The 57,671-nt window shown below is 37.9% G+C and carries 32 protein-coding genes (1 of these 32 running past the window's edge); 20 read left to right on the top strand and 12 right to left on the bottom strand.

Translation table 11 applies throughout. The annotated features are described in order from the left end of the window. Positions 1-367, top strand: the 3' portion of a protein-coding gene (locus BM327_RS11745) for a hypothetical protein (RefSeq protein ID WP_090250112.1). The gene continues 89 nt to the left of window position 1, outside the view; only the last 367 of its 456 coding nucleotides appear in the window; its start codon lies beyond the left edge, outside the window; the stop codon is at positions 365-367. Positions 368-584: 217 nt separating this feature from the next. Here BM327_RS11745 and BM327_RS11740 read toward each other — a convergent pair whose 3' ends face one another. From BM327_RS11740 to BM327_RS11725, 4 genes are all read right to left on the bottom strand, one after another. Then, positions 585-1,583 carry an NAD(P)H-dependent glycerol-3-phosphate dehydrogenase gene (locus BM327_RS11740; RefSeq protein WP_090250109.1) on the bottom strand — a complete coding sequence of 333 codons (999 nt, stop codon included), beginning with the start codon at positions 1,581-1,583 and terminating at the stop codon, positions 585-587. Between the two features lie 631 nt (positions 1,584-2,214). Beyond that, complete coding sequence (locus tag BM327_RS11735; protein WP_090250104.1) at positions 2,215-3,771, bottom strand: VWA domain-containing protein; 1,557 nt, start codon at positions 3,769-3,771, stop codon at positions 2,215-2,217. A 104-nt stretch (positions 3,772-3,875) separates the two neighbouring features. Beyond that, positions 3,876-4,538, bottom strand: coding sequence for an inorganic pyrophosphatase (locus BM327_RS11730; RefSeq protein ID WP_170853760.1), 663 nt, complete (start codon positions 4,536-4,538; stop codon positions 3,876-3,878). Between the two features lie 96 nt (positions 4,539-4,634). Continuing rightward, a complete protein-coding gene (locus tag BM327_RS11725) occupies positions 4,635-5,492 on the bottom strand; it encodes a M23 family metallopeptidase (RefSeq protein ID WP_090250095.1) in 858 nt (285 codons plus the stop codon). Positions 5,493-5,641: 149 nt separating this feature from the next. On the opposite strand from BM327_RS11725, the gene BM327_RS11720 reads away from it, so the two are divergent. Together BM327_RS11720 and BM327_RS11715 are read left to right on the top strand one after the other, a co-directional pair. Next, a complete protein-coding gene (locus BM327_RS11720; protein WP_090250091.1) occupies positions 5,642-6,934 on the top strand; it encodes a choice-of-anchor L domain-containing protein in 1,293 nt (430 codons plus the stop codon). Next, the gene (locus BM327_RS11715; RefSeq protein ID WP_090250088.1) at positions 6,928-8,031 is read left to right on the top strand and encodes a T9SS type B sorting domain-containing protein; all 1,104 of its coding nucleotides are present in this window, start codon (positions 6,928-6,930) and stop codon (positions 8,029-8,031) included. The genes BM327_RS11720 and BM327_RS11715 overlap by 7 nt, the downstream gene beginning before the upstream one ends. A 47-nt stretch (positions 8,032-8,078) precedes the next feature. Here the strand turns inward: BM327_RS11715 and BM327_RS11710 are convergent, their stop codons facing one another. After that, entirely contained in the window at positions 8,079-8,864 is a 786-nt protein-coding gene (locus tag BM327_RS11710; RefSeq protein ID WP_090250083.1) for an SDR family oxidoreductase, read from the bottom strand. A 160-nt stretch (positions 8,865-9,024) separates the two neighbouring features. On the opposite strand from BM327_RS11710, the gene BM327_RS11705 reads away from it, so the two are divergent. From BM327_RS11705 to BM327_RS11665, 9 genes are all read left to right on the top strand, one after another. Beyond that, complete coding sequence (locus BM327_RS11705) at positions 9,025-12,555, top strand: T9SS type A sorting domain-containing protein (RefSeq protein WP_090250079.1); 3,531 nt, start codon at positions 9,025-9,027, stop codon at positions 12,553-12,555. Between the two features lie 216 nt (positions 12,556-12,771). Then, positions 12,772-16,230, top strand: coding sequence for a T9SS type A sorting domain-containing protein (locus BM327_RS11700; protein ID WP_090250074.1), 3,459 nt, complete (start codon positions 12,772-12,774; stop codon positions 16,228-16,230). A gap of 123 nt (positions 16,231-16,353) precedes the next feature. After that, the gene (locus BM327_RS11695; protein WP_090250071.1) at positions 16,354-19,923 is read left to right on the top strand and encodes a T9SS type A sorting domain-containing protein; all 3,570 of its coding nucleotides are present in this window, start codon (positions 16,354-16,356) and stop codon (positions 19,921-19,923) included. 175 nt (positions 19,924-20,098) lie between these two features. Next, positions 20,099-23,269, top strand: coding sequence for a T9SS type A sorting domain-containing protein (locus BM327_RS11690; protein WP_090250067.1), 3,171 nt, complete (start codon positions 20,099-20,101; stop codon positions 23,267-23,269). 189 nt (positions 23,270-23,458) lie between these two features. Beyond that, the gene (locus BM327_RS11685) at positions 23,459-26,623 is read left to right on the top strand and encodes a T9SS type A sorting domain-containing protein (RefSeq protein ID WP_090250062.1); all 3,165 of its coding nucleotides are present in this window, start codon (positions 23,459-23,461) and stop codon (positions 26,621-26,623) included. Positions 26,624-26,822: 199 nt separating this feature from the next. After that, entirely contained in the window at positions 26,823-30,374 is a 3,552-nt protein-coding gene (locus BM327_RS11680) for a T9SS type A sorting domain-containing protein (protein ID WP_090250056.1), read from the top strand. A 159-nt stretch (positions 30,375-30,533) separates the two neighbouring features. Continuing rightward, positions 30,534-33,719: a GEVED domain-containing protein gene (locus BM327_RS11675; protein WP_170853751.1), complete on the top strand. Its 3,186-nt coding sequence runs from the start codon at positions 30,534-30,536 to the stop codon at positions 33,717-33,719. Positions 33,720-34,033: 314 nt separating this feature from the next. After that, entirely contained in the window at positions 34,034-37,264 is a 3,231-nt protein-coding gene (locus tag BM327_RS11670) for a T9SS type A sorting domain-containing protein (RefSeq protein WP_090250048.1), read from the top strand. A 128-nt stretch (positions 37,265-37,392) separates the two neighbouring features. Further along, on the top strand, positions 37,393-37,917 hold the full coding sequence (locus BM327_RS11665; RefSeq protein WP_090250043.1) for a 3-hydroxyanthranilate 3,4-dioxygenase: 525 nt from the start codon (positions 37,393-37,395) through the stop codon (positions 37,915-37,917). A gap of 58 nt (positions 37,918-37,975) precedes the next feature. Here the strand turns inward: BM327_RS11665 and BM327_RS16005 are convergent, their stop codons facing one another. Continuing rightward, complete coding sequence (locus tag BM327_RS16005; RefSeq protein WP_090250037.1) at positions 37,976-41,908, bottom strand: DUF7948 domain-containing protein; 3,933 nt, start codon at positions 41,906-41,908, stop codon at positions 37,976-37,978. A 131-nt stretch (positions 41,909-42,039) separates the two neighbouring features. Between BM327_RS16005 and BM327_RS11655 the strand changes: the two genes are divergently transcribed. Genes BM327_RS11655 through gpmI form a run of 3 tightly spaced genes read left to right on the top strand, consistent with a single transcriptional unit; the run spans position 42,040 to position 46,353 of the window. After that, on the top strand, positions 42,040-43,941 hold the full coding sequence (locus tag BM327_RS11655) for an amidophosphoribosyltransferase (protein WP_090250032.1): 1,902 nt from the start codon (positions 42,040-42,042) through the stop codon (positions 43,939-43,941). 17 nt (positions 43,942-43,958) lie between these two features. Further along, the gene (locus BM327_RS11650; protein WP_090250027.1) at positions 43,959-44,852 is read left to right on the top strand and encodes a sensor histidine kinase; all 894 of its coding nucleotides are present in this window, start codon (positions 43,959-43,961) and stop codon (positions 44,850-44,852) included. Beyond that, positions 44,845-46,353, top strand: a complete 1,509-nt coding sequence (gpmI, locus tag BM327_RS11645) for a 2,3-bisphosphoglycerate-independent phosphoglycerate mutase (protein ID WP_090250024.1) — start codon at positions 44,845-44,847, stop codon at positions 46,351-46,353. Before BM327_RS11650 ends, gpmI begins: the two co-directional genes overlap by 8 nt. A gap of 73 nt (positions 46,354-46,426) precedes the next feature. Here the strand turns inward: gpmI and BM327_RS11640 are convergent, their stop codons facing one another. After that, positions 46,427-48,613: a choice-of-anchor L domain-containing protein gene (locus tag BM327_RS11640; protein ID WP_090250019.1), complete on the bottom strand. Its 2,187-nt coding sequence runs from the start codon at positions 48,611-48,613 to the stop codon at positions 46,427-46,429. Positions 48,614-48,755: 142 nt separating this feature from the next. Between BM327_RS11640 and BM327_RS11635 the strand changes: the two genes are divergently transcribed. From BM327_RS11635 to BM327_RS11615, 5 genes are all read left to right on the top strand, one after another. Continuing rightward, positions 48,756-50,144, top strand: a complete 1,389-nt coding sequence (locus tag BM327_RS11635; protein WP_090250013.1) for a dipeptidase — start codon at positions 48,756-48,758, stop codon at positions 50,142-50,144. Positions 50,145-50,190: 46 nt separating this feature from the next. Then, entirely contained in the window at positions 50,191-50,655 is a 465-nt protein-coding gene (locus BM327_RS11630; protein WP_170853750.1) for an LEA/WHy family protein, read from the top strand. Continuing rightward, the gene (locus BM327_RS11625) at positions 50,652-51,200 is read left to right on the top strand and encodes a hypothetical protein (RefSeq protein ID WP_090250005.1); all 549 of its coding nucleotides are present in this window, start codon (positions 50,652-50,654) and stop codon (positions 51,198-51,200) included. The genes BM327_RS11630 and BM327_RS11625 overlap by 4 nt, the downstream gene beginning before the upstream one ends. Before the next feature lie 32 nt (positions 51,201-51,232). Further along, complete coding sequence (locus BM327_RS11620) at positions 51,233-52,012, top strand: enoyl-CoA hydratase/isomerase family protein (RefSeq protein ID WP_090250002.1); 780 nt, start codon at positions 51,233-51,235, stop codon at positions 52,010-52,012. A 102-nt stretch (positions 52,013-52,114) separates the two neighbouring features. Continuing rightward, positions 52,115-52,570, top strand: a complete 456-nt coding sequence (locus BM327_RS11615) for an SRPBCC family protein (RefSeq protein WP_090249998.1) — start codon at positions 52,115-52,117, stop codon at positions 52,568-52,570. 3 nt (positions 52,571-52,573) lie between these two features. On the opposite strand, the gene BM327_RS11610 is transcribed toward BM327_RS11615, so the two are convergent. The 5 genes from BM327_RS11610 to BM327_RS11590 form a co-directional block, all read right to left on the bottom strand. Beyond that, positions 52,574-54,964 (bottom strand): FG-GAP-like repeat-containing protein, encoded by a 2,391-nt coding sequence (locus tag BM327_RS11610; protein ID WP_090249994.1) that lies wholly within the window; start codon positions 54,962-54,964, stop codon positions 52,574-52,576. Positions 54,965-55,145: 181 nt separating this feature from the next. Beyond that, on the bottom strand, positions 55,146-55,895 hold the full coding sequence (locus BM327_RS11605; RefSeq protein WP_139230354.1) for a DUF3738 domain-containing protein: 750 nt from the start codon (positions 55,893-55,895) through the stop codon (positions 55,146-55,148). Between the two features lie 132 nt (positions 55,896-56,027). Then, positions 56,028-56,612 carry a hypothetical protein gene (locus BM327_RS11600; protein ID WP_090249984.1) on the bottom strand — a complete coding sequence of 195 codons (585 nt, stop codon included), beginning with the start codon at positions 56,610-56,612 and terminating at the stop codon, positions 56,028-56,030. Between the two features lie 144 nt (positions 56,613-56,756). Then, the gene (locus tag BM327_RS11595) at positions 56,757-57,194 is read right to left on the bottom strand and encodes a DUF2141 domain-containing protein (RefSeq protein ID WP_090249979.1); all 438 of its coding nucleotides are present in this window, start codon (positions 57,192-57,194) and stop codon (positions 56,757-56,759) included. A 151-nt stretch (positions 57,195-57,345) separates the two neighbouring features. After that, positions 57,346-57,671 (bottom strand): WG repeat-containing protein (locus BM327_RS11590; protein ID WP_139230353.1); only part of this gene is annotated, 326 nt, incomplete at its 5' end.

The raw sequence follows: 57,671 nt of genomic DNA, 5'->3' as shown, positions 1-57,671 counted from the left end.
TTTCCCTTATTTCATTGATTTTAAAAGTCTAGTTCCACCTTCAGATTCTTCTAATTTTTGGCAGGTAACTGTAAGCAATGTGAAGAATAAAGTAGCCTTTGATTTACTTATTAATTCTACATATTGGTATTTAGCTTTGGTAGAAGAGAAAGGTTCTTGGATGAACAATAAATACATTGATTTCCCGGAAGATTTATTGACTCAACTTAAAGGTGTGCCAATAGATGTGTTTCCTATGTCTAATGATGAGTTAAATAGAATTTTTAAAGAAGAAGAACTTTCCGCTTTAGATGATATAGAAATTGAACAAATCAAATATTGGAAAAGCAAAACAGTAGGTGAGGTTGTTTTTAATGGGTATGATTAAACTCCTTAGTGAACTCTGTGTAAGCCTTGGAGTTCTTTGTGGTTAATAATTATGCCTTTTAACATTAAATTGACATCTTACAACGCTCATCTCGATAACCTAATTTGAAACGTAACAGAAGATTGTTTTTATAGGTTCCCGAGCGAAGTCGAGGGGCCGAAACAAGTAGAATTAACTACAGTTCTCTAACCGTCTAAATATCTAAAAGTCTAAAAATCTAAGATAGCTTATCCGTCAAAATACGCATTTCGATAACAGGTGCTATCTTTTCGTAGATGATATTGTATACCGCTTCTACGATGGGCATTTCAACTTGGAATTTTTTGTTGATTTCCATCACACTCTTGGTTGCATAATAACCTTCGGCGATCATGTCCATTTCCAATTGTGCGGTTTTTACAGAGTATCCTTTACCGATCATAAAACCAAAGGTTCTGTTACGGGAGAATTTGGAGTAAGAAGTCACTAACAAATCTCCGAGGTAGGCACTTGTCTTTACATCACGGTGAATCGGACTCACTTCATCAATAAAGTTCTCTATTTCCTGAATGGCATTTGAAATCAATACCGCTTGGAAGTTGTCACCATAGCCTAAACCAGCACAAATACCAGAGGCCAAAGCGTAAACGTTTTTCAATACGGCAGAAAGCTCTGTTCCGAACAGGTCGTCTGACACCGTTGTTTTGATAAAACGCGAAGCCATGATTTCTGCCATTTCTTCGGCCAATTCTTCGTTAGAACAAGCCAGGGTAAGGTAAGATAAACGCTCTAGGGCTACTTCCTCGGCGTGACAAGGTCCACAAATAATACCGATATCATCGTAAGGAATATCGAAGGTCTTGTGGATGAAACGCGCAGGAATAGCGTTGTATTCTGGAACGATACCTTTTACGGCAGAGAAAACATATTTTCCTTTAAAAATTGATTTATCGATAGGCTCGAACAAATCATTTAAAAAGGCAGAAGGAGTAGCGATGATCAAAATCTCCGCTTCTTCAATTACACGTACGATATCTGTGGTAACATCTATCTTATCGGTGTCAAATTCTACCGATTGTAAATAGCGCGGGTTTTTCTTGTATTTCTTGATGTGTGCAACAGCATCTTCGTTACGCATCCACCAACCTACTTTAGGCAAGTTGGTAACCAGAATTTTAACCAAAGCAGTAGCCCAACTACCACCGCCAATAACCGCTATTTTACGTGTTGTTTCCATGTTTATTGTCCAACAAAAATAAACATTAAAAAATACTGCGTATGCATGTTGTAAAATCTTTAACGAATTTGGAGGGATTCTAAAGTGGATTGGGGACTTTTAGACCCTTAGACTTTTTGATTGTTAGAGAGGGGAGTGTTGAGTTTGAGTAAGGAGGTAATTCAAGAATTCGACAATTCAAAGATTCAACAATTCAAGGATTCAACAATTCAAAGATTACTACAATAAGTGTTTGGTGTGGATTAACCACAAAGTTCTCAGAGTAGTTCACAAAGAACACGAAGAGAACTTTTTTTAATTTTTAAATAATCATCGACAGTTTGGTGCTTAATTTCTTAAAACCAAAGGAAACTAGCTATTACGAGTTCTCAAGCGGCGCGTTGCACGGAGCTACAGTGGAAGTGTCAATAGTCAAATCTTTCAAATCACGAACGTAGTTCGCATCAAATCCTTCAAATGTTCAAATCCTTCAAGTAATCGAATATCCTAACACTCAAATCATCAAATCCCTCAAATTATTGAATCTTGGAGCCCTCCGATCATGAATGTCCTTAAATCTTTAAATATCCAACCGCAGGTTGATGCTTAAATTTTTAAATTCTATAACACTCAAACCTTCAAACTTTCAGGTCTAGTATCTATAACTCAACCTACGAATGGCTTGTACAAGGTTATGGCGAGCATCGCTAAGGTTGTTGATAGGGATGAAAGTACCCTGACCAATGTTACTGGCTTGTTCCATTTCTGCTCTGGCAGAGGGTGAGTTTTTAATTCCGACTACGCTTAGATTGATGTTTCTACGCTTGTATCTTCTGATGGTACGTTTATAATCACTAGAGTTTCTATTGAATGCCCCATCTGTAATGATAATTACTTGGTTGTTTCCATCCGGAATGTAACTTTTCAAGGCTTCTTTATACCCGATTTTAATGGCTTCTCCACCTGAAGTATAACCGGAGGCTTCCATGCTTTCTACCATAGATTTTATGGAGTCTTTGTACATTCCTGAAGTGGCGCTCATCAATACTTCCACATCAGAAGAATAGCTTACAAGTGCGATTTTATCCGTTGGACGTAACATATCTGTTAATTGATACAAAGAGTACTTCATCAATTCTAACTTATCGTGCGAGCGCATAGAAGAACTCACGTCGATCACAAAAACCACATTGGTCGGCAAAAAATATTCTTCAGAAAAGTCGTTCGAGTCCAAATCTTTTAACTCCACAATTTGAGGTGTTTCTTCCACGGGAGTTGGAGTTGTCTCTTCTTCCACGACCTCAGATTCAGCGGGTGTTTCTTGGGTGACCTCCTCGATTGGTTTAGGGTCTTCTTCAATAACAATAACTACCGTTTCTTCTTGAGGCTCTTCTTCAATTACAATTTCAATTTCTTCTTCCTCTGTTTCTATAGGGATCTCTATTTCTTCGCTTTCTTCCTCTACCACAACTATTTCCTCTTCAGGTATATTTTCTGCTATTTCTTCAGGAAGTGGCTCAGGGATGGTTGTAGGAGCTTTTACCAAATCTATGATCACATAATTGCGTTGGAAATTGATGTAGGCACCTTTTTCTTTCGTGTAATATCCTGGATGTGCGGCATAGAAATAAGTGTACCCCAGCGGAACAGTATTGCTGTATTCACCATTTTTATCTGTTCTATCATCCACTATGGCCTTTCCGCGCTGTAATAGTACCAATTCACTTTTCGAAAGAGGTTCTTGGGTGATGGAATCTCTAACTAAGACCGTAAGTTTGAAGCTTGTTTCTTCTGCTATGTTTTGGGGTGTTTTTACGCCAAATGCCGGACATCTTGTAAAGTTGTTGTCTAATTTCTGCGGCAAGGATTTTACATTTCCTTTGATGACGATTTCCGTTGGAGCTTGTTGGTTACTTGTATAGACCAAAACGGTATAGGCAAACTTTCCTTTGCTTCTTGGGTTAGCTTGAATACGCAGGGTAATACCATCGCCTGGTTGCAATAAAGAACCTTGATGGATGTAAGTAACTTCCGGTGGAGTTTTTACTGAAAGTATGTAATGCGCTTTATCTCCTTTGTTGTTTACTTCACAATCTATAAATCGAGGGGTGTTCACATTGATTTCACCCAAGTCGAATTTGGTTTGACTAAATTGTATTTGTCCAAAGCTGAACAAGGGAAGGAGCAAAAAGAAAAGTAAACTGCGCATGTTTCTATCTGAGTTGAGTTGCCAATGTAAGCAAGTTCTTAAAAAGAAAAAACCTCGCTCTAAAAAATAGAACGAGGTTTTTATTATAATGTTGTGGTCTACAATTATGCGTCAACCTTCATAGCTTCTAACAAAGCGTTTACTAAGTTTTCGTCAGCGTTACCGTATTTGTTGATGTAATCTTCGTTAGATCTTTTGATTACTTCGTACGCTTCTTCTTTTCCGTAAACGTGAGTAATTTCAACTTCTTTCGCTGTACCTTCTAAATCTTTGTACGTTAAGAAGAAGTGTTTTACTCTGTTCAATACCATTTCTGGCAATTCAGCGATGTCTTGAATGTTTCCGTAAGCTTGGTCACCTTTCAATACTGCGATGATTTTGTCATCAGCTTCACCACCGTCTATCATTCTGAATCCTCCAACAGGAATAGCTTCAGCCAAGATGTTTCCACGGTTTACTTCTCTTTCAGAAAGAACACAGATATCTAAAGGATCTTGATCACCAACGATGTTTGTACGACCAGTTTTCTCGTTTGCATATTCAGCAACTTTTGTATCACAGTAAGTTTGTGGAACAAATCCGTACATGCACGGCATGTGGTTAGAAAATTTCTGAGGTCTGTCTACCATAATGAACCCAGAATCTTTGTCTACTTCATACTTAATCGCATCTGAAGGAATGATTTCGATAAATGCATTGATCTTCTTTGGCGTATCTTCTCCGATAGTAATTCCGTGCCATGGGTGTGCTACAAATCTCTGGTTCATAGCTTTTACAATATTTTGAACGTCTTTTTTCATAACTGGATTTTAACGCCGCAAAAATAGTTGATTTTTATCAAAAAGTCTATAGAGAAGGGCTATTTACTTGAAGGACATTAGTCCCAAAGGATTAAGGGGCTCCGAATTTTGCCAAATTTCAAAGTGAAGATGAGGTCCTGTTGTATGCTCACCAGTATTTCCAGCAAGAGCGATAAGGTCTCCTTTTTTAATTTTGTCTCCAGCGTGTTTTAAATTTTCTTGGTTGTGTTTGTATATGGTTGTATACCCATTGTCATGCGCAATGATGATAGAATAACCATCTTCCTCTGAATATAAACTAGAAATTACAATTCCATCCAAACAAGCTTTCACATTACTTCCTTCCGGCACACTAATATCTACCCCTGGATGGTTTCCTCCGTTAAATCCTTGACTAATAACTCCTTTTACCGGATCCATGAAAAGTAAGTCACCTACATCTATAGTTGTCGTTTGATTTACATTTCCTTCTTCGATAGACTTGTTAATTTCTGCCGCTAATTTTAGTTCATTTTGAGAACGTGTGGTGTCTAAAACAACATTCTCCAAATTGATTTCTTCGGGTTTACTGTAGTAAACGGAATCAACAGAAATTTCTCCAAGTATTACTTTACGCAAGTTTTCTAAGTACATATCTTGCGTTTCAATTTCGTGTTCAAGACGTTTAGTTTCCTCCAGAGCTTTTTCGTATTTCACTTTGTTCGGATTCGAGTAACCCTCAGGCATTAGGTAGCCGAGAGGTGTGAAGATGAGTAGAGATATAAGTATCCCAGCTATGATTATGGTGAACAAAATCATTAAGCTAAACATCTGAATACGGTTCAATTTGAAGCCCCATTTCTCTTGAAAGGTTTCTGTATTGTAACCAGCAATTTTAGTTGTTCGCGTAAGCTTCTTCCAAAAACTCTTTTTCTCTTTCATTTCAACAAAAATACAAGGCTTTCGGTGAATATAATATCCTTGGTCGTCAAATTAAAATTGGAGAGGTAGAATTTATAATTTTTTGGCTTACTTATTGTTTACTTCAAAACAACTTTGTTCCCTTTTTTTCGTTATTTTTATAAGTACTAGTGAGAAGTCTAATCGTCATATTATTAATTCTGAGTCAAACGGCCTTCGGTCAGTTGGTTACTACCGCGAATACTCCAAATAATTTGGTTCAAAATGTCTTGCTCGGAACTGGGGTTCAGATTTCCAACATCAATTACGTTGGTTCGCCAGGTTCTATTGGTTATTTCAACGGAGCAAACACAAACATTGGCCTAGACGAAGGTGTCATTCTTACAACAGGTACTATAGCAAATAGTCCAGCCGGTCCACACGGACCAAATAATCAGGCAAGTGCGGGAGTTTCTTTGAATGGTGGAGGATTTACTAAATTAGATGCTCTAGTGAATGGAAGTTCAACCTTTGATGCCACTATACTTGAGTTCGATTTTATTCCTTTCAGTGATACCGTGAAATTTAATTATGTGTTTGCCTCTGAGGAGTATCCGGAGTTTGTGAATTCAGAATTTAACGACGTATTCGCCTTCTTTATTTCTGGTCCTGGTATACCTGGAGGAGAAAAAAATATGGCCATCATTCCTGGAACAAATGATCCCGTGGCCATCAACAATGTGAACAATGGTTTCAATAACAATGGAAATTGTACGAACTGTGCGTACTATGTAAACAATGGTAACGGAAGTACTTTTCCAGAAAATTCAAATAATTATTACGTTCAATACGATGGATTTACCACACCCCTACAAGCTATTAGTGCAGTAGAATGTGGAGAAACCTATCACCTGATTATTGCTATTGCCGATGTAGGGGATGGTTTATACGACTCTGGAATATTTTTAGAAGCAAACTCCTTGAGCTCTGAGTCTCCTGTAACCATTGATTACGAATTATCTAGTTTAGCTTTTGGTTCTTCAAATATCATGGCTGAAGGTTGTGTGGATGCCACCTTCGAAATTACTAGACATGGTTACAGAGTAAATCAAGCAGAAACAATAACTATCGCTACTTCAGGGACAGCTACTGAAGGAGTGGATTATACGAATATACCCAATTCAATAAATTTTGCTGCAGGACAAGTTACACAAACTTTCACCTTTACAGCCCTTGCAGATGGAATAGCCGAGGGGCAAGAAAATATTATTCTAGACTTTTTCATTGCCGATGCCTGTGGGAATAATAATGCCCAAACTTTTGAGCTTTTTATTAATGATTTAGAGAATGTTGAAGTAGAAGTTGCGGACGAAACTGTTACCTGTCCTGGGGAATTAGTTCAGTTAACCGCCGTTGCCTCTGGAGGAGGCGGAAGCTTACTTACCTCTGGAATACAGGTGATACTACCCAGTCTATTGTGGTGAGTCCAACTTCAACAACCACATACTCCGTTGCGGTTACCGATGATTGTTTAGATCAAACGGCACAAACAACCGTTGAAGTCACGGTTCCATCTTATCCTCCTTTGGAATTAGATGCTACTCTTGATATTGTAGAACAATGTCCCTATGTTCCATACACCTTGTACAGTAACGCGTCTGGAGGTGCAGGGATTTACCAATACTCATGGTGGAGTAGTCAGGATGGTTACATCAGTAATATAGATTCATTAAATATAGCTCCAGATACAAGCACAGTGTATGCTATTGTGGTTACAGATCAATGTGGTAATGTAATAAGTGATACAATTAATTTTACGGTGTTGAGTCCGCCCCTTGAAGTGACAGTTAATGACCCCCCGCAAATTTGTCCGGGTGAGACCGTTGTTCTTACAGCATCTGCAACAGGAGGATTTGGTAACCATTACTATTATTGGCCAGCCTTGGATGATAGTTCTACAACCGTGACTGTTAATCCTTTAAATACAACAACCTATGAAGTACAAGTTTATGATGATTGTGGAACGTTTACAGTTTCTGAATTTGTACAAGTTGTAGTGGTGAAACCGAATGTAGATTTCTTGGTTAGTTCAGGAACGGTTTATCAGGGTTTACCCATAACTTTCCAAAATATATCACAGAACTCTACCTATTATTCATGGGATTTTGGGGATGGAAACACTTCTAACCTTGTACACCCCAATAATACCTACGATGATCCCGGTACCTATTATGTGCAGTTAATAGGTGAGGATGATAAAGGTTGTATAGATTCCATAACAAAAGCGATAGTTATATTACCAGAATTCTATTTATATATACCCAATACCTTTACACCGGATAACGACAGACACAATAACTTTTTCGAAGTTAGTGCTGTAAATGTTGTAGAATTTGAAATAGGGATTTTTAATCGATGGGGAGAATTGATATTTAGTTCGCAAGATGTTAATTTCCAATGGGACGGAACAAATCCACGAGGAAACATCGTAAAAGACGGTACTTATATATACAAGGTAAAATATAAATCCATAAACAATGATGAAGAAATCATTGTAGGACACGTCAATGTATTGAAATAAAAAAAGGAGATCCTAGGATCTCCTTTTCTATTCTTGTATCTTTTAAACTATAATGATTTCGTTCTTCCTCCATCAACAGGAACGTTAATTCCGTTGATGTAGCTCGCTGCAGGAGAACATAAAAATGCAACGGCATTTGCAACTTCTTCAGGTTCTGCAATTCTCTTCATAGGACTTTGGTTCGCCATACCTTCTTTAATGTCCTCAACATTACCTCCTGTTTTCTCAGCTTTATTTTCAATAATTGAACTCAAACGAATCGTGTTTGTAGCTCCCGGTAAAACATTGTTTACCGTGATATTGAATTGACCTAATTCATTAGCCAAGGTTTTGCTCCAGTTTGCAACAGCACCACGTATTGTGTTACTCACACCTAATCCATCAAGCGGTTGTTTAACACTAGTACTGATAATGTTTACAATTCTTCCGTAACCAGCTGCTTTCATTCCCTCCATTAAAGCTTGAACCATGATGTGGTTACAAATCAAATGTTGTTGGAAAGTATTTGTGAACTCAGAAATTTCTGCTGCATGAATAGGTCCGCCTTTTGGTCCACCTGTATTATTCACTAAGATGTTAGCTTGGTTTTCCTTCGCCCATTCTTCTATAATAGATTTTAATTCTTCTGGTTTTGAGAAATCAGCAACCATATAACCGTGGTTTTGAGTACCATTGTTACTTAATTCGGCCACTGCAAGCTTGAGTTTGTCTTCACTTCTTGCAACCAATACACAATTAGCACCCAATAGCGCTAGTTCTTTTGCACTTGCTAATCCTATTCCTTGAGTACTACCACAAACTACGGCAGTTTTATTTTCTAATGATAAATTCATTCTTGTTTTTTTTCAGAGTTTCAAAGATAGGAATATTGAAGAATTGACCTTAGGTTTTTGTTTTTCGTACCGCTTTAACATTTTATATCTTTTTTGTTAAATATTCCAACCCTACTGTATTGAAATACGTTTAGGGAACGAATGAATAAACTTTTATACGATGAAAAAGAAATTACTAATGGTCTCCACAATGCTGCTTTCAGTTTTGGGAGTTCGCGCGCAGTGTACGCCAGTCACTGCACCCTTTATCGAAAACTTTACGGCAAACTCAGCGCCTACATGCTGGTTGACTTATCAAACAACAGGTAGTGGATGGGTATTTAATGGAAACCCTGGATACGATGTGTCTGGAACACAGGATCATACAGGAGGGGTTTCAAGTTCAGACTTTGCATGGATAGATTTCTCAGTTCCTGATGCAGGAACTTGTTTAGAATCTCCAGAAATTGATGTTTCAGGGTTAACAGCTCCGGCACTAAGATTTTGGCATATAAGTACGGTTACAAACGCAAGTAACCTAAATCTAATGGGTACTTTTAACCAACTTTTTGTTGAGGCATACAATGGAGTGTCTTGGGTAACTGTTGCCATGGAACAAGGTGAGAATGGAAGTAACTGGACAGAATTCTACTATGATTTCACCCCTTACATCTACAATACCAACCTTATCAAATTTAGATTTAGAGGTGAGCCAACCAATACGACTTATGCCTACTACAATGACTTATTATTGGACGATGTAGAGGTATTTGAAGGATCCACCTTCTGTTTTGCTCCATCTAATGGTCAAGTACTCGGAGCTACAGCAAATTCAGTTACCTTGGATTGGGCAGGTACAGGTTCTAACTACATTGTAGAATACGGTGCACCTGGATTTACTCCTGGAACAGGGACTTACGTAAACAACACAGGGGCACCAGCAACGGTTTCTGGATTAACAGCTGGTAACTCTTACGATTTTTATGTTTACCAAAACTGTGTGACCTTGGGAGATACGTCTACCGCTATCGGTCCTTTATCTGCAATTGCACAATGTTCTCCTGTAACAGATTTTTACGTGAATACAGCCTCTACGGGTAGTGCTAACGTAGAATGGGTTTCTTCAGGAGCGAATTTCATAGTGGAATATGGTACTACAGGATTTAATCCAGGGTCGGGAACGTCTAATACCGTTACTGCACAAACGAATCAGGACCTCAATGGGTTGACCTCTAACTCTTTCTACGATGCCTACGTTCGAGTTATTTGTGGGCCTGGTGATACTTCAACTTATTTTGGACCGGTTACTTTCAATACTTATGGGGTAGGACAGTTCATTGATTGGGATGTTGCTTGTCCAACTATTGGTTTTGTGGATATTTCAGGTACTGGTACAGACCTAGGTCTAGGTGATGATACAGAGGCTACTTTCGTATCACCTTTCCCTATTTTATATCAAGGTAACTTAGTACAAGATATAGTAGTTGGAAACAATGGTGGTATTATACTAGGAGCAACTTCAGGTAACGTAGGTTATGGAGGAAACTTCAATACCCTAGCAGATGGTTATCTCTTTATTTGGGGAGATGATTTGGACGAGGAAACAGGAAATGTATATTGGCAAGCTGTAGGTACTGCACCGAACAGAACTTTGATTATTCACTGGCACAACATCTGTAATTTTGCAGGAGCAGTGGGAGATCCTACTGTAAACTTCCAAATTCAAATTGAAGAGGCTACTCAAGAAATTTATTATGTGTATGATGATGTGGTATTCGGAGGTACAGATGCCAATGATGATTTTGGTGCAAACGCTGACATAGGTTTGTCGGGTACTCAAGACATCACAATTTCTACCAACAATACGAATTTCTTAACCAACAATTCTTGTGCACACTTCTTCTACACAGATTGTCCAAATGTTGAGAACATTCAGATAACAACTTACGATTACGATCAAATAGGATTGACGTGGAACCAAGGTTTGGCACAAGAGGGTCAATGGACAATTGTTTGGGGATTAGAAGGATTTGATCCAGCTACCGGAGGATTGGGTTCTATGACAACAAGTAACACTTTTGATACAATTACAGGTTTAACGCAATTGACAGATTATGATGTGTATGTATACGCAGATTGTGATCCTACAGCTCCTTTGCAGTCATCAGGAATGTTAATTCAACATCAAACGGCACCTTTATGTGCGAATCCATTTGGAATTGGTGCGAGCTCTGCGCCAGATAGTATTTACGCTTCTTGGAACTGGCAACCGAATGGTTCTGGTCAATTGCCAACGAGCTACAATATTTCTTATGTTCCATCCGGACAAAGTGTTTACGGTCCTTCGGCAACAGAGTACAATACAGGTTCTGCAATATTCGCTGATTCTATTTTTGACCCGAATTTAATTGCATCCGGAATTTACGATGTTTACATCCAAACAATTTGTAATACAGGAGATACCTCTATTTATGTTGGTCCAGTAAACTTCTTGGCTTTCTTGGATAATGACTCTTCATGTTATGCTCAAGAGCTTCAAGTGAATGGTCTACCTTATTTACTCTACAACAATGGAGCGCAATTAGATCCAGGTGTATCAGGAATTGCACCTCCAGCAACAGGATTTAACACAACAGATGGTTGGGGTAACCAAAACATGTACAGAACTACATGGTATACCTTTACGGCTCCAGCATCAGGTGATGTTATGATTTCTGGAACAGACGTGAATTTCTCTGGTAAAATGGCCGTTTATGAAACTACTAACTGTGGTGATTACAACCAATACAATTTAATTGGAGCGAATGATAACGGGGTTCTATTTAGTTCAACTGCTGCTCCAGAATGGGTGGTTTGTGGATTAACTCCTGGTCAAACATATTATTTACTACACTCCGCAAACTTCAGTACACAAGGGAATTTCTCTATCCGTTTAACGGAGATAGACTTTAACGCAGGTACTGCTACAGGAATAGTAGATGCTTGTATTGGAGATACGGTAAGCTTGTTCAATTCTATAGCAGGTTACGACATCGAATATGGAAATTGGATAGATTTGGCCAACACAGGTCAGTTCCAATCCGATTCTTTATTTGCTACTACAGTATTGGCTTCTCAAGTTTATAACTTCGAGTACAGAGTTCAATTGGGTTGTTCGTATGATTCTGTAATTGGTCAAGTAGAAATTTACCCTCCTTCAAGTGCGGGTAATGACGGGTCAATTAATGTATGTAAAAATGAACCGATTAACTTGTATTCTGGGTTGACTGGAAATGTTGATTTAGGTGGTACATGGTATGATCCTCAGGATAATGCATTGACGAGTGATATTCCACCGGCAGGAACAATTCCTGGACAATTTAACTACGATTATGTAGCAGGAAATGGCGTTTGTCCGGATGATACTTCATTGGTGGTTGTAATTGTTAATCCATCATGTGATTGGTTAGGTTTAGTTGAAAATACCATTGAAGGAATTTCACTTTACCCGAACCCAACTCAAGGTATCGTAAATCTTGTTTCTGAAGGTGAACATGAAGATTTTGACATCCATGTTATTGATGTAAACGGAAGAGTAGTTTTCCGTGCTTCAGATAAATTAAATGCAGGAACTGAAATGAAATTGGATTTATCTGATCTAACTTCAGGTGTTTATCTTATTCAGTTGTCTAACCAAACTTCTAAGAATACTTTAAGAATAGTAATTGAATAAAATAGAAGTTTAAAATTCAGAAGGGGAGAGGGCTTGAGGCTTTCTCCCCCTTTTTTATGCTAAAAATTTCCAACGCGTATGGATTTCCTCCCGTTGTTTTTAATAGTAACTATAAATGATAAACTATAAACTATGAAAAACAAATTACTTTCTCTCTCGGCAGCGGTTCTTGCTGCAATGGGGGTGTAGGCACAATGTGTGTATAATCTGCCTTGGATGGAGGATTTTACCAGTAATAGTACACCCACCTGTTGGAATCAATCTTCTCAAACTGGTGGGCCATGGGTATTTTCTGGTTCACCAGGATACGACATGGCTGGGACATCGGATCACACAAATGGTGTGGTCAATGGTGATTTTGCATGGATGGATTTCTCTTCTTCTGATGTTGCAGTTGTCCTTGAAACTCCGGAATTTGATGTGGGATCCGCAAGTACGGTGATGATGTCATTTTGGAGCAAAAGTTATTACACAGGTTCTTTGACTCCCTTTAATTTATTGTATGTAGAAGCTTTTGATGGTTCAACTTGGAGTCAAGTTGACGTTTACCAAGGGGATACAGGTCCTGATTGGGTAGAGAATATTTTAGATGTTTCTGCTCATATTTATGACAACGCTGGAGTCAACACGGTAAAACTTAGGTTTAGAGCAGAATCTGGAGGTAACTCAAATGATTTTTACAATGATATCGCCATTGATGACTTTTTAATTTATGACCCAGCAAACTTCTGTGCTGAGAATCCTACCAATTTAATTTCTACGAGTGCTACAGCAACTTCGGTTACTTTAGACTGGGATCTAAGTACTGGAGGAGCAGGAAACTCATACATTATTGAACATGGTCCTGTTGGATTTACTCCAGGTACCTTTACGAACGTGCAAAACGAAACAACTTCATCTGGTACTGTTTCAGGATTGACTTCGGGTAACACATATGATTTTTATGTTTACCACGTATGTACAAATGGAGATACTAGTTTTGTTGAAGGTCCAGTTTCGGTTACAGCTCAATGTTCTCCTGTTATTGATTTCTACGTGAACACAGCAAGTAACAGTGATGCCAATGTAGAATGGGTGTCTACTGGAGCAAACTTTATTGTAGAATACGGTGCAACAGGGTTTAACCCAGGATCGGGTACAAGTAATTCAGTTACCTCTAATACTACGCAAGATATCACAGGTTTAACTACCAATTCATTTTACGATGCTTATGTAAGAGTAATTTGTGGTCCTGGTGATACATCAATTTATTACGGTCCGGTTACATTCAATACTTATGGTGTTGGTCAATTTATAGATTGGGATGTTGCTTGTCCTACTATCGGATTCGTAGATATTTCTGGTACAGGTACAGATTTAGGATTAACAGATGATTCAGAGGCTGGAATTACTTTGCCTTTCCCTATTTTATACCAAGGAAACTTAATCACAGATATTACTGTTGGTAACAACGGTGGGGTGATTTTAGGAACTCAAACAGGAAATGTTGGGTTTGGAGGAAACTTCAACACCATGGCAGATGGAACACTTTATATTTGGGGAGATGACTTAGACAGTGAAACAGGTAATGTATACTGGGATGTAGTAGGTTCTGCACCAAATAGAACATTGATTATTCACTGGCACAACATCTGTAACTTCTCAGGAAGTGTTGGAGCACCTACCGTGAACTTCCAAATGCAGTTTGAAGAAGCAACGCAAGAATTCTATTATGTATATGATGATGTGATTTTTGGAGGATCAAACTCTAATGATGACTACGGTGATAATGCGGATATAGGAATTGCAGGAACTCAAGATATAACTGTTTCTTCAAGTGACCCTAACTTCCTAATGAACAACTCTTGTGCACATTTCTTCTACACAGATTGTCCAAACGTTGAAAACTTACAGGTTACTACTTATGATTACAACCAAATTGGATTAACATGGAATCAAGGTCTTGCGCAAGAAACACAATGGACTATCGTTTATGGTTTAGAAGGATTTGATCCAGCAACTGGAGGTTTAGGTACGATTACTACTTCAAACACTTTTGATACGATTACTGGACTTGATCAGCTTACAGATTACGATGTTTATGTATACGCAGATTGTGATCCAACTGCTCCTTTATCTTCTTCAGGTATGTTGGTACAACACCAAACGGCTCCTGAGTGTGCGAACCCATTCGGAATTGGTTCAGGTGCAGCTCCAGATAGTATTTTTGCTTCTTGGAACTGGCAACCAAATAACTCTGGTCAGTTACCGGTGAACTACAATGTTACTTATGTTCCTTCTGGACAGGGGGTTTACGGACCAACAGCAACAGAATACAACACAGGTTCTGCGGTTTTTGCAGATACTATCGTAGATCAAAACTTAATTGCTTCGGGTGTTTATGACATGTATGTACAAACAGTTTGTGCTTCAGGTGATACATCTTTATATGTAGGACCAGTAAACTTCTTGGCATTCTTAGATAACGATTCTTCTTGTTTCGCTCAAGAATTACAGGTGAATGGAAGTGCATATATTTTATACAACAACGGTGCACAAAATGACCCAGGTATTGCGGCAATTGAGCCACCAACAGATGGGTTCTACAGTACACAAGGTTGGGGGCAATCACAAATTTACAGAAGTACGTGGTACACATTTACAGCACCAGCTTCTGGAGATATGATGATTACAGGTACTGATGTGAACTATTTAAGTAAAATGGCGGTGTATGAAACTACGAATTGTGGAGATTACAGTCAGTACAACTTAATTGGAGCGAATGACAATGGAGTATTATTTGGAAATACAAATGCGCCAGAATGGGCAGTTTGTGGATTGACTCCAGGACAAACATACTACTTATTACATTCAGCGCAGTATTCTTACACAGGAGCTGGAACGTATTCAATCAGATTAGAAGAGTTAGACTTTAATGCAGGTTCTGCAACAGGAATTGTTGATGCTTGTATTGGTGATACAGTGGATTTATTCAACGGTATTACGGGTTACGATGTACAGTACGGTACTTGGATAGATTTAGCAAATACTTCTCAGTTAATTACTGCTAATGATTTTGCGACTACGGTATTAGCATCTCAAGTTTACGATTTCGAATACAGAGTTGAACTTGGATGTTCTTATGATTCAGTTGTTGGACAGGTTCAAATTTACCCTCCATCAAGTGCTGGTGAAGATGGATCTATCAACGTTTGTAAAAACGAACCAATCAACTTATTCACTGGATTATCAGGAAACGTTGATTTAGGTGGTACATGGTACGATCCTCAAGATGCAGTTGTAAACAGTAATATTCCTGCTTCAGGAACTATTCCAGGTCAGTTTAACTACGATTACATTGCAGGAAACGGAGTATGTCCAGATGATACTGCATTAGTAGTTGTTATCGTTGACGCAGGATGTGACTTTTTAGGATTAAATGAAGAAATGATAGAAGGTATTTCTGTATACCCGAATCCAACTTCAGGAATCTTGAACATTACTTCTTCAGGACAACACGAAGAATTGAATGTTAGTATAGTTGATGTTAATGGTAGAATAGTACTTGATAACAACGATAAACTAAGTTCAAATTCAGAAATTAAATTGAATTTGGAAGGTTTAACAACTGGAGTTTACATGATTCAGTTGTCTAATGAAAATACAAAAAACACTTACAGGATTATTGTTCAGTAGGTAGTTTAAAATGCATACATAATGAAGTGGGTGGGATTTAAAAATCTCACCCATTTTTTTTGTGAAAATTACCAACCCCCTGTTAAAAAGCTCCGTTTTCATAAGTAATAAACTATAAAAACTATGAGGAAACAATTACTTACTTTATCTGCTGCAGTTCTTGCGGCACTTGGGGTAGAAGCTCAATGTAGTCCTATCACGGCACCTTTCATTGAGTCTTTTACATCCAATTCTGTTCCTACCTGTTGGACGAAGAGTCAAACGAGTGGATCGGGTTGGACATTTAATGGAAATCCTGGATACGATGTTTCAGGTACGGCAGATCATACTGGAGGGGTTACAGGTTCTGATTTTGCTTGGATTGATTTTTCAGGAGGTACATTTTCTCCTGATATTGGATGTCTTTTAGAATCACCAGAAATAGATGTTACTGGAATGGGGCAACCCGCTCTTAGATTCTGGCACATTTCAACATGTACTAATCCTAGCAACCTAAATAATTTAGGTAATTTTAATGAGTTATACATAGAAGCTTTTGATGGAACATCATGGGTAACCGTGGGCTCAGAAATAGGAGAGAACGGAGGAGCTTGGACAGAGTTTCTGTACGATCTTTCACCTTATGTATACAATACCAATTTAATTAAGTTTAGATTCAGAGGTGAGTACAATGGAAATGGAAATGCATTCTACAATGACTTGTTGTTGGATGATGTAGAAATTTTTGATGGATCAACTTTTTGTTTCGCACCAACAAATGGTCAAGTATTAGGAGCAACAGGTTCATCTGTAACCTTGTCTTGGGAAGGAAGTGGTTCTAACTACATTATAGAGTATGGAGCTCCTGGATTTACACCAGGAACAGGTACATTCTCTAATGTTACGGTAACGGGTTCTTCTCCTTTTCAACAAGCGGTTACTGGATTAACTGCTGGGAATATTTACGACTTTTATATTTACCAAGATTGTCAGTCTTTATTAGATACAAGTACTGCAATTGGACCATTAACAGAAACAGCACAGTGTTCTCCAGTTACCGACTTTTATGTAACAAGTGGAAGTACTTCCATGGCAAATGTTGAGTGGGTTAGTTCAGGAGCAAACTTTATAGTTGAGTACGGTACAACAGGATTTAACCCTGGTTCAGGAACAAGCAATTCGGTTACTTCATCTACAAACCAAGACATTACAGGTTTAGCATCTAATTCTTTCTACGATGCGTATGTTCGAGTTATTTGTGGACCTGGTGATACTTCTATTTACTACGGGCCAGTTACTTTTAATACTTATGGATTAGGAGCCTTTATGGATTGGGATAACTCTTGTCCTTCTTTAGGTTATGTTGAAATGGATACAGTTGCTGGAGCACAATTCCAAACAATTGGTGATTTGCAAGAATTTGGTTTGACATTACCTTTCCCTTTCTTATGGCAAAATCAATTGATGACTGATATTACTATCGCCGATGAGGGGGTTGCTGTTTTAGGAACACAATCAGCTCAAGTTACATTCAGTAACTCAGCTTTGTCACCAAGTAGTTACATTGGATTCTTCCCACACTGGGATGATATGCATACGGGTGATATTTACTACGGAGTTGTAGGTTCTGCTCCAAACAGAGTATTTATTGTGGAATGGGATGATAGACCTCACTTCGTACAAGTTGCTGGTCAAACAGTAGATTTCCAAATTCAACTTCATGAAGCGGATCAATCTGTATATTTCGTTTACAACGACGTAGTTTTCGGAGGAACACAGGCAGGATTTGACTATGGAGCCTCTGCAACAATAGGGGTAAATGGTCCAGAACAAACTATTCAGGTTTCTTACAATAACCCAGATTATTTAACAAATAACTCTTGTATTCACTTCTTCTACACAGATTGTCCAAATGTTGATGGATTAACGGTAACAACGTATGATTACAACCAAATTGGTTTAGATTGGAACCCAGGTTTAGCTCAGGAAACGGAGTGGATCGTAGAATGGGGTACTCCAGGATTTACTCCAGGTGGAGCAGGTTCTTTAGGTACTCAATCTTCTATGGTTTCTTCGGATACAATTACAGGTTTAACACAGTTAACAGATTATGACGTATACGTGTATGCAAATTGTGATCCTACAGCGCCATTAACTTCTTCAGGAATGTTGGTACAACACCAAACGGCTCCTGAGTGTGCGAACCCATTCGGAATCGGTTCAGGTGCAGCTCCAGATAGTATTTTTGCTTCTTGGAACTGGCAACCGAATGCTTCAGGACAGTTACCGGTAAGCTACAACATTACTTATGTGCCTTCAGGGCAGGAAGTGTACGGTTCTACTGCAACAGAATACAATACAGGTGCTGCAATATTTGCAGATACAATCGTAGATCAAAACTTAATTGCTTCGGGTGTTTACGACATGTACGTGCAAACAGTTTGTGCGTCAGGTGATACTTCTTTATATGTTGGCCCAGTAAACTTCTTAGCATTCTTAGATAATGATTCTTCATGTTATGCTCAAGAATTACAAGTAAATGGAAATGCATATATTTTGTACAATAACGGTGCACAAAATGACCCAGGTATTGCGGCAATTGAGCCACCTACAGATGGTTTCTACAGTACGCAAGGTTGGGGACAATCACCAATTTATAGAAGTACATGGTATACATTTACGGCGCCTGCTTCAGGAGATGTAATGATTTCTGGTACAGATGTTAACTACTTCGCTAAAATGGCAGTGTATGAAACTACAAACTGTGGAGATTACAGTCAGTACAACTTAATTGGAGCGAATGATAACGGAGTTTTATTTGGAGCAACAAATGCACCAGAATGGGCAGTTTGTGGATTAACTCCAGGTCAAACATACTACTTGTTACACTCAGCGCAGTACTCTTACACAGGTGCAGGTACTTACTCAATTAAATTAGAGGAATTAGACTTTAATGCAGGTTCTGCAACTGGAATTGTTGACGCTTGTATCGGTGATACAGTAGATTTATTTAACAGTATTACTGGTTATGATGTACAGTACGGTACTTGGATAGATTTAGCAAATACTTCTCAGTTAGTAACGGACAATGATTTCGCTACAACTGTACTAGCTTCTCAAGTGTACAATTTCGAATACAGAGTTGAACTTGGTTGTTCTTATGATTCTATAGTTGGACAGGTAGAAATTTACCCTCCATCAAGTGCTGGTCAAGACGGGTCTATTAACGTTTGTAAAAACGAACCTATTAACTTATTCACTGGATTATCAGGAAACGTTGATTTAGGTGGTACATGGTACGATCCTCAAGATGCAGTTGTAAACAGTAATATTCCAGCTTCTGGAACTGTTCCAGGTCAGTTTAACTACGACTACATTGCAGGAAACGGAGTTTGTCCGGATGATACAGCATTAGTTGTTGTTATTGTTGACGCAGGATGTGATTGGTTAGGATTGAGTGAAGAAATGATAGAAGGTATTTCTGTATACCCGAATCCAACTTCAGGAATCTTGAACATTACTTCTGCTGGTCAGCACGATGACTTAGCGATTCAGATGGTAGATGTAAATGGTAGAGTAGTTTACGTTGGATCAGAAGAATTAGCGAGCGGATCTAATGTTAAAATTGATATCTCTAACTTGACAACAGGTGTATATATGTTGAACCTTACGAATGGTACTAGCATAAATACGTATAGAGTGATAGTAGAATAATTCAAAATCTTAAGTTGATTTTATCCCCAAGAAGAAAATTCTTCTTGGGGTTTTTTTATGCGTTGATTTTCAGTGGTTTGGTTTTTCTGTCGAAAAAAAAACAAAAAAAGATAATTTTTCTCCAACCCTTTCATTTTTCCACTCGTTCAAGTTGGGGTTAAATAAAACTAAAACTATGAAAAGAAAACTATTAACTCTGGCGGCATTAGCTGCTAGCTCTTGGTCGTTCGGTCAGTATTGTTCCGGAGGACCATCATCAATCTATGATTCAAATGTTGGGTCTGTTAACCTCCAAGGTCAGTCTTCTAATATAGCATACACTGGATGTCCTGGTGTTACAGGTTTAGAAGATCAAACAAATATGGTAGCCGATTTAAATGCTGGGACACAGTATACGGTAACTGTAGACTGGAGTACATGTGGTGGTACATATGGAAACGCAGGTTCTGTTTGGATAGATTTCAACGGTAACTTTACTTTTGAGGCATCTGAATTAATTGGAGACTGGTCAGGTTCTCCAAGTAATACAAGTACTTATAACTTTACAGTTCCATTAAGTTCTGTAAACGGTATTCAAAGAATGCGTGTAATGCAAAGAGAGGGTGGTTCATTACCACTTGACCCTTGTGGATCGTACACGTGGGGATCATTAACTGATTTCGGTATTGCCATTTCTGGTGGTACAGGATGTGGATCTCCTTACAACTTAACAGTTGTTAATGGAACAACATCAAGTGTAGAATTGTCATGGGATTACTTTGGTGTTGCCAATGGTGGTTACATAGTAGAGTACGGTCCTGTTGGTTTTACACCGGGTTCTGGTACTTCATCTAGTGTTACTACAGTTGAAGAAATTAACATTACAGGTATGCCTGCTGATGAATTGTACGAAGTTTACGTTCGTGCTATTTGTGGAGCTGGTGATACTTCTTTGTACTTTGGTCCAGTTCAAGTGAATACTTACGGACAAGGTCACTACTTAGAAAGTAATTTAGAATGTGGTCCTGGTTTTATGGATATTCAAAATTCAGGTACACAGTATGCATTAGGTCTTAACGGTTCGCAAGATATTACACTTCCATTCCCAGTTTTACACCACGGAATCGAGTACACAAATGCTACAATTTACCAAGACGGTATGTTAGCTTTAGGAGCGAATACAAACTTGCTTACTTACAATACTAACCTGTTAACACAAACTGGATCAGTGATAGGGTTCTACCCTTACTGGGAAGATATGGAAGCAGCTGTAGATCCAGACGATGGTATTTTTACTCAAGTAATTGGTACTGCACCAAACAGAACTTTCATTGTTCAGTGGGATTTAGAGCATGACTTTGCAAATGGTCAAAACTTAACTTACCAATTGCAATTGAATGAAGCTACAATGGATGCGTATTACTTATACGATCAAGTTGAAACGCCAACAAGTACTTACTACAACTACGGATACGCTGCAACTTTAGGAATCGTTACTGATTTTGAAAAGCAACAAGTGTCTTACTTGAGTTCTTCTTTCTTAGAGAATAATTCTTGTTTACATTACTACTACACAAACTGTCCAAAAATCGAGAATTTACAAGTAACTACTTACGATTACGATCAAATTGGAATTACTTGGAGCCCAGGTTTAGCGAATGAATCAAGTTGGACAATAGAGTACGGACCAGCAGGATTTACTCCAGGTACTGGAACAACAATTTCTACTACAAACACTTACGATACAATTACAGGTTTAACGCAATTAACAGATTACGATGTTTACGTGTACTCTGAGTGTGGAGTTGGAAATACAGGAGCAGGAATTAAAGTTGCTCACCAAACAGCGCCTTTATGTGCTAACCCATTTGGAATTGGAGCTACAGGAGCACCAGATAGTATTTACGCTTCTTGGAACTGGCAGCCAAATGGTTCTGGACAGTTACCAGTGAGCTACAATATTGCTTACGTTCCTTCAGGACAAGATGTATACGGACCAAATTCAACGGAATACAACACGGGTGGATCTGTTTACGCGGACTCTATCTTTGATCCAAACTTAATTGCTTCTGGAGTTTATGATGTTTATGTACAAACAATTTGTAACACTGGTGATACATCATTATACGTTGGGCCAGTAAACTTCTTAGCATTCTTAGATAATGATTCTTCTTGTTTTGCACAAGAGTTACAAGTGGATGGTAACCCTTATATTTTATACAACAATGGAGCACAGTTAGATGCAGGAATTCAGACAATTGCACCTCCGGCTTCAGGGTTCTACGAAACAGATGGATGGGGTAACCAAAACATGTACAGAACTACATGGTACACATTTACGGCACCAGCATCAGGAGACGTTATGATTTCTGGTACGGATGTTAACTTCTCTGGTAAAATGGCAGTTTACGAATCTGCAAACTGTGCGGATTACAACCAGTTTAACTTAATTGGAGCGAATGATAACGGTGTGTTGTTTTCATCAACTGCAGCACCAGAATGGGTTGTTTGTGGATTAACACCAAACCAAACTTATTACTTGTTGCACTCTTCTAACTCAAACTCTCAGGGTAACTTCTCTATTCGTTTAACAGAGTTAGATTTCAACGCTGGAACTACTACTGGAGTTATTGATGCATGTATTGGAGATACAGTTGATTTATTCAACTCTATTACTAACTATGATGTTCAATACGGTAGATGGATAGATTTAGCAAATACTTCGCAAATGGTTTCTCAAAACGATTTTGCAACAACAGTATTGGCTTCTCAAGTGTACGATTTCGAATACAGAGTTGAATTAGGATGTTCTTACGATTCTATCATTGGTCAAGTTAAAATCTTCCCTAACTCAAGTGCAGGAGAAGATGGAAGTGTTACAGTTTGTAAAAACGAGCCGATTAACTTGTTCTACGGATTAACAGGTAATGTTGATTTAGGTGGTACTTGGTATGATCCACAAGATCAACCTGTAAGTGGTAACATCCCATCAGCAGGTACTGTACCAGGTCAATTTAACTATGACTACGTTGCAGGAAATGGTGTTTGTCCAGATGATACAGCTCTAGTGGTTGTAATTGTAAACCCTTCTTGTGACTGGTTATCTGTAGAGAATGTTGAGATCGAAGGTGTGACGGTATACCCTAACCCAACAAGCGATGTGTTAAATATCGTTTCTGCAGGTGAGCATGATGATTTAGCAATTTCTGTAATTGATGTTAACGGAAGAATTGTAAGATCTTCTTCTGAAAAATTAGTTGCAGGTGGTTCTGTTCAATTAAATGTTGCAGACTTAAATACTGGAGTATACTTAGTAGAATTGCACAATGGTGCTATCAAGAATACATACAGAATAGTAGTTCAATAAGAACTGATTCTCTTTTAATTTTAAACCCCAGAAAGAACTCTCTTTCTGGGGTTTTCTTTTTGTAATAAACTGGTTATAGTATTTTTGAATAGATTGTGAAAAAAAGTTTATAAAAGTTAAAATAGTTTAAACTAATTAAAAATTTATCACGTTATTAGTATTGGTAAAATAAAACTATACTAAAAAACTATGAAAAGAAAACTATTAACCCTAGCGGCTTTGGCGGCTAGCTCTTGGTCGTTTGGGCAGTATTGTCTAAGTGGTCCAAGTTCATTATCCGACACCAACGTTGGTGAAGTGGATGTAACAGGAGATAACACCTCTATCAATTTCATTGGTTGTCCTGCAGTTGCAGGATTAAACGATCAAACAGCATCTTCGATTGACGTAACAGCTGGTAATACTTACTCCATAGATGTTGAATGGAGTAGCTGTAATAACAATTACCTAAGTTACGGATCGGTATGGATAGACTTTAACGGTGATTTCACATTCGATCCAGGTGAATTGATCGGAGACTGGATAGGTTATCCTTCTTCAAACTCAACTTATTCATTTACGGTTCCAACCAATGCAGTAAACGGACCTCGTAGAATGAGAGTAGTTCAACGAGAAGGAGGAGGTTTACCTATTAGCCCATGTTCTAATTATACCTATGGTTCTACAATTGACTTTACGGTAATAATTTCAGGGGGAACGGGATGTGGATCTCCTTATGATTTGGCAATTACAGATGGTTCAACAACTGGTGTTTCTCTAACTTGGGATTACTTTGGAACTCCTTCTGGAGGTTACATTGTTGAATATGGTTCAATTGCTTTTACACCAGGTTATGGAACTTCATCTTCTGTAGTGTCTACACCTAGTATTAATTTAACAGGTTTGCCTACAGATTCTATTTACGACATTTATGTCCGTGCAATTTGTGGACCGGGTGATACTTCTGTATACTTTGGCCCCGTGCAAGGTAATACCTTTGGACAAGGACATTACTTGGAAAGTAATATAGAATGTGGACCGGGATTCGTGGATATTCAGTCAACAGGTACACAACACGTGCTAGGTGCGAGTGGAAATTTAGGGGTAACCCTACCTTTCCCCATACTTCACCACGGAGTTGAGTATACCGTGGCAACAATTGGATATAATGGGGCGGTTTATTTAGGTATGCAAAATGGCGCCATCAATGAATTCAATAGTGGTATTCAAATAGGTGGAAATGTTGGGTACTATGTTTTATGGGATGATTATGAAGGAGAATTAGAGCCCAATGACGGTGTGTATACACAAGTTATGGGTACTGCACCGAATAGAACTTATGTAATTCAATGGGAAGTTGAGCACGATTATGCAAACGGTATTAACATGAATTTCCAATTGTTGATCAACGAAGCAACTATGGATGTATATTATTTATACAACAACACTGTTGTTGGTTCTAATTTCTATTCGAATGGATATTCAGCTACAATTGGTTTGGTTACCGATTTCGATCGTGAGCAAAAATCATATAACAACTCAACCTTCTTAGAAAACAATTCGTGTTTACATTATTACTTTACGAACTGTCCTAAAATCGAGAACCTACAAGTAACTACATATGATTATAATCAAATAGGAATTACTTGGACTCCAGGTTCGGCGAATGAAACAAACTGGACCATAGAATACGGACCCGCAGGATTTACTCCAGGCGCAGGTACAATAATTTCTACCACGAATACATACGATACGATTACAGGTTTAGCACAATTAACAGATTATGATGTTTACGTATATTCTGAGTGTGCTTCCGGTATTACTGGTTCAGGTATTAAAGTGGAACACCAAACAGCTCCAAGCTGTGCCAATCCATTTGGGTTAAGTGCAACTGGAGTACCAGACAGTGTTTATGCTTCTTGGAACTGGCAGCCAAATGGATCTGGACAGTTAGCCGCGAGTTATAATATTGCTTATCTTCCTTCAGGACAAGATGTTTACGGACCGAATTCAAACGTGCATAACACGGGCGGATTTGTTTACGCAGACTCTATCTTTGATCCAAACTTAATTGCTTCTGGAGTTTATGATGTTTACGTACAGACAATCTGTAATACAGGTGATACTTCTCTATATATAGGGCCTGTAAACTTCTTAGCATCATTGGATAATGATTCACCTTGTTTTGCACAAGAATTACAAGTAGATGGTACACCATACATTTTATACAACAATGGAGCTCAGGTAGATGCAGGAATTCAGACAATTGCACCTCCAGCATCCGGGTTCTACGAAACAACTGGATGGGGTAATCAAAATATGTATAAAACTACATGGTATACATTTACAGCTCCAGCTTCAGGAGATGTAATGATTGCCGGTACTGACCTCAATTTCCCTGGTAAAATGGCAGTTTATGAAACTTCAGACTGTGCTGATTACGCTCAATTTAATTTAGTTGGAGCAAACGATAATGGTGTTTTATTTACAAATACGGGTGCTCCAGAATGGGTGGTTTGTGGATTAACACCAAACCAAACTTATTACTTGTTGCACTCTTCTAACTCAAATACTCAGGGTAACTTTTCTATTCGTTTAACAACCTTAGATTTCAACGCTGGTAACGTAGCTGGAGTGATTGATGCATGTATAGGTGATACAGTAGATTTATTCAACTCTATTACTAACTATGATGTTCAATACGGGAGATGGATAGATTTAGCCAATACTTCGCAAATGGTTACTCAAAACGATTTCGCAACAACAGTATTGGCAGCTCAACAATACGATTTTGAATACAGAGTTGAATTAGGATGTTCTTACGATTCCATTATTGGTAAAGTTAAGGTTTACCCACTATCTAGTGCAGGTAATGACGGGTCAATAAATGTATGTAAGAACGAACCGGTTAACTTGTATCATGGTTTAACGGGTAGTGTAGATTTAGATGGAGTTTGGTATGATCCTCAAGACAATGTGGTAAACAGTGATATTCCTTCATCAGGAACAATTCCTGGACAGTTTAACTATGATTATATTGCAGGGAACGGAATTTGTCCGGATGACACGGCAATAATGGTTGTAATTGTAAACCCAGTGTGTGACTGGTTATCTGTAGAGAATGTTGAAATCCAAGGTGTTACGGTATACCCGAACCCAACAAGCGATGTGTTAAATATCGTTTCTGCAGGTGAGCATGATGATTTAGCAATTTCTGTAATTGATGTTAACGGAAGAATTGTAAGATCTTCTTCTGAAAAATTAGTTGCAGGTGGTTCTGTTCAATTAAATGTTGCAGACTTAAATACTGGAGTATACTTAGTAGAATTGCACAATGGTGCTATCAAGAATACATACAGAATAGTAGTTCAATAGAATTTTCAATTCTTAACAAATTTACGGGTGAATCCATATGGGTTCACCCGTTTTTTTGTATTCGTAAATATCTTAAAATTCAGTTAGTTAATTGTTGTGCATAGTGTATAAACAGAGTTAGTCGTGCAAAAATTAGCCGTTCTGTTAAAAATTCATTAAATTGCGCGCCTTATTACGTATATACTCAAAACTATAAACTATGAAAAAACAATTACTTGCGCTTTCCGCGGCTGTTATGGCTGTAGCAGGTTTGCGTGCTCAATGTAGTCCTATCACGGCACCTTTCATTGAGACCTTTACAGGAACTTCAGCACCAGCGTGTTGGACAACCTCTGTCACATCTGGAGATGGTTGGGATTTTAACCCGACTTCAACAAATCCTTATTACCCGAATAACAATTCAGACCATACGAATGGTACGTTAAATTCTAATTTTGCTTTTATCGATTTTTCAGGGGGTGGAACAACTGCAGATGTTGGAGTTATTTTAGAATCCCCAGAGATTGATGTGACGGGAATGGCGCAACCTTCTCTTAGGTATTGGTTTATTTCTACATGTACCAACCCAACTCAGCTTTCAAATTTAGGAACGTTTAACGAACTTTTCATCGATGCCTTTAACGGTACGAGCTGGGTAACTGTAGGTGTAGAACAAGGTGAATATGGATCGAATTGGTCAGAGATTTTATATGACCTTACTCCATATATTTACAATACCAACATCATTAAATTTAGATTAAGAGGTGAGTGTAACGGAACCAACTATGCGTTTTACAATGATTTATTAATTGATGATGTTGAGATTTTTGATGGATCAACATACTGTTTTACACCAACAAACTTCACTTCAACAGGAGCTACTGCAAACACCGTTGATTTAGATTGGGACGGTTCAGGTTCTGATTATATTGTTGAGTACGGAGCAGTAGGTTTTACCCCGGGTACAGGAACATACCAAAATGTTAATGGCCAAACAGATGTAGTGGTATCTGGTTTAACTGCCGGAAACTCATACGATTTTTACATTTATCAAAACTGTACAGGTTTAGCAGATACATCTTTAGCTGCAGGTCCAGTAACACAAACAGCGCAATGTTCACCCGTAGTTGATTTCCAAATTAATTCGGTTACAACAAGTGCTGCTGATTTTTCATGGGTTTCTTCAGGAGCAAACTTTGTAGTTGAATACGGCGCAGAAGGGTTTAACCCAGGTTCAGGAACTTACGGTACAGTTACTTCTAGTACAACTCAAAATATCTCTGGTTTAACTTCAAATTCATTTTATGATGCTTACATCCGAGTAATTTGTGGTCCTGGCGATACATCTATTTACTACGGACCAGTTTCTTTCAATACGTATGGTTTAGGTCAATACATGGATTGGGACAATGGATGTTCTCCTTTAGGTTTTGTTGACATTTCAAATACAGGGACAGATCTAAACATTGGTTATTACGATGAGGAAAACATCGTTTCTCCTTTTGATATTGTTTTTCAAAATACTTTAGCTACAGACATTACTGTAGGTAACAACGGTGGAGTTAGAATTGGAACGGCTGGAGCTGCTATCGGTGCAGGTGGTAATTTCTCTACACTTGCTGATGGTATGGCCTTCTTATGGGGTGATGCTTTAGATGAGGAAACAGGAAATGTTTACTGGCAAGTGGTTGGAACTGCTCCTAACAGAACTTTGATTGTTCACTGGCACAACATCTGTAACGTATCAGGTAACGTGAACTCTCCAACGGTTAACTTCCAGCTACAAATTATGGAAGCCACACAAGAAATCTTCTACGTTTACGATGATGTAGTTTTCGGTGGATCAAATGCGAGTGATGATTACGCAGGTAATGCAGATATTGGTATTTCAGGTCCTAACCAAGATTACGCTATTTCTGTAAATGATACAGAATACTTAATGAATAACTCTTGTGTAAGATTCTTCTACACGGATTGTCCTAATGTATCAGATATACAAGTGAACACTTATGATTACAACCAAGTAGGTATTTCTTGGACGCCTGGTTTCGCAAGTGAAACGAACTGGACTGTTGAATGGGGTCCTGCTGGGTTTACACCTGGAAGTGGATTGGGAACTACAACAACTACAACAACTAGTGCTACAATTACAGGATTGTCTCAATTAACAGATTACGATTTTTACGTTTACGCAGATTGTAACCCTACAACATCATTGTCTTCAAACGGAATTTTTGTAACTACTCAAACAGCACCTTTATGTGCTAATCCTTTTGGTATCGGTGCATCATCTGTAATTGATAGTGTTTATGCAGCATGGAGCTGGCAGCCAAATGGTTCTGGATTATTACCAGCAGACTTTAACGTTACTTATGTTCCTTCAGGACAAAATGTATACGGACCAACAGCTACAGAAACAACAGTTGGAAGTCAGGATTTCTTTGATTCTATTTACGCTCCTAACTTAATTGCATCAGGAGTTTACGATATCTATGTACAAACAGTTTGTAACAACGGTGATACATCTGTTTACACAGGACCAATCAACTTCTTAGCATTTATGGATAATGATTCATCTTGTTATGCTCAAGAATTAGCAGTAGATGGTAATCCTTACATTTTATACAACAACGGTGCTCAATTAGATCCAGGAGTCAATGCAATTGCACCTCCAGCAACTGGTTTAAACGAAACAGACGGATGGAGTAACCAAAACATGTACAGAACTACATGGTACACATTTACAGCACCAGTATCAGGAGATGTTATGATTTCTGGTACTGATATCAACTTTTCTGGAAAAATGGCAGTTTACGAAACTTCAAACTGTGGTGATTACAGCCAGTATAACTTGATAGGTGCAAATGACAATGGTGTGTTATTTGGTAACACAGCTGCCCCAGAATGGGTTGTTTGTGGATTAACACCAGGACAAACATACTACTTGTTACACTCTTCTAATTCTAACACACAAAATAACTTCTCTATTCGTTTAACAGCATTGGATTTTGAAGCAGGAACAAATACTGGAATTGTAGATGCATGTATCGGAGATACAGTTGATTTATTTAACGGAATTACTGGGTATGATGTACAATACGGTTCTTGGATAGACTTAGCAAATACTGCGCAAATGGTTACTGATAACGATTTTGCAACATCAGTATTGGCTGCTCAAGTATACAGTTTCGAATACAGAGTTCAATTGGGTTGTTCTTTTGACTCTATTATTGCACAGGTTCAAATTTACCCAGAATCTAGTGCAGGTAACGATGGTTCTATCAATGTTTGTAAGAACCAACCGATTAACTTAACTGCAGGACTTTCTGGTAATGCTGATTTAGGTGGTACTTGGTACGATCCTCAAGATAATGCGATTACAGTTCCATTACCAATGGCAGGAAACTTCCCGGGTCAGTTTAACTATGATTACGTTGCAGGAAACGGTGTTTGTCCGGATGATACAGCGTTAGTAGTGGTAATTATCGATGGAGTTTGTGATTGGTTAGCAATCGATGATGCACAAATCGAAGGTATCAATGTATACCCTAACCCAGCTTCTGATGTATTGAATATTACATCTCAAGGTAACCACGAAGCTTTGAATGCACAAATTATTGATGTTAACGGAAGATTGGTTGCAACAGCTAAGGAAACTTTAGTTGCAGGTGGAGCCTTAACTTTACCAGTTGATGGTTTAGAAACAGGAGTATATATCTTGAAATTATACAACAATAACATTGAAAACAGCTTTAGAGTTGTGATCAAGTAATTGATAGATCATTGATCTTTATACAAGGGGAGGACGTTAAGTTCTCCCCTTTTTTTGTTCAAACCTGTGATAATAGGGGGGTTGATGTGGCATTTACTAAGCTTGAATTACCTCTTGCCGGAAGATTTAATTACTTTTGCGGCGACTAAAAATAAACTCATGATTAACAAACTTAAGGTGGCCGTGCTCGCAACGGTCTCAACGGGTATGTCCTATGCCCAATTTTGTGGAGGTGGTCCGTCGAGTACCCTCAACGAAAATTTACAAAGTTTAAACTTGACAGGTGACAACTTATCAATCAATTATTCAGGAAACTGTCCAGGGGTAACAGGTGTACAAGATTTAACAAGTACTATCGCCGATGTTACTGCAGGGAATTCTTACCAGTTTGATGCCGTTTTTGGAACTTGTGGTACAGCAATTAACGCTGGTTTAGTAACTGCTTGGGTAGACTGGAATGGAGATTACATTTTTCAGGATACTGAAAAGATTGATGAGTGGGCGGGAACTTTCCCCTATACACCAAGTTTCTCTTTAACTATTCCTTCAAATTCAGTAAATGGATTGGTGAGAATGAGAGTAGTTCAAAAACGAGGAGGAGCATTACCGGTTAACCCTTGTGGAGGTTTTACTTATGGTTCTATGGTTGATTTTTCTATCGACGTTTCTGGTGGAACAGGGTGTAACCCAACTTATGGTTTAAACCTTGTAGGTGAAGGAGCAACTTCTGTTGATTTGAATTGGTCTGCAACAAATACTGCCGCTCAATACATCGTAGAATACGGAAGTGTAGGTTTTACTCCGGGAACAGGAACCAATTTTACACCAACTTCTGCTACCTCTCAAACTGTAACTGGTTTAGCGCATCAAGGAGTGTATGATTTTTATATCCGCTCGATTTGTGGTGCAGGTGATACATCTGCTTACATGGGACCTGTAGAAGGGAATACTTTTGATTTAGGTCAATTCATGGAATGGGATGAACTTTGTCCTACAACAGGTTTTATTGATATTTCTAGTACTGGAACTGATTTGCTTTTAGGTGATGATGATGAGCATAACTTGACCATGCCTTTCCCATTCTTTTACCAAGGTAACTTAGTTACTAGTTTAAGAATTGGTAACAATGGAGGTGTATTGATTAACAATACAACATCAGGTGTTTTATCTTACATGCAAACCTCAATTGCAAACGGTATGTTCCCGTTTATTCAGGATTTAGACGCTGAAATAAACGGTGCAAATGTACCGGGTGTATTTACACAAGTATTAGGAACAGCACCCAACCGACAGTTAGTAATCTTATGGAAAGATAGACCACATTTCCCAGGTACTTCCAATGTTAACCCTGTAACTTTCGAAATTATCATAGATGAAGCTACACAGGATTTTTGGTATGTATATGATGATGTTGATTTTGGAAACCCAAGTTACGACTTCGGTAAAGATGCAGAAATTGGAATTCGAGGAGATATTAGAGACCTTGAAGTTTCTATGAACAGTAACGAGTACTTGCAAAACAACTCTTGTGTTCACTTCTTCAATACAGATTGTCCGAAGGTGTCTAATATTACCAATATAAGTCACTTACCTAATGAATTAACGGTTACTTGGAATGCTGGTTTAGGAAATGAATCAAACTGGACCATAGAATGGGGGTTACCAGGTTTCACGCCAGGAAGTGGAATAGGAACGGCTACGTCAACAACGAACGTATATACCATTACCAACCTTACAGAACAAACGGAATACGAAGTGTATGTTTATGCAGATTGTAGTTCAAGTTTATCTTCTTCAGGTATTAGTGAGGTATTTGAAACTTCAACAACGTGTGCAGAGCCATTTGGAGTTTTTGTGGATGTGGCTGTAGATACGATTACTCCAAACTGGAATTGGATGAGTAATGGATCAAGTTCTACTGCTGCTTCTTTCAATATCAGATACGGTCAAATTAATTCAGATTTTTACGCAGGTAATTTTGTAAACTCTACAAACTTATCAACTATGTCAGAAGAAATCGTAGACCCAACTATTCTTTCAAGTGGTGTTTACCATGTTTACATGCAAGCGGTGTGTGGAACAAATGATACAAGTGCTTGGGTTGGTCCTTTAACTGTAATTGCAGATAAAGCCAATGATAGTGTTTGTGAAGCACAAGAATTACCTGTGAACAACGAGGCGTATTACTTCACAAATGCAGGTGCGTCTGTACAAGTGGATGAAGGTACAATTGCTCCTCCAGTAACCAACTATAATGATGATATGGGATGGGGTACTTCTGGTATCCACCAATCTTTATGGTTCTCATTTGTAGCTCCAGCATCTGGTCAAGTAAAAATTTCTTGTAGAGATGATGTTTTCGCAGCGAAAGCAGCCGTTTACTCTACTACTGATTGTTCAGACTTTTCTCAGTACACTTTAATTTCTGCGAATGACAATGCAATGTTGGGGCAAAACTCTTCTGCTCCTGAATTTGTTACCTGTGGATTAACACCGGGTGCAACATATTACTTGGTTCATTCAACTTCATCGGCAACTTCATCTACAGGTATTTTCTCTGTACGATTGTCTGAGGTGGTTGTAAATGCAGGTGTAGCTGGACCAACATTTAACGTATGTTCTGGTGACACTGTAAACTTATTCAATACGATTTCTGGAAATGATGTTGAACACGGATCTTGGATAGACCTTCAGGGAACGGGGAAAATTGTCAATGATTCATTGTTTACTTCAAGTTTTCTTGCAACAACAAGCTATGATTTCGAGTATGAAGTGAAGTACGGTTGTGCAGTGGATACTGTTGTTGCTACTGTTGAGATATTCAAAGCTTCTTCAGCAGGTGCAGACGGCGTAATTAACGCTTGTAAAAATCAGCCGATTAATCTTTACAGTGGTGTTTCTGGAAACGTTGATTTAGGAGGTGATTGGTATGATCCTCAAAATAATCTTGTAACTAGTGTTATTCCTTCAGTAGGGTATATTCCTGGTCAATTCAACTATGATTACATTGCTGGAAATGGCGTTTGTCCAAATGATACGGCATTGGTTGTAGTTGTGGTTAGTGGTTCTTGTGACTTCTTAGGTTTAGAGGAGTTAGAAGCAGGTGCTTTGGAGGTTTATCCTAACCCAGCTAATGGACAAGTAACTGTTCGTTCTACTGCAGGACAAGACAAGTTTAACTTGCAAATTATCGATGTAAACGGAAGAGTTGTTTATTCAGAAGATAACTTCTTGAACCAAGAAGAAAGCAACACGGTTCAAGTTGATACGCTAACAAAAGGTATGTACATATTTAGGTTGTACAACGATAGCTCTATAGCTAATATTAAGGTAATTGTTGAATAATTTAGCCTTAGTTAATTATAATATGGTAGGAGGGAAACGTAAAGTTTCCCTCTTTTTTTTGCCTTAAAGAATTATAAAGGGATCAAGAGTTTTAGATTAGGAGTACAATCTAAATAGTTAGTTGTAGGTTGTATAATTCCTTGATTTATAGGTGTGCTAGGCGTGCATAATAATGATGGTGTCGTTTTTCTAACTTTCTAAGAACACAAGTTAAGTCTCTTTATAGATGTCTGGTAATCACCTTGTTTACCATTTGTTTACCCCCGTGTTTCAGGGCTTATTGCTTCATTTGCATGTTTTAAAATTATTAACGTATGAAGAATAAATTATTAATGATTGTTATGGTTTTCATAACATCTAGCAGTCTTCATAGTCAGTGTGTTCAAACTGCACCATGGCTAGAAGATTTCTCCAACGGTATCCCTAGCTGTTGGACCCAAACATCAACTGCAGGTGGAAGTTGGTTGACTCCGGGTTATATGCTTGGAGATATGAACCCTACCTATGATCACACGACAGGTGTTTCTAATGAGGATTTTATTTACTTCTATCCAAATTATCAGGCTTCAAATGTCATATTAGAAAGTCCAGAGATCAATGTTGCAAACCTAACAACTCCTACACTACGTTTTTGGTTAAGGTCTTATTTTCCTAACTCATCAATACCTTTACCAAATACCATTTCAGTAGAGTTTTTTGACGGTACTGCATACGTTCCAGTGGACTTACTTTCGGGTGATTATGGTTATGAGTTCAAACCTTTTGTTTACGATTTAAGTGCTTACGTGTACAATACGAATCTTGTAAGATTTAGATTTTTGGCGAACAAAGGAGCTTCACCTTTAGCTCCACAAAGAAACCAAATAGCATTAGATGATATAGAAGTATTAGATGTTGATACATATTGTTTAGAACCGTTAGAGCTTCAGTTTACAGGGTCAACAGCAAGCACCGCTGATTTTTCATGGACAGAATTTACAGGAACAGCCGGTGATTACATTGTGGAATACAGTTCTTTCCATGACATATCGGATGTATTGGGTTCTGTGGTTGTTAACGGAGCAACAACAGGTACTTTAAGTTCTATACCATCTAATCAATTTTTTAAGGCGCGCGTAAGAAGAATATGTGCTCCTGGAGATACCTCAGATTACTCAAATGTTGTTGTTTTCCATACTTATGATGTAGGTGATTACTTGGATTATGACTTTCAAGCGTCACCACTAGGGTATGTTGATATTGTTCAGCCGGTAAATGAAATATATGTAAACAATAACCTGAATAATAATCATACATTAACTTGGCCTTTGTTTGTACAAGGAATCGCATATGATGAAATTTCAATTAGTGAAAACGGTGCTATATTTTTTGGACATGAAACAAGTGGTATTGGTGTAAATAATACGGCTTTAACTACTTCAAATGATGTAGGTGTTTATCCTTTTTGGGATAAGTTAAACAATGGTAGTTTTTATTTGAAAGAAGTAGGAAGTGCTCCAAACAGAGTTTTGATCGTTACCTATAATGATAGAGACTATACTCCTTCTATACCAGGTGAATCAATTGATTTCCAGGTTCAATTCTTCGAGGCTACGCAAGAAATTTATGTGGTTTATGATGACGTTGAATTCGGAGGTGCTGCTTCATTTGCGGATTTTGGTGCTGAGGCTACTATGGGTTGGGTTGGACCAAACTCAATTCAAGAGGTATCTTTTAATGATGATCAGGTTTTAATGCATCACAATACCATTCGATATTTTTATACAGACTGTCCAAATGTTGAGAATATTACAGTTACTCAAAACCTAGACGACCAGATAGCTTTATCATGGTCTAACGGTTTAAGTTCATCAACTTCTTTTACGGTTGAATGGGGATTAGAAGGATTCTTACCAGGTAATGGTATGGGAACTATGTCTGTGAACACGAATGCTGCCACAATAACAGGATTAACTCAGTTAACAGATTACCAATTTTACGTTTACGCAGATTGTGGTACTACGGCTTCAACAGGTAGAGATATTCACGTACAGTCAGCCCCAATTTGTGCTACTCCATTCGGATTATCTACGGGTATGATGGTAGATACCTTGGTAGCGAACTGGAACTGGATCTCAACGAACGCATCTGCAGTAATTGATAGCTATAATGTTTCATTAACAATGAATGGACAAAGCCCTTACGCTGGTACCATAACAAATGTTGATGGAAACTTGACTGATACCATCGTGGATCCAAATATATTAAATGGAACCGTTTACGATGTTTACGTACAGGCTCAATGTACGAGTGGAGACACGAGTTTATTCTTTGGTCCAATTGTAACCTTAAGTCCTTTATTAAATGACACTATTTGTTATGCAGAGCACATTCAAGTGGATGACCAAGTAAACGTGTTTACAAACATTGGTGCAACTACAGGACCAATGGATATATATTTTATTCCACAGCCAGGAAGTGCTACAGGTTCATGGATACAACCACAACCTTCAAAATCTACATGGTTTACTTTTGAAGCTCCTGCCAGTGGAAATGTTAGAATTTCAGGGGCGGATTATGGTTATGCTGGAAAAACTGCAGTTTATGAAATTTCTGACTGTAGTGATACAAGCACTTACAACCTTATTGGAGCAAATGATTTAGATGCATTGAATGAAGGTACAGGTTCGGTAACCAACTGGGTTATGTGTGGATTAACACCTGGAAATACTTACTATTTAGGTCACTTTTCAAATACACAATATACTTCTCCAGGTTATTATTCATTACGTTTAACTGAGGTGGATTTCTCTGCAGGTGATGTTTTAGGTGCTATCCAAGTTTGTCAAGGAGACACTCTAGATCTTTACGGAACGATCAACGGTAACGATATGATCAACTCAACATGGACAGATTTATCAGGTACAAATCAGTTGTACACCAATGCTTTTGCAACTTCTTTAGTTTCTAATGGAACTTACCAATTTGAGCACAAAGTGGAGTATGGTTGTTACGTAGATACTACAGTTGTAGATGTTGAATTATTTGAACAAGCTTTTGCTGGAATAAACGGATCTATTGAGGTATGTAAGAATAATCCTTTAATCTTAACGGATGCACTTTCTGGTGATATCAATATTGATGGTACTTGGTTTGATCCTCAGGATAATGAAATTACCGGTTTACCAGTGGCTCCAAGTTTCCCAGGTCAATTTAACTACGACTACGTTGTTGGAAACGGAGTTTGTCCGAACGATACAGCAACTGTTGTTGTAGTTGTTAATCCAACTTGTGATTACTTAAGTATGGATGGATTTGAAAACGGTGCGTTAGAAGTTTATCCTAACCCTGCGTCAGATGTATTGAACATAGTTTCTAATACAGAACACGAGGACATGGAGATTCTTTTAATGGATCTTAATGGAAGAGTTGTATTAAAGTCTTCTTCTGTTTTAATGGCAGGTAACGCTGTGAAATTAGACCTTTCTTCTGTAACGGAAGGAATGTATATGTTAACGGTTGCTAACGCTAATAAAACAGCTACATTTAAAGTTGTAGTAAAATAATTTACAGGTTAATTCAAAAAAGGGAAGAATGAACATTCTTCCCTTTTTTTGTGCGTATATTTTCCCATATATTGGTGAAATCCTTAAGTTTTCTTTACATTTAGCACGCAATCAATTTTTTGAAAAAGATGAAAAAACCTTTCAATTTACATAAGTGGATAGAAGAAAATAGAGATTTGTTAAAACCACCAGTTGGGAACAAAAATTTATATGTAGAAGCAGGAGATTTTATTGTAATGATAGTGGGAGGTCCTAACGCAAGAAAGGATTACCACTACAACGAGTCTGAGGAGCTTTTCTATCAAATAGAAGGAAGTATTACAGTGAAGATTCAAGAGGATGGTCAGTCGAAAGATATTACAATTAATGAAGGTGAAATTTTCTTGTTACCGGGTAATATTCCTCACAACCCTATTCGTCCAGCAAATACTGTAGGATTAGTAATAGAGAAAGTAAGAGAGGGTACAGATTTAATTGATGGTTTGATGTGGTTCTGTGATAAGTGTAACCACCAACTGAAAGAATACAAATTCAATTTAAGAAATATAGAAGTGGATTTCCTTCCAAGGTTTAAAGAGTTCTACAATTCAGAAGAAGATAGAACATGTGATAACTGTGGACATGTAATGGAAATAGATGAACGTTTTGTTTAGTAAACCGCGTTAGAATATTTGAAATAATTAAAGTCCTTCCCGAAAGTGGAGGACTTTTTTATTTTAAGATGTTGATATGTCCGGTTTGAACGGTTTTATCTCCTTTGATACTCTTATAAGTCATCTTCCATACATAGGTTCCATCTTTACAAAGTACACCTTTGTAGGTTCCGTCCCATGTATCACTAGGATCTGTCATTTTATAAATTAATTCTCCCCATCTGTTGAAGATCAGTAATTCGAAATCTGTAATATTTGATGCTTCAACCTTAAAGAAGTTATTGTGGGCATCGTTATCGGGTGTAAAGGTATTGGGTACGTAAACGATAGGGTCGAAATAGATATTTATCGCTGCATCGTCCTGACAACCATTTTCATCGGTGAATAGAACAATGTAGGTAGTGCTGTTTTCAGGGTGAGCTACAGTAGTTGGACAGGTAGGGCAATCAACGGTTTCGGCAGGCGTCCATTGATAACTTCCTCCAGCACTGTTACCCGTTGCAATTAAATCAAAGGCATCTCCGATGAAACCATACTGATCTTCATTGGTCAATACCTCAGGGGTTGGATAATGATTAATGAAAACGTTTGCCGTATCTACACAACCATTAATATCTGTAACTTCTACGGTGAATATGCTGGCTGTAGGCGGATATACAAAGGTGTTTGCAACTCCTGGATTAAAGGTATATGCAGAAGGTTTCCAACTGTAGTCAACCCCTCCAGAAGCCCAGACAAAGGCTGTGTCGCCCGGACAAATAATGGTGTCATTTCCAGCTTGCGCATCTACCACGATTACATCCACGAATACAGAGTCATAAACAGTACCACAAGCATTGGTGAATCCAACCGTATACATTTGATCATTCAATACTGAACATATCACAGAAGCTGTTGTAGTTGAATTTAGCCCTGTAGGTGGAGACCATATATAGCTCGTTCCACCGCTTGCCGTTATGGTTGTACTAGAATTTTTACACAAAGGAACAGTGTCTGGTAAAACGGGAGTGGGTACATTGTTGAATACTTCTACAAAAATCTCTTCCTCAATAACACAACCGTCGGCCGTGGTGATTTCTATTATATAAGTTGTAGTAACAGTTGGTGTGGCCGTTACATTGGCTTGGTTGTTCACATTTAAACTGTTCGATGGACTCCAACTATAAGCAACTCCACCAGACGCCCATAATTGAGCACTTTGACCCAAACAGAGCATAGTATCCTGAGAGCTGTTGGTGTTTACGTCATAAACTTCAACAAGTACAGAAAGTGTGTCAGACCCACAAGAATCGGATACAATTACTGTAAATGTGGTGTTTTGTGTTACGCTAGCAGTGGGGGTAGGACTATTCGGGTCGTCTAAAAATTGAGCGGGTGACCAACTGTAATTTATTCCTCCAGAAGCCTCTAGTTGTATACTATCACCCGGACAAATTGCAGAAGGCGGTTGTGTAATTGCACCTTGAAATAAAAATGCATCTAAATCAAAGTAAGCTGTATCATCTTGGAAACAACCATTGCTGTCACTTACCACGAGCATTACTTGGTAAGATCCAGGTGTGTTATAGGTATGCGTTGGGGCAAATTGTGTTGAAGTATTTCCATCCCCAAAATCCCAAAAATAAGAGTTCCCATTATTGGAAGCATTTTGAAAGGTTACGGGATTCGGTATACAAACATAAGGGTTGGGTGCACTCAATGCAGATTGTATACTTCCAAGGTCAAATTTAAAGGCTGCTAAATTACAATTAGAACTTTGATTAGTAGGAGATACAACACCTGGCGTAGTTGTGAAACCTGTAGCATTTCCTCCACATCCTCCACAAACGGCATGGTAAATTCTTCCTCCTTTATCAAATCGACTTGTTCCACCATCCACGTGATTATTAGGACCTGTTGTACCACCAATGAAAGTAGCATAATCTAAACCAACGCCATTCGGACCCAACACGCCAATGTAAAAGTTATTCCCATTTGTGGTGGTTTGATACGCCCCCGTTGTAGTAGGGAAATTTAAGGTTGAACTACCCGTAGCTTGGCCAAATTGGTTGTTTAATGTTCCTCCCCAACCCGCATAATAAATTTCATTACAGTCAGAAACCAAGAAGGCAGTAGGTGAAATTTCAACGGTTCCACTTCCAGAACCCACAGAGGTTTGCCATTCTTTGTTCGCCAAATTCTCCGAAAAGCGCATAATGAACTGTCCAGAGTTCGCAACACCATATTTTCCAGGGGTTATCGGTACAGAACCTTCGGTTTGACCGAAAACGTATATTTTGTTGGACATATCAATTTGTACAAAGAAACTCTGGTCGTAATCCGTAGTACCTAAATACGTTCCTCCGGTAACGTTAGAATTGGTTCCATTTAACCGAACCAAATAACCATCGCTTAACCCTCCAATAAAAGAGGTAGATTGACCACCATTCAAAGTTAAGTTAGTGGATGTAGTACCACCTGTTAAATAAACACTTCCTGTGGATGATACTTGCAATGCATTCCCTGTTTCATCACCAGAACCACCGTAATAGGTAGACCAAATTAAACTAGTAAGCGTAGAATTAAACTTACCTACCACAGCATCTCTCACACCACCCAATGAATTATCAGAAGCATTTAAAGTTGGGAAATTAGATGATTGCGTTGTACTCGAAAAATAAACATTCCCTGAAGCATCCAAGGTAATTTCACCCCTAAATTGATCTCCATAATTATATTGAAGATTTCCAGTGTTTAATCCGTCATTACTAGATCCTCCCATATAAGTGGAGGCCAATAAGCTTGTACCCGTAGCATTCAAACGAGCAATGTAAATGTCTGTACCCGAAAATTGAATGGAGTTTTCTTGAACTAAAGATCCTCCGCTAAATGTATTTTGGTGAGGTGTACCAGCCATCGGGAAATTGGCAGATGAAGTAACACCGAGCACAAATAGTTCTCCGGCAGAATTGGCTACAATAGAATGGGCCGTTTCATTTCCACTTCCTCCTAGATAGGTTGAGTATAAAAGTGCTGTACCGTTAGAATTGAATTTAGAAATGGCAACATCCCAAAGTATAGATCCTTCACCTCCGTTAAAAGTTCCATCATAAGCACCCGTTGAAATGGGGTATCCTATCCCTACTACTATCCCACCTGCAATGAGGTTGGCATTTTTATCGGGAGTGGCTGTAAATCCCCAATTGTCTGCAGTAGACCCCGTAAAAGAACTGAAAGTAAGAAATGGGTCAATGATAAGTGTTTGATTTGGATCGTAATCAGGTATTAAGAATTTGGTTTTATTTCCCGTAAGTTGGTAAGAAGAGCTTATTTCTTTCTTTGTATCGCCTAAGAGTAGGTAAGAGATGGGCTTTGATTCCATTAAATTACCTAATGAGCTTTGGTGGTGAAGGTTGTTTTCTTCATCAAGGAAAAGTTTGTCTTCTCCTTCGTGTTCAATGATGATTTTATCTGGGTTTCCTCCTGGATGAACAATGAAGGAGTATTTGAGTTGTTCTTCTTTACTCTCTAAAAGTAAATCTATGTTGGGGTAAAAATCTTTTAAGGTAATGGAGCGATAGGCATGTAGATTACTTTGCCATTGAGAGGAATCGTTTCCAATGATGTAATTTCTGTAAAAATCTGAACTATCTTTTTCTATGACTTCACCCTTCCACGATGAATTTAAAAAGGTAGATTTCATAGCATGAAATTTCACATCTTCCTCGTGTTGATGCGCATGCTCTTCTCCGTCATGGTCATGTCTTCCTTTGTAATTCGTAAAAACATAAGTGAAGGCGTCCTTTTCAATAAACATTGCTCCTGCTGAAAGTTCAACTTTGTAAAGAATATTGTTTTCCCATTGACCTTTGTTTGGATGTATCCATGGGTTTTCCTGTCCTGTTGAAAACAGCACGATGAAACATGTGGTCAATATGAAAGTAAGGAGTTTCAAGTCATTAAAATTAAACATTTTTTGTGCCAAAAACCAGTACCGTCGTAGTACTTTCATTTTGTGTTATTTATTAGACTGAAAATAGGTAAGGAAGTTGCCTAAAATGATGAAATATTAAATGGAGACATAGATGATGAGGTGCAATAAAAAATATAAGCTTAAATTTGCAAAAAAAATGTTGCGAATCAATGAGTGATGCTATCAAACACGAGTGTGGAATTGCACTTCTGAGACTTAAGAAACCATTAGAGTATTATTTAGAAAAATACGGAACTGCTTTTTATGGAATTAACAAATTGTATTTGTTGATGGAAAAGCAGCACAACAGAGGGCAAGATGGAGCCGGAGTTGCGAACATTAAGTTCGATATGGATCCAGGAGAGCGTTACATCTCTCGTAGGCGTTCTATAGATTCAAAACCTATTCAGGACATTTTCAGTTCGATTAACGCGAGATTTCAGGAAATCGAGGACGAAAATCCTGAGTTATTAAAAGACGTAAACTACTTAAAGAAAAACGCTGGATTTACAGGTGAACTCTTTTTAGGTCACTTAAGATACGGTACTTTTGGTAGAAATAGCATAGAAAGCTGTCACCCTTTCCTTCGTCAAAACAACTGGATTACAAGAAACTTGGTGGTTGCAGGTAACTTCAACTTAACTAACGTTCACGAGTTGTTTGATGTGTTGTTAGGAATTGGTCAGCACCCGAAAGAAGTTTCTGATACGGTTACAGTATTGGAGAAAATTGGACATTTCTTAGATGTAGAAAACGAGGATATGTTCAAATCTTTGAAAGCTCAAGGTTATTCTAACCAAGAGGTTTACTCAAAAATTGCACAAAGTTTAGATATTCCTAAAATCTTGAAGAAAGCTTCTGAAGATTGGGATGGTGGTTACGCAATGTCTGGTTTGTTCGGACATGGAGATGCATTTGTATTGAGAGATCCATCAGGAATTCGTCCGGCATTCTGGTACGAAGATGATGAGGTTTGTGTTGTTGCATCTGAACGTCCAGTTATCCAAACCGCTTTCAACTTGAAGAAAGAGGATATCAAAGAATTAACTCCTGGTCATGCTTTAATTATCAAGAAAGCAGGTGAGGTGAGTGAAGTAGAAATTAATGCACCACACGAGCGTAAAGCTTGTTCATTTGAGCGCATTTACTTCTCAAGAGGTAACGATTACGATATCTACAGAGAGCGTAAAATGTTGGGTGACTTAGTAGTTCCTCAAGTAATAGACTCAATTGGTGGTGATTTAGATAACTCTGTTTTCTCTTTCATTCCTAATACAGCTGAAATGTCGTTCTACGGAATGATCAAAGGTTTAGAAGATCACATGAACAATGAGAAATTCGAAGCCATTAAAGCATTAGGGAAAGATTACAATGAAGATGATCTAGAGAAGATATTAAAGCGTAGAGCACGTATTGAGAAAATCGCTATTAAAGATGCCAAATTGAGAACTTTCATCACTCAAGATGATGCAAGAGACGATATGGTGGCCCACGTTTACGACATTACTTACGGAACAGTTGTAAGAGGGAAAGATAACTTAGTAGTGATAGATGATAGTATTGTAAGAGGTACTACCTTGAAGCAAAGTATCTTTAGAATCTTAGATAGATTGGAGCCTAAGAAGATTGTAGTTGTATCTTCAGCTCCACAAATTAGATATCCAGATTGTTACGGTATAGACATGGCAAGAATGAAAGATTTCATTGCTTTCGAAGCTGCTATCGCCTTGTTGAAAGAAAACAGTATGGGACACATCATTACAGAGGTGTACCAGAAATGTAAAGAGCAAGAGTCTATTCCAAAAGAACACGTGAAGAACTACGTAAAAGAGATTTACGAGCCGTTTACAGATACTCAAATCTCTCAGAAAATTTCAGAATTATTAAAACCTGTAAATATCAAGGCAGAAGTTGAGGTGATTTACCAATCGGTAGAAAACTTACATAAGGCTTGTCCGAATAACCTTGGAGATTGGTACTTTACAGGAAACTATCCAACACCAGGTGGTAATAAGGTGGTAAACAAAGCCTTCATTAACTACGTGGAAGGAAGTGACGCGAGAGCGTACTAATAATACCCATTGAACCCATGAAACAGAAGACCGCAATATTCTTTTATTTATTAGGGATATATGTGGTTCTTCAGTTTCTTTGGTGGGGATATCACCTCATCGATTTATCTGCACAACTCAACATTAAAAATGGCACCGTTGATTCTAGGGTGCTCATGATCTTAGGAGAAGGTGCTGTGTTTTTTGTCATCCTTATCTTTGGATTGTGGAAAATTAGAGCTTCCATTAAAAAGGAATTGGCTTTATCTAACCGACAAAACAACTTCTTACTTTCTGTAACCCACGAGTTAAAAACACCCATCGCTGCCAATCGATTATATCTACAAACCCTCCTGAAAAGAAGTTCCCTTTCGGAAGAAAAGAAAAAAGAAATTCTTAGTTCTGCTTTACACGAAAACAAGCGTCTACAGGAGATGATAGATAATATTCTAACTGCTACACAACTGGATAATCATGCCTTGCAGTTGAATCAACAAGAAGAAGATTTAAAAGAAATCATAGAAAAGTTACTCTATAAATTTATTTACCATAGGTGTGATGTAGATTTACAATTGGATGTGCAACGCAAGGTAAATATCGACAAAATGTTGGTAGAAATTATGCTGAGTAACTTGCTAGAAAATGCGGTGAAATACGGTGGGGGCAACCCTATAACGGTTAGTGTAAGAGACTTGAAAAACGCTATTGAAATTCAAGTGAAAGACCTTGGTGATGGTATAGATAAAACCCAGGTCAATCAAATTTTTGAGAAGTTTTACAGAATAGGCAACGAAGAAACACGTACCCAAAAAGGGACGGGCTTAGGGCTCTATATCGTATCTGAATTGGCTAAAATACACAAAGGAAAAGTATCATATGAACCCAATCAACCCAAGGGTTCTATATTTAAAATAACACTCAACAATGTCTGATAAAAAAACAGGACTCATCATTTTAGATGGATGGGGAATAGGTGATAAATCAGAATCGGATGCGATTTATCATGCGCAAACTCCCTGCATGGATCAATTAATGAAAGATTATCCAAATGCGACCTTGGTAACCTACGGAGAACAGGTTGGTTTACCGGAAGGACAAATGGGAAATTCTGAGGTAGGTCACTTAAACATTGGAGCCGGAAGAATCGTTTACCAAGAGTTAACACGTATTAATAAGAGCATTAAAGATCAAGATTTCTTTGCCAACGAACAGCTGGTAAAAGCCTTTCAAAAAGCAAAGGAAGATAACTTGAAAGTTCACTTTATTGGTTTGGTTTCTAAAGGTGGTGTGCACAGTAGTCAAGAACACCTTTATGCTTTGTGTGATATGGCCAAAGCTCAAGGGGTAAGTGATGTAAATATTCATGCTTTTACGGATGGTAGAGACTGTGATCCGAAAAGTGGAAAGAACTTCTTGGCTGAATTGAATGCGCATTTGGAAAAATCTGTTGGAAAAATAGCTTCTGTAATAGGAAGGTATTACGCCATGGATAGAGACAATAGATGGGAAAGAGTTGAGAAGGCTTATGATTTATTGGTGAAGGGTGAAGGAACTGTTTACAATAGTGTGGAGGAAGTGTTTACAAATTCTTACGCAAATGATATAACAGATGAATTCATCGAGCCTGCTATCATCTCAGGAAATGAGGCTAAAATAGCAGAAGGTGACGTAGTTATTTGTTTCAATTTTAGAACAGATAGACCAAGAGAGATTTCTATTGCGTTAACCCAAAGAGACTTTCCTGAGCATGAGATGAAAGCATTGCGTTTAGAATACTTAACCATGACGAGCTATGATGATACTTTTGAAAATGTAAAAGTCATCTTCGAAAAAGACAACTTAGTAAATACTTTAGGAGAAGTATTAGAAGGAGCTGGTAAGTCCCAAGTAAGAATAGCTGAAACTGAAAAATACCCCCACGTTACTTTCTTCTTTTCTGGAGGAAGAGAAAACGAGTTTGATAAGGAAACAAGAATCTTGGTTAATTCTCCAAAGGTAGCAACCTACGATTTACAACCTGAGATGAGTGCTCCGGAAGTGAAGGAGAAAATTATTGCTGAATTGAATAGCAATCAACCTGATTTCTTTTGTTTGAACTTTGCAAACCCGGATATGGTAGGACATACAGGAGATTATAAAGCCATCCAGAAAGCAGTAGAAACTGTAGATGGAGCGTTGTGTGAAATCTTGGAAACTGGAAAAGCTTTGGGCTATGAATTCATTGTGATTGCTGATCACGGAAATGCTGATTTTGCCATCAATGCGGATGGAACACCAAATACAGCACACAGCACCAATCCAGTTCCTGTTATATATGTTGGAGATAAATCTAAGAAAATCAAAGACGGGAAGTTGGCGGATGTAGCACCAACTATACTTCACCTTATGGGAGTAGAGAAATCTGCTGAAATGACAGGGGAGAGTTTGATTTAAAAAACACTATATACCAAATGAAAAAGGGGATTGATTAAAGTATCAATCCCCTTTTTCTATCCTGTATTTGTTGTTATTTCACAAGTTGAATAAAACCTTGTTCTTGTACTTCTTCTCCTTGGAAGCCATAGAAAGTAGCTTGGTAGAAGTAAGTACCCTCTCCACAAGGATTTCCTGAACTTTTATTGGTTCCGTCCCATACTGCTTGAGTTGGGTCTCCTGTAGATTCAAACACTACATTCCCCCATCTGTTGGTAATTACAACATCTATGTTTTTTGCATTCACAGGGTTGAAGGTGAATACATCATTTTTATTATCACCATCTGGTGTAAATACATTTGGTTTGCTGTAATCTAAGGCCAAGAAAGGAATGATTGTAATTTGTGCCCAAGCTGTATCTGAACATGAACCACCGTAAACGATGAGACTTACATCATATACATTTTGTGCATCACCGTAAGTTTGGTATTGCGTTCCCAAATCAAAAACAGTAACTCCATTTCCATTTCCAAAATCCCACTCGTAAGAAGAACCTCCTGTACTGTTGTTGGTGAATGTTACCGGTAAAGGAGCTGTTCCTGAGCTAGGGGTGGCTGTGAAGTCTGCTACAGGAACACTTTCCTGATCTACAAAGGCACTATCGTAAACCGTACATCTAGAATCCGAAACTTCGAAGTAATACCATCCAGATGAAAGGTTACCCCATGCACTGGCATCTATACCATTTGGAGAGTTTGGTCCTGGTCCTGACCAGTTCAACTGTGGCTGACCGACGTTACCTGAGACGTTTGCCGTTACAAAACCTGATGATTCACCACAAGGTGTTGGTCCAGCAAATGCCGTGTCAACCGCTAAAGTTTGATCCACTATGATTTCCATCGTGTCTTCGAAAACGAAACCACAGGCATCTGTAGATTGAACGATGTAATAATTTGTTTGATTTTGGTAAGCCTCTAAATAAACCGAATCTCCTGAAGTATACACATTTCCATTGGGTAACTGTATCCATTCATAGGTGTAGGGTTCAAAACCTTCAATGGTATAGACCTCCGTGAGTACTGAATCATTATCACAATAGATGGTAGTGTCCGAAACAATTACTTCTGAGAAGGGTTCTTCGGTGATGTATGTAAACCCTTCAGAATATACCGTGTCGCCACAGGGGGTAATGGTGTAAGCATTAATGGTTAAGAGTTCTGGACCTTCGTCTATACCGTCTTGTATAGGATCTATAACAATACTAATAGTGTCTTCACCAGGAAGGAAGGTAATTATTCCATTTTGACCTAAAGAAGTATAATCAACGCCTTCTACGGCTTGTCCACCTGTGGTGTAAACAACGATTAATGTGTCACCAGTTTGTGTTGTCGGTCTAGAAAATGTAACTGTACCTTGCGTACATCCTTCTACCAATGTAGAATCATTAACACTCTGATCTGAAGAAATGCTAATATCTACTGTGTTGGATGAGAAAGAGTTGGCCTCTAAAAATACACCTGAGTTTAACGCCTGGTCTCCTACGTTACTGATGGCTATCTTAATGTGGTAAGTTTGACCACAAATAAGGTCCGCATTAGCAGATAAAGAAACTGTACCTCCACCATAGGGGTAACCTGTTGTACCGTTGTAGCTGGTCGTATAATAAACAGAGTTACTTTGCCAGTTAGGGTCCTGGTTAGCACAAGTAGTTGGGTTTCCAGAACCACCTGCAGAACCTGAGTTTACTGTGTTAATCGCTACAGGTACATTGGTATTAGGTACCAAAGCAATGTTCTCTGCATTGTATTGGAAAGGACCGTTAAATCCAGGTCCCGAAATAAAAAATCCGAAAACATCATTAAATCCTGAACATACATAGTTGGGATATTCTGAAGAAGCAAACATGTAGTTGAAAGACAAAGTATCTCCAGTTGGTATAAAGTCAAATTCTAAAACAACACCATTCGTTACATTGTTGGTTGCGATGGCAGTTAAATCTGGATCATATGATACTGTACCACTTCCTCCATCTGTGGTTAGTAAAACACCACTGGAGAAAGGGAAGTTTCCTCCTTGATCATTAAAAAGTTTTACGTTTCCTTGACTCGAACCTACGTTGGCTGTACTACCGTTGTAACTAATGTTTGAAACAACTATTCCTTGACCTAACAATGCATTTTGGACTACATCTACTACAGAAGTTGTATTCGTTATGTTTAATTGGGCAGACAAGTTTACCGTTAAAAGTAAGCAAGCTGCTGCCATTAAAAATCGTTTCATAAGTGTGAATGGTTTATTTTCTCTTTAACAGACTTGATTGAGTTTGAAAAAGTTGCTTGAAATTAACGAATTATAGATAATCTTGTTGAATTTGAGGACTAAATGTGATAGAAACTTATCTTTACGTTTTAAAATTAATTACATGGAAAGTACAATAAAGTATATCAACGCAAACAAAGACAAGTTTTTAAACGAACTCATAGAACTACTTAAAATACCATCTGTTTCTGCTGATCCAGCATTCAAGAATGACGTGTTAAAAACGGCTGAATTTATTGCTGAACAATTGAAGAAAAATGGAGCAGATAATGTGGAAGTTTGTCCTACAGCTGGTTACCCAATTGTATATGGTGAAAAAATTATAGATGAAAATTTACCTACTGTTTTAGTTTATGGTCATTACGATGTGCAACCTGCGGATCCATTAGAATTGTGGGATTCTCCAGCATTTGAACCGGTGATTAAGAAAACTGAAATTCACCCAGAAGGAGCAATTTTTGCACGTGGAGCTTGTGATGACAAAGGACAAATGTACATGCACTTGAAGGCTTTTGAAGCTATGATGGAAAGCAATGAGTTGCCATGTAACGTGAAGTTCATGATAGAAGGTGAAGAAGAAGTGGGTTCTGAAAACTTAGGTCACTTCATTAAAGCAAACAAAGAAAAATTAGCTGCAGATGTAATCTTAGTTTCTGATACAGGAATTTTAGCCAACGATGTACCTTCTATTACAACAGGTTTAAGAGGATTGAGCTATGTTGAAGTTGAGGTTACTGGTCCAAACAGAGATTTACACTCAGGTTTATACGGTGGTTGTGTTGCCAATCCTATCAATATCTTAGCAGAGATGATAGCTTCGTTAACAGACGAAAATAATCACATTACTATTCCAGGTTTCTACGACAATGTAGAAGAACTTTCCGCTGAAGAAAGAGCTGAAATGGCGAAAGCACCTTTTTCAGAAGAGGATTACAAAAAAGCCTTGGCCATAGATGCTGTTCATGGAGAAGCAGGTTACTCTACGCCAGAGAGAGGTTCTATTCGTCCAACTTTAGATGTTAACGGAATTTGGGGTGGTTATACAGGTGAAGGAGCAAAAACAGTAATTGCATCAAAAGCCTTTGCTAAAATCTCTATGCGTTTGGTTCCTAATCAAAGTCCAGAGGAAATCACAGAGAAATTCCAAAAGCACTTCGAATCTATAGCTCCAGATAGCGTAAAAGTTTTGGTTAAACCGCATCACGGTGGAGAGCCAGCCGTAACTCCAATTGATTCTATTGGGTACCAAGCGGCAAGTATGGCCATGGAGACTTCTTTCGGAATTAAACCTATTCCTGTAAGAAGTGGAGGAAGTATTCCTATTGTTTCTATGTTCGAAAAAGTATTGGGCTTGAAAACGGTATTGATGGGATTCGGATTGAACTCTGATGCGATTCACTCACCAAATGAGCACTACGGATTATTCAACTACTATAAAGGAATTGAGACGATTCCTTACTTCTACAAGAATTTTACAGAATTATCGAAATAATCATGGAGGAGGGGTTTAGGCTCCTCCTTTTTTAATAGAACGCGCTTTGAAAGGATTAAATTTAGTATTGATTTTCTTCATCGGTTTATTGTTTACCAGTTGTGAGGTATACGAAGATTTAGATGTTGAAGAAATTAAAGGAGTTAAAATAGGTGCCATTAAGGATGGTAAATTAAACCTAAAAATTACAGCAGATGTTGTGAATCCTAATGCTTATGGAATAAAGTTGAAGGAAACAGATTTACAAGTCTATTTGGACGATAATTTTATGGGTACAGCACATTTGAATGCTCCTGTGAAATTGTTGCGTAAACAAACCCAAGAATACACCTTTGACGTAGAGGTAGGCCTTGAAAAAGGTGTGATGGCCAAATTGGTAATGCTTGCCTTAAAAAAGGAACTTACTTTAAAGGTTAAGGGAGATATCAAGGCTGCTGTGATGGGAATAAATAAAACCCTAGAGGTGAGTAAAACAAAGAAAATTGATCCGGCTATTTTACAGCAAAGATGATGGATTTTGAGTTAAATGGTGACGGAGATTTTACGGGCTTAATGCAAGAGTCTGGCATCGTTAGCTTTAATGATGCTTGTAGATTTATTGCAACCATTCCCTATCAGCGCATTAGTAATAAAAAGGACTTAGCTCTTGTGTTTCATGAGCGTCGCGGAACTTGTTCCTCTAAACATGCCTTTTTAAAAGTATTGGCTGATGAGCAAGGAAAAAAGGACGTGGAATTGGTCTTGCGTTATTTTAAAATGAATGAGCAAAGTCACACCTGTTTGAAACAAATATTCGAAACCATAGCTTTAGAATATATACCCGAAGCGCATGTGTGTTTAAAATATCAGAACAAGTATTATGATTTTACCACGCGCAATTTTCCAAAACTTGACGCCTTTGTTCTTAAGGAAGAAGTGATAGATGTTTCTACTTTACTTGAGGAGAAAGACAGCAAACATTTCGATTTTATAAAAGATTGGAATAAAAGTGAATATAGCACAGATCAGATCTGGAAGTGGAGAGAAGCATGTATTGCTCTACTTTCCAAACAATAATTTTTATTTTTGAAACAAATTTTTTTGACACTATGAGTACAGCAAACGCGGTTGACCAAGGTCACGTAGAATATAAAGTAAACGAGAAAGGGATAGCAACCATAGAGTTTGGACACCCTTTAAGTAATTCATTACCGGGTAAGATTTTACAAAAATTAGCCGATACAATTACAGAATTAGGAGAGAACGATGCCGTAAAAGTTATCGTTTTAACTTCTGCCGGAGAAAGAGCATTTTGTGCAGGAGCTAGTTTTGACGAGTTGATTTCTATCAAAGATTTCCCAACAGGAAAAGAGTTTTTCTCTGGTTTTGCGAAGGTAATTAACGCAAGTAGAAAATGTCCAAAATTAATCATCGGTAGAGTACAAGGTAAAGCCGTAGGTGGTGGAGTTGGATTGGCATCTGCTGTAGATTACTGTTTGGCAACGAAGCATGCAGCTGTTAAATTATCAGAGTTAGCGATTGGTATTGGACCTTTCGTAGTTGGGCCAGCAGTTGAGCGTAAAGTTGGAGTTTCAGCGATGAGTCAATTGGCCATCAACGCTACAGAATGGAGATCTGCAGATTGGGCAAGAGAAAAAGGATTATACACAGATATCTTTGATACCGTAGAGGAGATGGATGCAGAGGTAGAAACTTTGGCAAATACTTTGGCAAACTCTAACCCTGAAGCAATGATGTTGTTGAAGAAAATCTTCTGGGAAGGAACAGAAAACTGGGATGAATTATTGTCTGAAAGAGCGGCAATGAGTGGTCAGTTGGTATTGTCTGAGTTTACAGTAAACGCGATTAACAAGTTCAAAGCGAAATAAGCATTGAACAATTAAATATCAGAAGGCACAACCTAAAGTTGTGCCTTTTTTTGTGTTTTGTAAAACATTCTTAAGCTGCGAGGTGTTGTAAAGAGAAAAAGCATGTATCAACTCAAGCGCACGCAGTTTGTAAAAGCAAGTTTAGAAGAATGTTGGGAGTTTTTTTCCTCTCCCAAAAATCTACAAACCATAACACCACCCTATATGGGCTTTCACATTCAAACCGAAGTGCCAGAGAAAATGTACGAGGGATTGATGGTGTCTTACACCGTTACCCCTCTCTTAAAAATACCCATGCAGTGGGTTACTGAAATTAAGTATGTGCACGATAAAAAATTCTTTGTCGATGAACAACGTATGGGACCCTACAAAATGTGGCACCACGAGCATCATTTTAAAGAAGTAGAAGGTGGTGTTGAAATGACAGATATCGTCAGTTACCTTCTACCTATGGGACCATTGGGGAAACTTGTTCATCCTTGGTTGGTGAAACCAAAATTGGAAGAAATTTTTGAGTACCGGTTTCAAAAAGTAGAGGAGCTGTTTAATCAGAAATAGTCTTTATTTAAGCACAGATATGTGTCCCGCATACTTCTCTTTGGATCCATTTTCAACAGTTATCTCTAGCAAGTAAATGTAAATGTCGTCCGGCACAATTTTACCCATATAGGTTCCATCCCAAGTTCCGTGTGGGTCTTTGGATTCAAAGATAAGTTCTCCATAACGGTTGAAAATTTGTAGTTGAAAAAGTGAGATATTTTCACACGTGTGCTCGGGACGAAAAACTGGATTGTGTTCGTTCCCATCAGGAGTAAAGGCATTTGGTATATAAATGTCGCATTCGCAATTACAGTCACAATCCTCAAAGCTTAATTGAAAACTAGCTGTGTCCGCTCCACAATTGGATTGTTGGATTACTGTGTAATTTCCTTCCTCAAAGGTGGTTAAACTTGGTCCCGTTGAGTTATTTGACCAAATGTAGTTTACACCTGATGCATTGGATAAAGTAAGTTGAAAGGGTTTATCATTACAAGCACTCGTATCGGACAATTCTGGGAGAGAGTTATTTGAAATAACATTAACAATTATGGTGTCTGAACTTGTACAGCTTACATTGGCGGCTGTTAAGGAATAAGTGCCGGCTTGTGTAACATTTAAGCTATTAGCAGTACTACCATCAGACCATGTGTACGTTACTCCATTTTCTTGGGCAGTATATAAAATGAGCGTAGCTGATGCACAGAGTAGAGTGTCATTTCCCAAGTTCGCATCCGGTGCATTTAACACATTAAAAGAGAGTTCTACCACATTGTTGAAACATAAGTTTGTATCCGGAGCTTGAAGGAAAAATGAGGTGTCGCCAGCGAATAAATTTACCGTTAATACACTATCAAAATCAAGAAGATTAGTTAGCGTACTGTCATCGTACCAGTTATAGTTGAATCCGTCAAAAGCGAGGGTTTGATTGCCTGAACAAAGTGTATCAAAAAAGGTGGTTATAGGAGTAGAAGAACAAAATTCATAGAACGTTAGTTTTTGATTAACACCCAGGTTTGTGTAGTAGCAAGTAGTATTTGATGTTGGCCAATACACGATAACTGAATCAATAGTACTCGCGTTGTTTAGTCCAAATTCTAAGGTTGGACTTTCTTGTGCACAATACCCCGCTTTTGAGCTTAATTCACGCATTTGCCATACATCATTTCCTCCAATATTTGCTTTAACCTTTACAACAGCACCGATACAATTTTTGTTGCTTGTAGTCGCTTTTAAATCTACATGAAACCAGTTTTTATTCGATCCAATGTTGTTTTTGTAGAGAAAGTTATTGGTGTTGGTTCTGTTGGTAACGTAGCAATCTAAATCACCGTCATTGTCTATATCTGCAAAATTACATCCGCGGGAAATTCCTCCATCATTTACAATGTCACCCGTGGTTATACTTGTGAAGTTTCCACTACCGTTGTTTTGGTAGAGTCTGTTATTCTGTCCTTGAGCATTAGAAACAAATAGATCCAAATCTCCATCGTTGTCATAATCGACCCAAGCTGCACCGTAACTCGCGTGTACATCAGTAACGTGAGCTCCTGTGTTTATTTTTGTAAAAGTTAGACTACCATCATTTCTATAAAGGTCGTTGGATTGACCGTTGTTACATACATAAAGATCCAAATCCCCGTCGTTGTCATAATCACCCCAAACACTTCCGAAAGAATTTTTTAGATCTGTTACTATGACTCCTGTAGTTAAGGCCGTAAAATTACCGTTGTTGTTGATGTATACAAAATTGCTTTGGTTGGATTGGTTGGCTACGAAAAGATCCAAATCTCCATCGTTGTCTATATCTACCCAATTGGCATCATTGGAACTGCCTCCTGAGGTGCTTATTATAGAACTGGTATTTTGTGAGAAAACACCATTTCCACTGTTTATAAAAAAGAAATTGTTTTCATTGCTTAAGTTGGCGACGAAGAGGTCTAAGTCCCCATCATTATCATAATCTCCAAAATTGCTCGTTTGAGAATTCCCATTGGAAAGAGCAACAGCACCTATAGCGATTTGCTGATATTGTCCGACAAAGTCGTTATAAAAATAAAACTCGTTATTTTGGGTTCCGTTTGCACCACCGTTACTTATGTACAAATCATTATAACAATCCGAGTCTACATCTACCCATGAATGCCCCAATGAACTTCCGGCATTCGCTGTAAGAACGGGATAGCTTAAGGTTGAGAAATTTCCATTCCCGTCGTTTTCGAAAAGTAAATTCGCTGTGTTGGTAAAGTTGGCCACGAACAAATCTATGTCGCCATCACGATCAAAATCAATAAAACTAGAACCATAAGATTGGGCACCATCATTAACGGCAGGTCCTGTGGTTATTTTAATAAAATCTTGAGCAAAAGTTCCTAAGGTGAGGCAACAGCAAAAAAAAGTAAGTGGTTTGAGCATTTGATTTCAAGTGTTTATAGCGTCAAAATTAGTGAATTGTTCTCGTGAAATCAAAAACAAAAAATATTGATTTCCTTTAATCTTTTTGAGGGTTTAAATTTCTTCACAAAATCAACAAAGGCTTTTGAGATTTTTATAGACAAAAAAAGCCCTGTTTAGCATTTTAAACAGGGCTTTGAATTTATCGTATTACCGTATAAATCTTTTGTGTAATCTTTTCTGGCACATATTGTAACCCGAATTCCGAGAGATGAGTATTCAGTTCCTCTATGTTATCAGAAAATTTAAATTTAAAGTCGTATTCTTCTTCACCAAAATTAGTTTCGGTCAATATCTCACTTGTTTTATCATCTAAATAATTGTTCAGAAAATTTAATCTAACATTCTCTGTTTTTACCTTAGATTTTTGATGACTGATTAAACTGCGATCCTTATTCGATTTACTTTTAAATTCATTCAAAAGCTTTTGATCCACAATTTTAAGGCTAAAAGCATCAAGTGTTTTTTCTTCTTCTTTGAGTTCTAAACCAAAAATTTCTTTGTAAGCATCAAGAAGAATTTGTGTTTTATTTTCCGGTAATTTCTCACTTCCATTAAAATTACAAACCATGAATTTGCAATCTATGGCGTCGGCAGGAAAATCGTTGATGAATTCCTTTTTTGTATCGAGGATGCTACTTAAAAAACTTAGGGGAGATGCTCCATAAAAGTAAAAGGTAGAATCATTTCTGGTTGAATGGTAAAACTTATCGCACTGCTTACGATTGTTTTCATCGTATTTATTATCTACACTGTAGATTTTTAATGTGTACTCATCATTTTCTGTTTTGAATAACTCTGTTTTGTTTTCAGGGTATTTTTCTTGTGCAACTTTAGAAAAGTTACAAGACATCAATAGAAAAAGGGAGGTGGTAAATGTTAGAATTTTCATTGTTTTGAAGTTTTGATTTATGTGATTCAAACGGAAATATAAGAATTAGTTACCGTTTAAATTTTTTGAACCCAAAAAATGAAAATAAAAGGTATGTTCCTATTTCAATAAATTAGTATGATGAACTTAAAATTACCACTTAGAGAAGATGAAAAGATACTTCGCCTTTGGGGCAGAAAAACCTAATTCAGGATCGAATACCATTTCTATTATTCTTTGACCGTAAATTTTACTCTGCGCAAAGCTTCTATAACTTCTCACCACTGATAAATTCGAGATTTTATACCAAGATTTTTCTATTTGGTTTTTGTGATTAAGGTATTCAAGGGTGAAATTCTTGAGGTCGAAAGGCATGCTATTGAAAGAGCTAATGAGTTGCTGATGAGGAAGGGGAGTTCCATTATAGGACATAGCACCTGGATGCGAGCGCGTGTATAAAGTATCTGTGGCGGAGGCAAAGTGTAGATGGAAATCTTTGTCATCAAATGGATTGACAGAAGAAAGTGTATGAAAGATGGGAAGGCTGTCCGTATACAATTGGGCAGAGCTAAAGGAGTAAGTATAGGCGGCTTCGAGCGTGTCTGACACCACTAATAGAAGCAAGTCGCCCGTATAGCTGTGTACTTGGTTGTCGTTGTTTATTCCTTCACTTATTTCTTCTTTTTGACAAGCCGATAGAAATATAAAAGCAGGGATGAGGTAAATAAGAGGTTTCATAATTTGTGTGATTGTGTTAAGCTTCAAATATAGGTGGTTCCAAATTTGTTTTCAGTTTGTTATGTGTTGATAATTAGGTGTTTTATACATGTCTGAATAAGTTAAATAAGGATATCCTGACCCCGATTTTCTCGAGGAATTTGCCTAAAAATAATGTATAGCTACGTCTACATATTTTTTTTCATCATCCACCTGAAAGTCGAATTCATTGAAATCTGGTTTGCTCATACCTTCAAGTTTGTAACCTGAGAAACCTACGCCTTCAAGGGGGTATACACCAAAACGAAACGTCATGTCTTTAGATTTATCTTCGTCATCTAAGACGGTTACTGCGTAAGTTCCTTGGGCAAGGTTAAATGCCAAATTTATTTTACCCTCTTTCACATTGGTCTTGTTGAAATAGAGCGTTTTTTCAGGTTGTTCGCCTTCAAATTGCTCTTCATTTTTGAAAACAGCTACTTGTAATTGACCTTTTAAGTTTCGAATGTTACGCACTTTTAAAACAACAGAAGTTTCGGTGCTAGTACTGTTAAAAGAAAATAAACCAAGGGTAATTAAGCCGAGTAATCCTACTATTTTCATTGTGATTTTTGATTTATAGTGTTAAATGTTGATGTGAAAATATAGATAAATATACTATGTATGAATAATTAAATGTTAAAGTAGTACTTGATTTATTTTATGTCCTTAGTGCTTGATAAATTGTTTAGAAGATAAAAGGGTAAGTTGAAGTTTATTCAATAGCTTCTTTTTTTACATCCTCCTCCGATTTAAAAGTAGGTTCAACGATTATAGATCCGTCGGTGTCAATGAAACCATATTTTCCCTTCTTCTTAACCAAAGCCCAACTTTCTTTGTAAATGCCGAAAAGTTCGATTTCGTCAAAAAGGACATCTACAACTAATCCGCCATCAGTATCGATGAAACCATACTTTCCATCTTTTTGAACTCTAGCCCAATTTTCTTTGTAGATGCCGAATAGGTCGATTTGGTCATAAACAGTAGCTACAATTTCAGTTCCATCACTATCAATAAAACCGTATTTTCCATCTTTTTGAA

Origin of the sequence: Lishizhenia tianjinensis (genome assembly GCF_900116425.1) — a bacterium.
Classification (GTDB): domain Bacteria; phylum Bacteroidota; class Bacteroidia; order Flavobacteriales_D; family Crocinitomicaceae; genus Lishizhenia; species Lishizhenia tianjinensis.
This window is presented reverse-complemented; position numbering and strand designations above follow the sequence as displayed.

Bases quoted from the DNA above. Each gene is read 5' to 3' on its own strand.
- BM327_RS11740 (WP_090250109.1), bottom strand. From the start codon at position 1,583: ATGGAAACAACACGTAAAATAGCGGTTATTGGCGGTGGTAGTTGGGCT.
- BM327_RS11735 (WP_090250104.1), bottom strand. From the start codon at position 3,771: ATGCGCAGTTTACTTTTCTTTTTGCTCCTTCCCTTGTTCAGCTTTGGA.
- BM327_RS11730 (WP_170853760.1), bottom strand. From the start codon at position 4,538: ATGAACCAGAGATTTGTAGCACACCCATGGCACGGAATTACTATCGGA.
- BM327_RS11725 (WP_090250095.1), bottom strand. From the start codon at position 5,492: ATGAAAGAGAAAAAGAGTTTTTGGAAGAAGCTTACGCGAACAACTAAA.
- BM327_RS11710 (WP_090250083.1), bottom strand. From the start codon at position 8,864: ATGAATTTATCATTAGAAAATAAAACTGCCGTAGTTTGTGGTAGTACT.
- BM327_RS11705 (WP_090250079.1), top strand. From the start codon at position 9,025: ATGAAAAAGAAATTACTAATGGTCTCCACAATGCTGCTTTCAGTTTTG.
- BM327_RS11700 (WP_090250074.1), top strand. From the start codon at position 12,772: ATGGAGGATTTTACCAGTAATAGTACACCCACCTGTTGGAATCAATCT.
- BM327_RS11695 (WP_090250071.1), top strand. From the start codon at position 16,354: ATGAGGAAACAATTACTTACTTTATCTGCTGCAGTTCTTGCGGCACTT.
- BM327_RS11690 (WP_090250067.1), top strand. From the start codon at position 20,099: ATGAAAAGAAAACTATTAACTCTGGCGGCATTAGCTGCTAGCTCTTGG.
- BM327_RS11685 (WP_090250062.1), top strand. From the start codon at position 23,459: ATGAAAAGAAAACTATTAACCCTAGCGGCTTTGGCGGCTAGCTCTTGG.
- BM327_RS11680 (WP_090250056.1), top strand. From the start codon at position 26,823: ATGAAAAAACAATTACTTGCGCTTTCCGCGGCTGTTATGGCTGTAGCA.
- BM327_RS11675 (WP_170853751.1), top strand. From the start codon at position 30,534: ATGATTAACAAACTTAAGGTGGCCGTGCTCGCAACGGTCTCAACGGGT.
- BM327_RS11670 (WP_090250048.1), top strand. From the start codon at position 34,034: ATGAAGAATAAATTATTAATGATTGTTATGGTTTTCATAACATCTAGC.
- BM327_RS11665 (WP_090250043.1), top strand. From the start codon at position 37,393: ATGAAAAAACCTTTCAATTTACATAAGTGGATAGAAGAAAATAGAGAT.
- BM327_RS16005 (WP_090250037.1), bottom strand. From the start codon at position 41,908: ATGAAAGTACTACGACGGTACTGGTTTTTGGCACAAAAAATGTTTAAT.
- BM327_RS11655 (WP_090250032.1), top strand. From the start codon at position 42,040: ATGAGTGATGCTATCAAACACGAGTGTGGAATTGCACTTCTGAGACTT.
- BM327_RS11650 (WP_090250027.1), top strand. From the start codon at position 43,959: ATGAAACAGAAGACCGCAATATTCTTTTATTTATTAGGGATATATGTG.
- gpmI (WP_090250024.1), top strand. From the start codon at position 44,845: ATGTCTGATAAAAAAACAGGACTCATCATTTTAGATGGATGGGGAATA.
- BM327_RS11640 (WP_090250019.1), bottom strand. From the start codon at position 48,613: ATGAAACGATTTTTAATGGCAGCAGCTTGCTTACTTTTAACGGTAAAC.
- BM327_RS11635 (WP_090250013.1), top strand. From the start codon at position 48,756: ATGGAAAGTACAATAAAGTATATCAACGCAAACAAAGACAAGTTTTTA.
- BM327_RS11625 (WP_090250005.1), top strand. From the start codon at position 50,652: ATGATGGATTTTGAGTTAAATGGTGACGGAGATTTTACGGGCTTAATG.
- BM327_RS11620 (WP_090250002.1), top strand. From the start codon at position 51,233: ATGAGTACAGCAAACGCGGTTGACCAAGGTCACGTAGAATATAAAGTA.
- BM327_RS11615 (WP_090249998.1), top strand. From the start codon at position 52,115: ATGTATCAACTCAAGCGCACGCAGTTTGTAAAAGCAAGTTTAGAAGAA.
- BM327_RS11610 (WP_090249994.1), bottom strand. From the start codon at position 54,964: ATGCTCAAACCACTTACTTTTTTTTGCTGTTGCCTCACCTTAGGAACT.
- BM327_RS11605 (WP_139230354.1), bottom strand. From the start codon at position 55,895: ATGAAAATTCTAACATTTACCACCTCCCTTTTTCTATTGATGTCTTGT.
- BM327_RS11600 (WP_090249984.1), bottom strand. From the start codon at position 56,612: ATGAAACCTCTTATTTACCTCATCCCTGCTTTTATATTTCTATCGGCT.
- BM327_RS11595 (WP_090249979.1), bottom strand. From the start codon at position 57,194: ATGAAAATAGTAGGATTACTCGGCTTAATTACCCTTGGTTTATTTTCT.